A 57,671-nucleotide genomic window follows, 5' to 3' on the forward strand; every position below is an offset into this window, starting at 1 on the left:
GGGCTACACCCGCGGCCTGGTGAGCTACACCAGCGAACATCAACTGCAAGGCGGCAAGACCCACCTGCTCAGGCCACGCCTGATCGGCTACAGTGCGGTGCTGCTGGTGATGATCGCGGCGTTGGTCGTGGCACTGGTGCAGCGGCCGATGGTGTCGCTGGACGTGACCAAGGACCGCGGCATGTTCCGCGAAAACAGCCAGGGCCTGATCGAAAACATCTACAGCCTCAAGGTCATCAACAAGACCCAGCAACCCCAGGACTACCGCCTGGAACTGGTGGATGGCGAAGGCTTCCAGCTGCAAGGCAAGACCCAGATCAGCCTGGCCCCGGGGGAAATCAGCGACGTGCCGGTGTCGGTGGCGTTGCTGGCGGACAAGCCGGCGAGCAGTTCGCAGATCCTGCGCTTCAAGGTCACCAACATCGACGAACCATGGGTCTACAGCGCTGCCGACAGCCGTTTCGTGGCACCGTTGAACCGCTGAGGGTTGGCCTGCATAAGAGATCAAATGTGGCAGCCGCTCAGCCGGCGGCCACATTTCGCCCTGCGTACATCTTGAGAAGATTAATTTGGCTACCATGAAACGCTACGAAAAATTCGCCGACGACATCGCAGAACTGATCCGCTCCGGCGTGCTCGGCCCTGGCCAGCGAGTGCCTTCGGTGCGCTATGCCAGCCAGACCTACGGCGTCAGCCCGTCCACGGTGTTCCAGGCGTACTACCTGCTGGAACGCCGCGGCCTGATCCGGGCACGACCGCGTTCCGGCTACTTCGTCAACACCCATGCGCCCAGCCCGTTCTCCGAACCGGTGGTGAGTGAACACGTGCATGAGTCCACCGAAGTCGATGTGAGCGAATTGGTGTTCTCGGTGCTCGAGTCCATCAAAGACCCGAATACCGTGCCGTTCGGCTCGGCCTTCCCCAGCCCGATGCTGTTCCCGCTGCCCCGCCTGGCCCGCTCCCTGGCCAGCGCCGCCCGTGAGATGGACCCGCGCCTGGTGGTCACCGACATGTCGCCGGGCAACCCGCAACTGCGCCGGCAGATTGCCCTGCGTTATATGGTCGGCGGCCTGATGTTGCCGATGGAAGAGCTGCTGATCACCAACGGCGCCCTCGAAGCCCTGAACCTGTGCCTGCAGGCCGTCACCGAACCGGGCGATCTGGTGGCCATTGAAGCGCCGGCGTTTTATGCCTGCCTGCAAGTGCTCGAACGCCTGAAACTCAAAGCGGTGGAAATCCCCGTGCATCCGCGTGACGGCATCGACCTCAACGCCCTGGCGCAAAGCCTGGAGCGCTACCCGATCAAAGCCTGTTGGACCATGACCAGTTTCCAGAACCCCATGGGCGCCACGCTGCCGGAAGCGAAGAAACAGGAATTGGTGGAGCTGCTGCGCCGCCATCAGGTGCCGTTGATCGAGGACGACGTCTACGCAGAATTGTACTACGGACAACAGGCACCGAAACCCGCCAAGGCCTTCGACACCGAGGGCCTGGTGATGCACTGCGGCTCCTTCGCCAAGAGCCTCGCACCGGGTTATCGCATTGGCTGGGTGGCGGCCGGGCGCTATGCGCAGAAGGTCGAGCGTTTGAAGCTGATGACCTCGTTGTGCCCGTCGATGCCCGCCCAGGCGGCGATTGCCGACTACCTGCAACATGGCGGCTATGACCGGCACTTGCGCAAATTGCGCTACGCCCTGGAAGAACAGCAAAGCGCCATGCTCGCGGCCATTGCCCGGTATTTTCCGGCGCAGACGCGGGTCAGCCAGCCGGCCGGCGGGTATTTCCTCTGGCTGGAATTGCCGGAGCAGACGGATTCATTGAAGTTGTTCCAGATGGCCTTGGCCCAGGGCATCAGCATCGCGCCGGGGCCGATTTTCTCGGCGACCCAGCGTTTCAGGAACTGTATCCGCTTGAACTACGGCAGCCCGTGGTCGGAAGCATCGGAAAAAGCGATGGAGACGTTGGGACGCATTGTGCGCTCGTTTTGACGCGGAACCAGATCGACGCACGTACCACACAGGACACTCACTATTCCTGGTTCGAACCGGAGGTTTCCTATGAGCGTTTCTGTACCCCCAAGGCCTGCACCCCTGCCCATCCCGCCCAACTACATGCGTGCCGTCGAACAAAAGCAGGTTCGCGAGATGTACGCTCCGCTGGACCGACCGGCCGGCGACCTGCGCTCGGCACAGCAGATCATCGACCAGAGCCCGGTCATGACGCACTTCCTGCAAGGCCGCGACAGTTACGCGATCGGCGACGACCTCAAGCAGCAGGTCGGTGACTGGACCCCATCCAACGCAGACCCGGATGCGCGTGCTGACGCGGCTTACAACCTGGAAAAAGTGCTGCAGTTTCTCGACAACCTTGACGACCGCACCTTGAATGGCAGCCATGCCCGCAACGGGCGTATCGATGGGTTCTTCAACGACGGCTACAGCACCCTGGATAACTCCGAAGCCAGCCGGCTCAAGGCGTTTTCCTTTAAAGGCTATGAAGTGCTGCGCCATCTGCCGAGCTGAAGGCCGAGGGCCTCAACGACCGCCGCCCAGGTCGACGAACGTCCCGGTGGCATAGGACGCCTTGTCCGACAACAACCAGACAATCGCCTCCGCCACCTCGTCCGGCCGGCCGCCACGGGCCATGGGAATCCCGGACTCCAGCTTGCTGACCCGGTCCGGATCACCACTCAGGGCATGGAAGTCGGTGTAGATATAGCCGGGGCGCACCGCGTTGACACGAATGCCCTCGCCCGCCACTTCCTTCGACAGCCCGATGGTAAAGCTGTCCAGCGCGCCCTTGGAGGCGGCGTAGTCGACATATTCACCCGGCGAACCGAGGCGCGCCGCCACCGACGACACATTGACGATGCTGCCGCCCTGCCCACCATGCCGGGGTGACATACGCAGCACCGCGTGCTTGGCGCACAGAATCGGGCCGAGCACGTTGGTCTTCATGATCTTCAGGATGCGGAACTCGGACATTTCATCAACACGGGATTTATGCCCCACAGTGCCGGCATTGTTGACCAGTGCCGTCACCCGCCCCAACTCGTTGTCAACACGATGGAACAGCGCGATCACCTCATCCTCGATGCTCACATCGGCGCGCACCGCAATGGCCTGGGCACCCAGCGCACGGACCTGGTCGAGCACGCGATGAGCGGCCTCTTCGTCCGACTGGAAGTTGATGCAAATGCGATAGCCCTGGCGAGCCGCCAGCAATGCCGTCGCGGCGCCAATCCCACGACCGCCCCCGGTGATGATGAGGACTTTGTCCATGCCTACGCTCTCCTGAATCAACCAAATGTTTAGAGTTGGCCCCAAGAATACCCGTCAAGCACGCTGCTTGTCAGGCGCCAGCGCTGCTTGTGCCCGCAGGATGTCGGCCATGAAGCCATCCGCCGGTAACGGATGCCCGAGCAAGTAGCCCTGCAACGCGTTGCACCCCAGGCGTGTGAGGAAGCTCTGCTGGACATCGGTTTCCACCCCTTCGGCGACAATCCGCAGCCCAAGGGCCTGGCCCAGGGCGACGATGGCCGAGACAATGGCGGCGTCGTCGCCGTCGTGTTCCAGGTCTCGCACAAAGCCACGGTCGATCTTCAGTTCGTTGGCCGGCAGGCGCTTGAGGTACATCAGGCTGGAATAGCCGGTGCCGAAGTCGTCAATGGACAGATCGACCCCCATTTCCGACAGCTGCTGCAACACCGTCATGCTCGCATCGGCATCGCTCATGGCGGTGGTTTCGGTAATCTCCAGCGTCAGGCTGTTGGCCGGCAACTGGTGGCGATCCAACGCGGCGGCGACACTCTTGACCAGGCCGGCGTGGCAAAACTGCAACGCCGACAGGTTCACCGCGATTCGCCAGCCTTCATAACCCTGGGCGTACCACACGCGCATCTGACGGCAGGCTTCGTCGAGCACCCACTCGCCAATCGGAATGATCAGCCCGGTTTTTTCCGCCAGCTCGATAAAGGCCGCCGGCAGCAACAAGCCCTCTTGCGGATGCTCCCAGCGCAGCAAGGCTTCGGCGCCTATCGGGGCACCGCTGACAGCGTCGAACTTGGGCTGGTAGTACAAGCGGAACTGCTGCTGCTCGACTGCGTTGCGCAAGTCCTGCAACAACTGCAGTTGCTTGCGCGCGTTAGAGTTCATCGACACATCGAAGAAGCTGTAGCCATTCTTGCCCATGCCCTTGGCGTGGTACATCGCGGCGTCGGCGTTCATCAGCAGTTCCTGGGGCGTACTGCCGTTGCCCGGGAACATCGCGATACCGACGCTGGCTGAAATTTTCAGCACGTGTTCGGCCACCTGGAACGCGCGATTGATCAGCACCACCTGGCGTTCGGCAAGGCCCAGGGCATCATTGGGCTGCGTCAGTTGCACCAGCAGCACAAACTCATCACCGCCGATGCGCGCCAGGGTGTCCTGGCTGCGCAGATCTTCACGCAGGCGCTGGCTGACTTCGCGCAACAACTGGTCGCCCATGTGATGGCCGAAGGCATCGTTGACCGGCTTGAAGCCGTCCAGATCGATAAACATCAGGGCCAGGCAACCGCCCTGCTCTTTCACCGCCTGCATGGCTTGCTGAATCCGGTCGGCGAGCAGGGTGCGATTGGGCAGGCCGGTCAGGGTGTCGTGCAGGGCCAGGTGGGTCAGTTCCTGATTGGCCAACGTCAGCGAGTCGGCCAGCACCGCGGTACGCGCCTCCAGGCGCGCGTCGAGCAACGACGTGAGCAGCGCGATAACCAGCACGGCCAGGCTGGTGACCAACACCAGGTTATCCAGGCCCTTGCCGCTCAAGCCGGTCAGCGCGGCGCCGCAGAAACTGTCGTCGGCAAAACGCGCCGCCGCCATGCCGGTGTAGTGCATGCCGACGATGGCCACGCCCATCACCACGGCGGCGCCACCGCGCGCCAGACGCACATAAGGCGTGTTGCGCCGCAGATTGAAGGCGATCCACAGTGCCGCGCCAGACGCCGCCACCGCGATCAGCAACGAGGCGCCAAACAACGCGGGGTCGTAATCGATGCCCGGCAGCATCCGCATCGCGGCCATGCCGGTGTAATGCATGCTGCTGATGCCGGCGCCCATGATCAGCGCGCCAAACCCCAGTTGCCACATAGGCAGGCGCTGCTGGCTGACCAGCCACAAGGCAAAGCCGCAGGACAACACCGCGATCAACAGCGACAACGCGGTAATGTCCAGGTCAAAACCCAGGGCGAACGGCAACCTGAGCGCCAACATGCCGATAAAGTGCATGGACCACACGCCCACGCCCATGGCCAATGCCCCGCCCAGCATCCACAAGTAGATGGCGCGACCCTTGGCCGTGGCGATGCGACCGGAGAGGTCGAGCGCGGTGTAGGAAGCAAGCACCGCGACGAACAGGGAGATCACGACCAGAGAGGGAGAATAACTACCGATGAGCATGGAACTTCTCGAGAGCGACGGGTTGTAAACACCCGCCCCGGGTGGCAAAGCCGCGGATTGTAGCGAGAATAATTATTGAACAGGTGATTAATTATCATAGGGCCAACATCGGCAATTTGACGTCAATCGGCCCATTCAAAAAGGCCCGGACTTCACTCCTTTTCCGCCACTTGAGTCTGCCCATCCCAACCACCGCCCAACGCGGCGATCAGTTGCACGCTGGCCACCAATCGCGTCTGCAGCAAGGTCAGCACGGTGCGTTCGTTACTCAGCGCCGTCGCCTGCACGGTGACCACATCCAGGTAAGCGATCAGCCCCGCTTTGTATTGGTTCTGGGTCAAGCGCAGCGATTCGCGAGCGGCCTCCAGGGCTTCGTTGCTGACCACGGCTTCGTCTTCCAGCACCTTGAGCTGGACCATGTAGTTTTCCACTTCGCGAAAACCATCCAGCACGGTCTGGCGATACTTGGCCACGGTTTCGTCGTAACTGGCCACGGTGCGGTCGACTTCCGCCGAGCGCTGGCCGCCGTCGAACAGGGTCATCGCCAGTTTCGGCCCGACCGACCAGAAGCGGTTCGGCAGGCTGATCCAGTCTGAATAGGTGCTGCTGGAATAACCGCCAGCCAGGCTCAGGCTCAGGTCCGGGTAATAGGCGGCCTTGGCCACGCCGATATTGGCGTTGGCGGCGATCACCGAGCGTTCGGCCGAGGCAATGTCCGGGCGCCGTTCGAGCAATTGCGACGGCAGGCTCACCGGAATCTGCGGCAAGGCCGGAATGTCCTTGCTCACGGCCAGGTTGAAGTTGGCCGGCGCCTCGCCGATCAACACGGCGATGGCGTTTTCCAGCTGGGCACGCTGCCAGATCAGGTCGATCAGGCTGGCCTGGGTGGACTTGAGCTGGGTTTGCGCCTGGGCCACGGCTTCCTTGCCGGAGACGCCGGCGCGGTATTGGTTTTCGGTCATTTGCAGGGAGCGCTGGTAGGTGTCCAGCGTGGCTTGCAGCAACCGGGTCTGCTCATCCATGACGCGCAGTTGCAGGTAGCTTTGCACCAACTCCGACTGCTGGCTCAAGCGCATCGCGGCCAGGTCCGCCGAGCTGGCTTCGGCGCTGGCCTCTTTGGCTTCCAGGCCCCGGCGCAACTTGCCCCAGACATCGGCTTCCCAGCTCACGCCCAACTGCGCGTTGAGGGTGTCGCGGATGCCGCTGCTGGAACTGCTGAGGCTGGCGTTGCTGCTGCCGGTGCCCTGGCTGGCGCGGGTTTTCCCGACGCTCAGGTCCACCGTCGGGTAAAACGCCCCACGGGAACTGCGCACCAGCGCCTGGGCCTGGCGGAAGCGCGCTTCGGCCTGGGCGACGGTCTGGTTGGCATTGTTCAGCCGGACCACGAGGTCATTGAGCTGACGGTCGCCGTACAGCTCCCACCAGGCGCCACGGGCCAGCGCATCGCTCGGCGTGGCCTGGCGCCAGCCCTGGGCTTGCTTGAACTGCGCCGGCTCGATGACCTCCGGACGCGTGTAGTCGGGGCCGACGGCGCAAGCGCTGAGCAACACCCCGCAGAGCACCAGGCTGGCGACGCGGGAACCACGGGGCATGGCCAATGTGGCGAAAATTGAATCGGTCATAGCGCAGTGTCCAGGGCAGCATCGGTACGCACGCCGCGCCAAGCGTTGAAACGATGGCGCGCGCGGTCGAGATAAAGGTAAACCACCGGGGTGGTGTAAAGGGTCAGGATCTGGCTGAAGACCAGCCCGCCGATAATGGTCAGGCCCAGGGGCTGGCGCATTTCCGCGCCTTCGGCCCTGCCGAGCAACAACGGCAAGGCACCGAGGATCGCCGCCAGCGTGGTCATCAGAATCGGCCGCAGACGCAACAGGCAGGCGCTGCGAATCGAATCCAGCGGGCTCAGGCCATCATTGCGCTCCAGTTGCAGCGCCAGGTCGATCATCAGGATCGCGTTTTTCTTCACCACCCCGATCAACAGGAACAAGCCGAGCAAGGAGATCAGGCTGAACTCGCCGCCCAGCAGGTAGATGGAGAGCAAGGCTCCGACGCCGGCCGACGGCAAGGTCGAGAGGATCGTCAGCGGGTGGATATAACTTTCATACAGAATACCCAACACCAGGTACACCGCCACCAGCGCGCCGAGGATCATGAACGGCTGGCCCTTCTGGGTCGCCGCAAAGGCATCGGCGGTGCCGGCCATCTTGGCGATGACGTCCTCCGGCAAGCCCACCTTGGCAATTGCCCGCTCGATGGCCGCGGTGCCCTGCTCCACCGTCACGCCGGGGGCTATGTCAAAGGCGATGTTTTCCGAGGCGAACTGGCCTTCGTGACTGACCCGGTCGTCCGCCAGGCTGTTCTCATAATGGGCAATGGTCGATAACGGCACCCGCGCGCCTGTGGAGGTGATCACCTGCATCTGGTTCAGGGTGATCGGGTCCTGGGCGTATTTCGGGTTGACCTCCATCACCACCTGATACTGGTTGAGGCTGTCATAGATAGTCGAAATCTGCCGCTGGCTGTAGGCGTTGTTCAGCACCGCAGTGACCATGTTCATATCGATACCCAGGCGCTTGGCCTGGTCGCGGTCGACGACCAGCGTCACCTGGGCCGCGCCCCGGCCTTCGCGGGCGTCGATGGCGGTGAGTTCGGGTAACGCACGCAGTGCGGCCACGACCTTCGGGTACCACAGGCGCAGCGCAGACAGATCACCGCTTTGCAGGATGTAGGAATACTGCGCACTGGTCTGGTCACGCCCGCCACCGAATTGCAGGTCCTGGTCAGCCATCAGGAACAGCCGCCCGCCCGGCACCAAGGGCACGTTCTTGCGCAGACGCTCGATCACCGCCTGGGCGGAGACCTTGCGTTCGCTAATGGGTTTGAGTCGAACCAGCATCACCGCGTTGTTGGTGCCGCTGTTGCCGCCGATGAAACCGGCCACGCTGAGCACCGCCGGGTCTTGCAACACGGCCTTGCGGAAAATCTCCATCTTCGGCTGCATCACGCTGAACGACAGCCCATCGTCACCGCGCACAAAGCCGATCAATTGCCCGGTGTCCTGCTGGGGCATGAAGGTTTTCGGCACCACCACATACAGCGCGATATTCACCCCCACCGTGATCAGCAGGCTGAGCAAGGTCAGGCGCCGATGGCGCAGCACCCAGTCCAGGCTGGTGGCGTAGGCCGAGACCATGCGGTCGTTGACCTTCTGGCTCCAACGCTGCAAACCGGTCAGTTGGCCTTTGATATGAGGCTTGAGCCAACGCGCGCAGAGCATCGGCGTGAGGGTCAGCGAGACCACCAGCGACACGATGATCGCCGCCGACAAGGTGATGGAGAACTCGCGGAACAGGCTGGTGACGATCCCGCCCATGAACAGGATGGACAGGAACACCGCCACAAGCGACACGTTCATCGACAGCAAGGTAAAGCCGACTTCCTTGGCCCCCAGGTACGCCGCCTTCATCGGCGGCACACCTTCGTCGATATGCCGGGAAATGTTCTCCAGCACCACGATGGCATCGTCCACCACCAGGCCGGTGGCGAGGATCAGCGCCATCAGCGAGAAGTTGTTCAGCGAGAAACCGAACAGATACATCACCGCGAAGGTGCCGACCAGCGACACCGGCACCGCCAGGGTTGGAATCAGCGACGCACGGAAGTTACCGAGGAACAGGTAGACCACCAGGATCACCAGCCCTACGGCAATCAGCAAGGTCATCTCGGCCTCGTGCAGGGTGGCGGTGATCACCGGCGAGCGATCCATCGCCAGGCTCAGCTTGACGCTGGACGGCAGCACCGCCTGCAATGCCGGCAACTGCGCCTTGATCTGCCGGACGGTCTCGATGATGTTGGCACCGGACTGGCGGTTGATCACCAGCAGCACCGCCGAATCGTTGTTGAAGAAGCCGCTGTTGTAGCGGTCTTCCACACCGTCGCTGATCTTCGCCACATCGCCCAGGCGCAGGGCCGCGCCGTTCTGGTAGCGGATCAGCAGCGGTTCATAGTCCTTGGCTTTTTCCAGCTGGTCGTTGGCCTGGATCTGCCAGTTGCGCTCGGCGTCTTCCAGGGAACCCTTGGGCCGACGCTGGTTGGCGTTGGCGATGGTGTTGCGCACATCGTCGAGGGCCACGCCGTACTGGTCGAGGGCCTTGGGTTCGAGTTCGATCCGCACCGCCGGCAGGGAACTGCCGCCGATCTGCACTTCACCCACGCCCGGCACCTGGGACAGGCTTTGCGACAGGATGGTCGACGCCAGGTCGTACAGCTGGCCCTTCTGCAATACGTCCGAGGTCAGCGACAGCACCATGATCGGCGCCTGCGACGGGTTGATCTTCTTGTAGGTCGGCATGCTGCGCATGCCGCTGGGCAGCAGGTTGCGCGAAGCATTGATCGCCGCCTGCACTTCGCGCGCCGCGCCGTTAATATCACGGTTGGAATCGAACGCCAGGATCACCCGGGTCGAACCCTGGCTCGACGAACTGCTCATGGTGGTAATACCGGCAATCGCGCCGAACGAGCGCTCCAGCGGCGTGGCCACGGTGGACGCCATCACCTCGGGGCTGGCGCCGGGCAGGCTGGCCGACACCACGATCACCGGGAAGTCGATCTGCGGCAGCGGCGACACCGGCAGCAGATTGAAGCTGACACCGCCCAGCAACATGATCGCCAGGCTCAACAGCATGGTCGCGACCGGGCGGCGAATGAAAGGTCCGGACAGGTTCATGACTCAACCGGCTCCAGGCGTTGCGGCTCTTTGCGCCAGCGCCGCCCCAGGCGATCGAAGTACAGGTAGATCACCGGCGTGGTGAACAGGGTCAATACCTGGCTCACCAGCAAACCGCCGACCATCACCAGGCCCAGGGGTTGACGCAGCTCCGCACCGGAACCGGTGGCCAGCATCAACGGCACCGCGCCGAACAGCGCGGCCAGGGTGGTCATCAGGATCGGCCGGAAGCGCAACAGCGCCGCCTGGTAGATCGCGGTCTGCGGGTCAAGGCCCTGGTTGCGTTCGGCGTCGAGGGCGAAGTCGATCATCATGATCGCGTTCTTCTTGACGATACCGATCAGCAAAATGATGCCGATGATCGCGATCATGCCCAGGTCATTGCCGCTGAGCAGCAACGCCAGCAACGCCCCCACCGCCGCCGAAGGCAGGGTCGAGAGGATGGTGACCGGGTGGATGTAGCTCTCGTAGAGCACGCCGAGCACGATGTACATGGTGACCACCGCCGCCAGGATCAGCAGCAAGGTGCTCGACAGCGAGGCTTCGAACGCCTGGGCCGCGCCCTGGAACTGGGTCTGCACGCCCACCGGCATGCCGATGTCTTTCTGGGTCTGGTTGATCAACTCCACGCCCTTGCCCAGTGCGACGCCAGGGGCCAGGTTGAACGACATCATCACCGCCGGGAACTGACCGATATGGGCAATCGCCAACTGCGCCTGGCGCTGTTCCACATGGGCCAGGCTCGACAGCCGCACCTGGCCGCCGTCGGTGGTCTTGACGTAGATCTGGTTCAGCGCATCCGGCCCCAGGGTCTCGCCCGACTGGGCCTGCAACACCACGCGGTATTGGCTGGCCTGGGTGTAGATGGTGGAAATCTGCCGCTGACCGAAGGCGTCGTACAGCGCATCGGTGATGGTCGACACGTTGACGCCCAGGCGCGAGGCCGCATCGCGGTCGATCACCAGGTACACCTGCAGGCCCTTGTCCTGCAGGTCGCTGGCGACGTCGGTGAGCTGCGGCAACTGGCTCAAGGCATGGACCAGCTTTTCACTCCACAACGCCAGCAGTTCGGCATCGGGTGACGACATGCTGAACTGGTACTGGGTGCGGCTGACGCGGTCTTCGATGGTCAGATCCTGCACCGGCTGCATGTACAGGCGGATGCCCACCAGTTTGTCGATTTGCGGCTGCAGGCGGGTGATCACCTGGGCCGCGCTCAAGTTCCGCTGCCCATGGGCCTTGAGGTTGATCAGCAAGCGACCGCTGTTGAGGGTGGCGTTGTCGCCATCCACACCGATGTAGGACGACAGGCTTTCCACCGCCGGGTCGGCCAGGATGATCTTCGCCAGCTCCTGCTGGCGCTGGCTCATGGCCGCGAAGGAAATCGACTGCGGCGCTTCGGAAATGCCCTGGATCACCCCGGTGTCCTGCACCGGAAAAAAGCCCTTGGGCACCACCAGGTACAGCACCACGGTGAGGCCCAGGGTGGCGATGGCCACCAGCAACGTCAGCGGCTGGTGCTTGAGCACCCACTGCAACTTGCGCCCGTAGGCCGCGATCAACCAATCGATCCAGGCGCCGCTGGCCTTGTAGAAACGGCTCTGTTGTGCTTCCTCGGGCTCACGCTTGAGCAGGCGCGCGCACATCATCGGCGTCAGGGTCAGGGACACCACCAGGGAAATCAGGATCGCCACCGCCAGGGTGATGGCGAACTCGCGGAACAGGCGCCCGACCACATCGCCCATGAACAGCAACGGAATCAATACGGCGATCAGCGACAGGGTCAGGGAAATCAGGGTGAAGCCGATCTGTTTGGCGCCCTTGAGCGCGGCGGCCAGCGGGGTTTCACCTTCCTCGATATAACGCGAGATGTTCTCCAGCATCACGATCGCATCGTCGACCACGAAGCCGGTGGCGATGGTCAGGGCCATCAGCGTCAGGTTGTTGATCGAGAAACCCGCCAGATACATCACGCCAAAGGTGCCCACCAGTGACAGTGGCACGGCGATCGACGGGATGATCGTCGCGCTGACGCGGCGCAGGAACAGGAAGGTCACCATCACCACCAGGGCAATCGCGATCAGCAATTCGTGCTGCACGTCGGTGACCGAGGCGCGGATGGTCTGGGTACGGTCGGTCAGCACCGTCACATCCAGGCCGGCCGGCAGGTTATCGGTGATGCTCGGCAGCAGGGCCTTGATACGGTCGACTACCTCGATCACGTTGGCGCCGGGTTGGCGCTGGATATTCAGCAGCACGGCCTGGTTTTCGTTGGCCCAGGCGGCGAGGCGTTCGTTTTCGGCGCCGTCGACGATCTGCGCGACGTCCTTCAGACGCAGCGGCGCGCCATTTTTGTAGGCCAGGATCAATTCGGCGTATTGCTGCGGCGACACCAGTTGGTCGTTGGCGTCGAGCATCGACACGCGGGTCGGCCCGTCGAAGTTGCCCTTGGGCTGGTTGACGTTGGACGCGGTAATCAGCGTGCGTACATCCGACAGGTTCAAGCCGTTGGCCGCCAGGGCCTCGGGGTTGACCTTGATACGCACGGCCTGGCGCTGGCCACCGGCAATGCTGACCATGCCGACACCGCTGATCTGCGCGATCTTTTGCGCCATGCGTGTGTCGACCAGGTCATTGAGCTTGGGCAGCAGCATGGTCTTGGAGGTAATCGCCAAGGTCAGCACCGGGGTATCCGCCGGGTTGACCTTGTTGTACACCGGCGGTGCCGGCAAGTCCTTGGGCAGCAGGTTGGTCGCGGCGTTGATCGCGGCCTGCACCTGTTGCTCGGCGACATCCATATTGATATCGAGGTTGAAGCGCAGGGTCAGCACCGAGGCCCCGCCGGAGCTGGTGGAGGCCATCTGGGTCAAGCCGGGCATTTGCCCGAACTGGCGCTCCAGGGGCGCGGTGACTGCGCTGGTCATCACATCCGGGCTGGCGCCGGGGTACAGGGTCATCACCCGGATGGTCGGGTAGTCCACCTGGGGCAAGGCCGAGACCGGCAACAAGCGGTACGAGATGATCCCTGCCAGGACAATCGCCAGCATGCTCAGCGTGGTAGCGACCGGGCGAAGGATAAACAGCCGCGACAGGTTCATGAACCGACCTTTTGCGCCTTGCCGGCGTCAGCACCGGTCTCCCCTTTGGCCGCGGGCTTGCCTTGCAGGTGCTCGGTCGGCGTGGTCGGGACTTGGCTGCTGTCGTTGACCACTTCGACTTCACTGCCGTCCTTCAGGCGGTCGGTGCCTTCCAGCACCACGCGATCGCCGGCGACCAGGCCTTGCTTGATCACGGTGTTGTCGCCATCGCTATCGCCGACCACCAGGGGCTGGACCTTGACCTTCTTGTCGCCGTCGAGCTTGTAGACAAAGGTGCCGGCGTTGCCGAACTGGATGGCGGCGGACGGTGCCAGCACGACGTTGTGCAGGGTGTCGGCGAGCAGATGCACGTTGACGAACTGATTGGGGAACAGCGCCTGGTCTTTGTTATCGAAGCGCGCCTTGAACTTCAAGGTGCCGGTGGTGACGTCGATCTGGTTATCCAGGCTCTGCAGCACGCCGGTGGCTTGGCGCTTGGCGTCGCCGCGGTCCCAGGCTTCCACCGGCAGCTTGTTGCCGGCGTGGTAACGGGCGAGCACGGTTTCCAGGCTGTTCTCCGGCAGAGTGAAGGCCACGCTGATCGGCTGGGTCTGAGTGATCACCGCCAGCGCCGTGGTGTCGTTGGCGGCCACCAGGTTACCGACGTCAAGCTGACGCAGGCCGACGCGCCCGGTGATCGGCGCGCGGATCTTGGTGAATTCGAGGTTGAGCTTGGCGTCGTCGACCGCGCCCTGGTTGGTCTTGACCGTGCCTTGGTATTGCAGGACCAGCGCTTCGGCGGTGTCCAGGGTTTGCTTGGCGATACTGTCCTGGGCATACAAGCCGCGATAACGCTCGACATCGACCTGGGCGTTTTTCAACTGGGCCTGGCTCTGCATCAGCGTGCCCTGGGCCTGGAGCAAGGCGTTCTGGTAACTGCGCGGGTCGATTTCCGCCAGCAGGTCGCCGGCCTTGACCATCTGCCCTTCTTCAAAGGCGATCTTCACCAACTCGCCGCCCACCCGGCTGCGTACATTAATAGTGTTGAGCGCGGTGACCGTCCCCAGTGCCTTGTAGTACACCGGGAACTCCCCCAGCACCGCCGGCGCCACGCGCACCGGCACCGGGCCGGTGGAGCCGCCGAAACCAGGGCGCGCCATGCCCGTTTTACCGGTGCGGCCGGCTGGCGCTTCTGGATGGGGCGCGCCGGTGGGCCAGAATTTCCAGCACAGGCCGGCGATAACCAGCAGCACGAGCAGGCCGAACAGCCAGCGACGGGAGTTGCGGGGGGAGGATTGCATGGAGTGATCAACCATTGGGCGCGAGGGCTTCTTCTTTGGGAGGCTGAAAGATAAGCACTGGGGCGCGTTAAGAAAAGCGCCTTTACCGGCTATTTACCTTGGGCTTACAACTTTTAACTTTTGAGCTTAGTCCACCGGCTATTTCGCTAAACATCTGACCAGCAAATAAAAACGGCCTGGACTAGGCCAGGCCGCAATTATGTACCGCGCAGTGTTACTGCATAACGACAGTAATGCGCAGAAACAGTTACTTCAAAACAGCCAGGGCTGCTTCGTAGTTTGGCTCTTGGCCGATTTCAGGGACCAGTTCGCTGTGCAGTACATTGTCGTTTTCATCCAGCACAACGACGGCACGGGCGGTCAGAGCCCGAAGCGGGCCGTCAGCAATCGAAACGCCGTAGTCAACGGCGAAATCAGCGTTGCGGAAGTCCGACAGGCTCTGCACGTTGTCCAGGCCTTCGGTGCCGCAAAAACGCTTCTGGGCAAACGGCAGGTCAGAGGAGATGCACAGCACCACGGTGTTGGCCACTTTGTCGGCCTGGGCGTTGAACGTGCGTACCGACGTGGCACAGGTCGGGGTGTCGACGCTTGGGAAGATGTTCAGCACTTTGCGCTTGCCGGCGAAGGTGGCCAGGGTCACGTCCGACAGATCGCCGGCGGTCAGGGTGAAGTCTGGCGCCTTGGAGCCGGTTTGCGGCAGTTCGCCTTCAACTTGGACGGGGTTACCACGAAGGGTGACTTGAGCCATGAACGGAATCCTTATGCTGGGTTTGGTTAAACGAATTCGAGAGGCGGAAGTTAACCACAAAGTGCCGTGGCGACCTACCGCCAGACACAAATTGTCATGTCTCGCCGGGCACGCGGGCGGTTGTGGTTTAATTGCGCGGTTTTCGTCCCCGCTCAAGGAATCTGTTGTTGATGAATCAGCCCGCCACCAAAGTCCTGGTCATTGGTTATGTCTGGCCGGAACCGCGCTCCTCGGCTGCCGGCGGGCATATGATGCAGATTCTCGAAACTTTTCTTACACAAGGATGGGATATTACCTTCAGCAGCCCGGCGACCATCGGCGAGCACAAAGCCGACCTGCCGGCACTCGGTATCACCGAGTGCGCCATCGAACTCAATAACAGCAGTTTCGACGACTTTATCCGCGAACTGGCCCCGGACATCGTGCTGTTCGACCGCTTCATGATGGAAGAACAGTTCGGCTGGCGCGTCGAGAAGCACTGCCCCGCGGCCTTGCGGGTGCTGGAAACCTCCGACCTGCAAAGCCTGCGCGACGCACGCCAGCAGCGGCTCAAGGACGACCTCAAGGCGCAACCGGGCAACGATGACTTCAGCGCCTTGTTCGCACCGGGCCTGGAAGACGAGTTCCAGCGCATGGCCGACACCGACCTGGCCAAGCGCGAGATCGCGGCCATCTATCGCTGCGACATCAGCCTGATGATCTCCGACGTGGAAATCCGTCTGCTCACCGAGCACTTCAAGGTGCCCGCCGCCCTGCTCCACTGGTGCCCATTGATGCTCGAGCCACCAACCGAAGCATTCGCCCCCTTTGACGAGCGCGCGCACTTCCTCAGCATCGGCAACTTCCGTCACGCGCCGAACTGGGATGCCGTGCTCTGGATGAAAAACAGTGTGTGGCCGTTGATCCGCCAGCAACTGCCAGGCGCCCAACTGCATATCTATGGTGCCTACACCCCGCCCAAGGCGACGGCCCTGCACAACGCGGCCCAGGGGTTTCATGTGATGAACTGGGCCGAGGATGCCCTGCAAGTGATGACAGCGGCGCGCATCTGCCTGGCGCCGTTGCGCTTCGGTGCGGGGATCAAGGGCAAGCTGGCGGATGCCATGCTCTGCGGCACGCCGAATATCACCACACCGGTCGGCGCCGAAGCCATGGGCGACGAGCAGCCGTGGCCGGGGGCAATCGCCCACAGCGCCACGGCGTTGGCCGATGCCGCCGTGAGCCTTTACCAGGACCGCGAACGCTGGACCCAGGCCCAGGAGCACGGGCGCCAACTCCTGGCCCGCCGGTATGACCAAAACATCCACGGCCCCGCGTTGGTGGAATGCCTGGAACAGTGCCGCAACGACCTCGCCGCCCATCGCCGAAATAATTTCACCGGTAGCATGCTGCGCCACCATGCCCACAAAAGTACGCAATACATGTCGCAGTGGATCGAGGCAAAAAACCGTAACCTTTAGCGCATCGGGAAGCGTGAATATCGTAACTTCGACGTGCCGCCGCTGCGCGGCACGTCACTCGGGGCAGCCCTAAACCTTAACGGCCCCAAACATACCTCACCTCATCCAGCGACACGCCACCACGGACCAGCGTGCGACGGCTGCCAGGCTCTTCTCTTCCGCCGAGCCCCTGATAAAAGCGAACAGCTCTTTCGTTTGCCGATAAAACCCATAAGGTAATATTTTTATAACCTTGATCAAACAAACGGTTTAAACCTGACTCCCACAATTTGGCACCGATTCCTTTACCCCAATACTCTGCCAAAATATAGATAGCCATGACCTCTCCCGACTCCGCTGCGGGCTTGTCTTCATCACGGCAACGGCCCACTGAAATCCAACCGACAACGTTTCCATCCACCTCTGAAACTAAAACGTCAGAATCTTTGCTTTCGATTGCCTGAGCCCAATAAGCCTCCCTTTTCGGCAATGTCGCAGTCAGCGAGGCCAAAAAATCAGCCGGCATCAGATTCGCATAAGCGTGTTGCCAGCTACTGACATGAACATCAGCAATGCTCTTCGCGTCCTTGGGCAGTGCATCACGAATCATAACCAACTCCTTGTTCGTGTTCTGTTTCAGATAAAACGCTTCTTTGCTCCTAGCGACCATGCCCTCTCGATTAGCACGACGCCTGCTCGTAAACGCTTTTGTTAATAGCACAGGCCAGTGAAATATATTAAGTAGCCGATAACCCAAAACGGCCTTCAGGGATGCTCCAACCAACTTGCCGCTGGCAGCGACAGCACACAAGGGGGCATTATTGCGAAGCGCAACCACAATAAAGCGACGGCAGCATGACCCGAGCAACGCGAATCACCGACCCTTCCTACGAGCTGATGGACGATCACAACGGTCTGTCCATCATCTATCGCCAGCACGGTTTCCCTTGCCCGTTGGTGCGCTGGCATTTCCATAAGGAATACGAGCTGCACCTGATCGTCGCCAGTTCCGGCAAGGTGTTCATCGGCGACTACATCGGCAACTTCTACCCGGAAAGCCTGTTCCTTACCGGCCCCAACCTGCCTCACAACTGGATCAGCCAGGTCGAGGAAGACGAAGTGGTGCCCAAGCGCGACATGCTGGTGAATTTCACCGATGAGCTGCTTGAGAACGGCAGTCACATTTTTACTGAGCTCAAGACCCTCGCGCCGCTACTGGAGCGGGCGCAGTCCGGCATCGAGTTTCGCTGCAAGAAGACCATCGCCCAGGCCATGACACTCATGCAACGCATCGAGGACGCCCAGGGCATGGCGCGCCTGGGACACTTCTTTATCCTGCTGGACGTGTTGAGCGCGTGTGAGGACTACCAACTGCTGTCCGGCGTGACCACGCCGCAACTGGCCGACGAACACAGCATCGACCGCACCAACCGGGCGGTGGACTACATCTTTGCGCATTACGCACGGGAGTTGTCACTGGAGGAAGTGGCGGATTACCTGGGGATGAAACCGACGTATTTCTCGCGGGTGTTCAAGCAGGCCACCGGGCGCACGTTTATCGAATTCGTCAATCGCCTGCGCATCAGCAAGTCCTGCGAACTGCTGGCCGATGGCGACAAAGCCGTCACCGATGTGTGCTTCGAGTCGGGGTTCAACAACATTTCCAACTTCAATCGCCGCTTCCAGCAACTTAAAGGCATGACCCCTTCCCACTACCGGCGCCTGGCGGTGCAGCGGCTCACCGAACAGAACCTGGCTTAATCGATTCGGCTTTTGGTGAGCGAGTACAAAAAAGTATCAGTCCCAGTGCGCCCAAGGATTTGTCACACCCCCCATTTGAGGGCTGTAATCAACGCACACTCTTCCTGGCTCCGCGTGGGAAGACACAACAACAATAACTGTCCTTCTGCAGCCCCTGGGCGCAGAAAAGGAGTGCGCGATGAAGTTCACAGTAAAAACACTGCTTGCCTGTTCTTGCATGACGGCATGCATGACCCTCAGCGCCGTCAGCCTTGGCGCGCAAACCCTGACCATTGCCACCGTCAACAACAGCGACATGATCCGCATGCAAAAGCTCTCGAAGACCTTCGAGGCCGAGCACCCGGACATCAAGTTGAATTGGGTGGTGCTCGAAGAAAACGTCCTGCGCCAACGCCTGACCACCGACATCGCCACCCAGGGCGGGCAGTTCGACGTGTTGACCATCGGCATGTACGAAGCCGCACTCTGGGGCGCCAAGGGCTGGCTGGAACCGATGAAGGACCTGCCGGCGTCCTACGACCTCGACGATGTGTTCCCTTCCGTGCGTGACGGTTTGTCCGTCAAGGGTTCGCTGTACGCCCTACCGTTCTATGCCGAAAGTTCGATCACCTATTACCGCACCGACCTGTTCAAGGACGCGGGGCTGAGCATGCCCGAGCACCCGACCTGGACGCAGATCGGTGAATACGCGGCAAAGCTCACCGACAGAAACAAAGAACAATACGGCCTGTGCCTACGCGGCAAAGCCGGTTGGGGTGAAAACATGGCGCTGATCACCACCCTGGCCAACGGCTATGGCGCGCGCTGGTTCGACGAAAAATGGCAGCCTGAATTCAATGGCCCCGAATGGAAGGACGCGCTGAACTTCTACGTCGACAACATGAAGAAATCCGGCCCGCCGGGCGCTTCGAGCAACGGTTTCAACGAAAACCTCGCCCTGTTCAACAGCGGCAAGTGCGCGATCTGGGTCGACGCCAGCGTGGCCGGCTCGTTCGTCACCGACAAGACCCAAAGCAAGGTGGCGGACCACGTCGGCTTCACCTTCGCCCCCCACGAGAAGACTGACAAAGGCACCTCGTGGCTGTACTCCTGGAGCCTGGCGATCCCGACCAGCTCCAAAGCCAAGGACGCCGCCAAGCTGTTCACCAGTTGGGCGACTTCCAAGGAATACGGCGCTCTGGTTGCCAAGACCGACGGCATCGCCAACGTCCCACCAGGGACGCGCAAGTCGACCTACAGCGACGCGTACATGCAGGCCGCGCCGTTCGCCAAGGTCACCCTGGAATCGCTGAAAGTCGCCGACCCGACCCAACCGACGCTCAAGCCGGTGCCGTATATCGGTATCCAACTGGTGACCATTCCTGAGTTCCAGGCGATCGGCACCCAGGTCGGCAAGTTCTTCTCGGGTGCGCTGACGGGTCAGCAAACCGTGGATCAAGCCTTGAGCGCCGCGCAGACCACCACCGAGCGTGAAATGAAGCGGGCCGGTTATCCCAAGTAACCCCCGATCCTGTAGGAGCGAGCTTGCTCGCGAAGGTATTTCAGGCGCATGTCGGCGTCAGATGTACCTTTTTCGCGAGCAAGCTCGCTCCTACAGGAGTTTTGCGCACCTGCCTCTAATCGGTCTTGATCACCATGAATACAACACGCAAAAGCCGCCTGGCCAACCCCGGCTGGTTTCTCGTCAGCCCCTCGGTAGCCTTGTTGCTACTGTGGATGATCGTGCCGCTGGGCATGACCCTGTACTTTTCGCTGATCCGCTACAACCTGCTCTACCCCGGCGAAAACCAGTTCGTGGGGCTGGAGAACTTCACCTACTTCATCACCGATTCGGGCTTCCTGCCCGGCGCCACCAATACCCTGTTGCTGGTGGGCAGCGTGCTGCTGATCAGCGTGGTGTTCGGCGTATTGATCAGCGCCCTGCTGGAGGCCAGTGAGTTCTTCGGCCGCGGCCTGGTGCGGGTGTTGTTGATCTCGCCGTTCTTCATCATGCCCACCGTCGGTGCGCTGATCTGGAAGAACCTGATTTTCCACCCGGTGTCGGGGATTCTCGCCGCCGTGTGGAAGCTGTTCGGCGCGCAGCCGGTGGATTGGCTGGCGCATTACCCGCTGCTGTCGATCATCATCATCGTCTCGTGGCAATGGCTGCCCTTCGCGATCCTGCTGCTGATGACCGCCATGCAGTCCCTCGACCAGGAACAAAAGGAAGCCGCACGCCTGGACGGCGCCGGCGCCATCGCGATCTTCTGGCACCTGACCCTGCCCCACCTGGCGCGCCCGATTGCCGTGGTGGTGATGATCGAAACGATCTTCCTGCTCTCGGTGTTCGCCGAAATCTTCACCACCACCAACGGCGGCCCCGGCTACGCCTCGACCAACCTCGCCTACCTGATCTACAACCAGGCGCTGGTGCAGTTCGACGTGGGCATGGCCTCGGCCGGCGGCTTGATTGCCGTGGTCATCGCCAACATCGCGGCGATCATCCTGGTGCGGATGATCGGCAAAAACCTGACTGACAAGCCTTGAGGGCCGCGCCATGACGCTTCAACAATCCCGCCGCCTGCAAAGCCTGCTGCTCGGCACCCTGGCCTGGGCCATCGCGATCCTGATCTTCTTCCCGATCTTCTGGATGGTGCTGACCAGCTTCAAGACCGAGATCGACGCGTTCGCCACGCCGCCGCAGTTCATCTTCACGCCGACGCTGGAGAACTACCTGCACATCAACGAACGCAGCAACTACTTCAGCTACGCGTGGAACTCGGTGCTGATTTCGTTCAGCGCCACCGCCTTGTGCCTGCTGATCTCGGTGCCGGCGGCCTACTCCATGGCGTTCTACGAGACCCAACGCACCAAGGGCACCCTGCTGTGGATGCTGTCGACCAAGATGCTGCCACCGGTGGGCGTGCTGATGCCGATCTACCTGCTGGCCAAGAGCTTTGGCCTGCTGGATACGCGTATCGCGCTGATCATCATCTACACCCTGATCAACCTGCCGATCGTGGTGTGGATGGTTTACACCTACTTCAAGGACATCCCCAAAGACATCCTCGAAGCCGCCCGCCTGGACGGCGCCACCCTGTGGCAGGAGATGGTCCGCGTGCTGCTGCCGATCGCCAAGGGCGGGCTGGCGTCCACGGTGCTGCTGTCGCTGATCCTGTGCTGGAACGAGGCGTTCTGGTCGCTGAACCTGACCTCGTCGACTGCCGCGCCGCTGACCGCGCTGATCGCCTCCTACTCCAGTCCCGAAGGCTTGTTCTGGGCCAAATTGTCGGCCGTGTCGACCCTGGCCTGCGCGCCGATCCTGATTTTTGGCTGGATCAGCCAGAAACAGCTGGTGCGCGGGTTGTCCTTCGGCGCCGTGAAATAACGGCTTCTCTCTAACAAAAACGAATTCAGAAGCGGAGGCCCATCCCATGGCCAACCTGAAAATCAAGAATCTGCAAAAAGGCTTCGAAGGCTTTTCCATCATCAAGGGCATCGACCTGGAAGTGAACGACAAGGAGTTCGTGGTCTTCGTCGGCCCGTCGGGTTGCGGTAAATCCACGCTGCTGCGGCTGATCGCCGGCCTGGAAGAAGTCAGCGAAGGCACCATCGAGCTCGATGGCCGCGACATCACCGAAGTCACCCCGGCCAAGCGCGACCTGGCGATGGTGTTCCAGACCTACGCGCTGTACCCGCACATGAGCGTGCGCAAGAACATGTCGTTTGCCCTCGACCTGGCCGGCGTCGACAAAAAGCTGGTGGAGAGCAAAGTCAGCGAAGCGGCGCGCATCCTCGAACTGGGCCCACTGCTGGAGCGCAAGCCCAAGCAGCTGTCCGGCGGCCAACGCCAGCGCGTGGCGATCGGCCGGGCGATTGTGCGCAACCCGAAGATCTTCCTGTTCGACGAACCGCTGTCCAACCTCGACGCCGCGCTGCGCGTGCAGATGCGCCTGGAACTGGCGCGCCTGCACAAAGAGCTGCAAGCAACCATGATCTACGTGACCCACGACCAGGTCGAAGCCATGACCCTGGCCGACAAAGTGGTGGTGCTCAACAGCGGCCGCATCGAGCAGGTCGGTTCGCCACTGGAGCTGTATCACCAGCCGGCCAACCTGTTTGTCGCGGGCTTTCTCGGCACGCCGAAAATGGGCTTCCTCAAGGGCAAGGTCACGCGGGTCGAGGGCCAGGGCTGCGACGTGCAACTGGACGCCGGCAGCCTGATCAGCCTGCCGCTGAGCGGCGCCACCTTGAGCGTGGGCAGCGCGGTGACCCTGGGCATTCGCCCGGAACACCTGGAGATTGCCGCACCGGGCCAGGCCGGCCTGACCGTCACCGCCGACGTCGGCGAGCGCCTGGGCAGCGACACCTTCTGCCACGTCATCACCGCCAACGGCGAGCCGCTGACCATGCGAATTCGCGGCGACATGGCCAGCCAGTATGGCGAGACGCTGCACCTGCACCTGGACCCGGCGCACTGCCACCTGTTCGACACCGACGGCGTGGCCGTCACCCGCCCACTGCGCGCCGCCGCCTGATTTCGCGAGAGTTATGATGAAACTGAATAAACACAACCTCACCCAATTGGCGCCGGAAGTGAAAATCCCGACTTACGCCATTGCCGATACCCGCCAGGGCATCGCCCATATCGGCGTCGGCGGTTTCCACCGCGCGCATCAGGCGTATTACACCGATGCGCTGATGAATACCGGCGAGGGTCTGGACTGGAGCATTTGCGGCATCGGCCTGCGCAGCGAGGACCGCAAGGCCCGCGACGACCTGGCCGGCCAGGACTACCTGTTCACCCTGTATGAACTGGGCGACAGCGACGACACCGAAGTGCGCGTGATCGGCTCGATCAGCGACATGCTGCTGGCCGAGGACGGCGCCCAGGGGCTGATCGACAAACTGGCCAGCCCGCACATCCGCATCGTCTCGCTGACCATCACCGAAGGCGGCTACTGCATCGACGACAGCAATGGCGAGTTCATGGCCCACCTGCCGCAGATCCAGCACGACCTGGCACACCCGCAGGCGCCGAAAACCGTGTTCGGCTTTATCTGCGCCGCGCTGACCCAACGTCGCGCCGCCGGCACCCCGGCGTTTACCGTGATGTCCTGCGATAACCTGCCGCACAACGGCGCCGTCACGCGCAAGGCCCTGCTGGCCTTCGCCGCCCTGCACGACGCCGAACTGCACGACTGGATCCAGGCCAACGTGACGTTCCCGAACGCCATGGTCGACCGCATCACGCCGATGACCAGTACCGCGCATCGCCTGCAATTGCACGATGAGCACGGCATCGACGATGCCTGGCCGGTGGTGTGCGAGCCGTTTGTGCAATGGGTGCTGGAAGACCGCTTCGTCAACGGCCGCCCGGCCTGGGAAAAGGTCGGCGTGCAGTTCACCGATGACGTCACGCCCTATGAGGAAATGAAGATCGGCCTGCTCAACGGCAGCCACCTGGCCCTGACTTACCTGGGGTTTCTCAAGGGGTATCGGTTCGTTCACGAGACCATGAATGACCCGTTGTTCGTCGCGTACATGCGCGCCTACATGGACCTGGACGTCACGCCGAACCTGGCGCCGGTGCCGGGCATCGACCTCACGCAGTACAAGCAGACCCTGGTCGACCGCTTCTCCAACCAGGCGATTGCCGACCAGTTGGAGCGCGTGTGTTCCGATGGCTCGTCGAAGTTTCCCAAGTTCACCGTGCCAACGATCAACCGCCTGATTGCCGATGGGCGCGAGACCGAGCGCGCAGCGTTGGTGGTGGCCGCGTGGGCGTTGTACCTCAAGGGTGTCGACGAGACTGGCGCGGTCTACAAAATTCCCGACCCGCGTGCCGAGTTTTGCCAGGGCCTGGTGAGTGACGATGCGCGAATCAGTCAGCGCCTGCTCGGCGTGGAGGAGATTTTCGGCACGGCTATTCCCAAGTCGGCTGAGTTTGTGGCAGCGTTCGAGCGCTGCTATGCGAGCCTGCGCGACAACGGCGTCACAAAAACACTGCAGCAACTCCTGAAGAAACCGGCTTAAACCTGTGGGAGGGGGCTCGCCCCCGATAGCGGTGGGTCAGTAAAGAACATTTACACTGAAACACCGCCATCAGGGGCAAGCCCCCTCCCACATTTGAAGCGCATTTACAATCCAACAACAATGCTGAGCAAACCCTCATGACCCAGCAAAACCTGTTCCTCGGCATCGACTGCGGCACCCAAGGCACCAAAGCCATCGTCCTCGACGCCTCCAGCGGCAAGGTGCTGGGCCTGGGCGCCGCGGCACACACGCTGATCAGCGGCGCCAACGGCCGGCGCGAGCAGCACACCCAGGAGTGGCTGGACGCCTTTACCGAAGCCACCCACCGCGCCCTGCAACAGGCCGGCGTGGACGGCCAGGATATCCTCGGCATCGGCGTGTCCGGCCAGCAACACGGCCTGGTGTTGCTCAATGACAGCGGCCAGGTGCTGCGCCCGGCCAAGTTGTGGTGCGACACCGAAACCGCCGCCGAAAACGAGCGCCTGTTGCAATACCTGGGGGGCGAAAGCGCTTCGCTGGAGCGTCTCGGCGTCGCGATCGCGCCGGGTTACACCGTGTCCAAACTGCTGTGGACCCGCGAGCAGCACCCCGAGGTGTTCGCGCGCATCGCGCATATCCTGCTGCCCCACGACTACCTCAACTACTGGCTCACCGGCCGCGCCGTCGCGGAATACGGCGATGCCTCGGGCACCGGCTACTTCAACGTGCGCAGCCGTACCTGGGACGTGGCGCTGCTCCAGCACATCGACCCCAGCGGCCGCCTGCAGGCAGCCTTGCCGACGCTGATCGAAGCCGACCAAGCCGTCGGCACGATCCTGCCGGCCATCGCCGAACGCCTGGGCATCAACCCCGACGCCATCGTGTCCAGCGGCGGCGGCGACAACATGATGGGCGCCATCGGCACCGGCAATATCGCCCCCGGCGTGATCACCATGAGCCTGGGTTCATCGGGCACCGTGTATGCCTTCGCCGACCAGCCCAACGTCAGCCCCCAGGCGTCGGTCGCGACCTTCTGTTCCTCCAGCGGCGGCTGGTTGCCGTTGATCTGCACGATGAACCTGACCAACGCTACCGGGGTGATTCGCGAACTGTTCGACCTCGACCTCGACGCCTTCAACGCCCTGGTCGAGCAGGCGCCGATCGGTGCCGACGGCGTGAGCATGCTGCCGTTCCTCAATGGCGAACGCGTGCCCGCCCTGCCCCACGCCACCGGCAGCCTGCATGGCTTGACCATGACCAACCTGACCCGCGCCAACCTGTGTCGCGCGGTCGTCGAGGGCACCACCTTCGGCTTGCGTTACGGCCTTGATCTGTTGCGCCAGACCGGCCTGCACAGCCAGAGCATCCGCCTGATCGGCGGCGGCTCGAAAAGCCCGGTGTGGCGGCAGATGGTTGCCGATATCATGCACACCGAAGTGATCTGCACCGAACAAAGCGAAGCGGCGGCCCTGGGCGCGGCGATCCAGGCGGCGTGGAGCCAGTCCGGCGAGTCCCTGGCCAGCCTGTGCGAAAAATGCGTGAGCGTCGACCCGGCCAGCCGGACCCTGCCGGTGGCCGACAATGTCAGCGCCTATCAACACGCCTACGAGCGCTATCAGCAGCACGTGGCAACCCTTTAAGAGCGAACGACTATGTATCTGGTGTGCGGTGAAGCGCTGTTTGATTTTTTCAGCGAGGACGATCCCAGCGGGCAAGCCTCCAAACTCAATTACAAGGCGATTGCCGGTGGTTCGCCGTTCAACGTCGCCGTCGGTTTACGCCGGCTCGGCATCGAGGCCGCGCTGTTCGGCGGCGTGTCCACCGACTTCCTCGGGCAGCGCTTGTTGCAGGTGCTCAGGGACGAAGGCGTCAACCCGCAGTTCCTGGTGGAATTCGCCGCGCCGACCACCCTGGCGATGGTCGCCGTGGGCGCCGATGGCTCGCCACAATACAGCTTTCGCGGCGAAGGCTGCGCCGACCGCCAATTGACGCGCGCACACCTGCCAACCCTGGGCGATGAGGTTCGCGGGCTGCATGTAGGTTCGTTCTCCCTGGTGGTGCAACCGATTGGCGACACCCTGCTGGCCCTGGTCCAGCGCGAAAGCGGCAAGCGCTTGATCAGCCTCGACCCCAACGTGCGGCTCAACCCGCAACCGGATATCCAACTGTGGCGCGAGCGCGTGGCCGAACTGGTCAAGTACGCCGACCTGATCAAGGTCAGCGATGAAGACCTGCACCTGCTCTACCCCGACCAATCGCCGGAAAGCGTGCTTGAGGGCTGGTTGGAACACCGCTGCCAGTTGGTCTTTCTCACTCGCGGCGGTAACGGCGCCAGCGTGTTCAGCCGCCAGCACGGGCACTGGTCGCAACCGGCGGTGAAGGTGGTGATGGCCGATACCGTGGGTGCCGGGGACACCTTCCAGGCGGCGTTGATTGCCTGGCTGACCGAGCAACAACTGGATTCGGTCGAGGGCCTGCAGCAACTGACCCGCGCCCAGATCGACGCGATGCTCGGCTTTGCGATCCGTGCGGCCGCCATGACCTGCGGCAAAACGGGCCCGGACCTGCCCTATCGGCAACAGTTGGGGTGAACAAACGATCACAGCCTGCGGCGTTCAGCACGGATTGACGGGTAGCAACAGCATCGGGCCTGGTATTTACCAGGCCCGCAGATCGGTGAAAGCAACGCTCGCTATCTAGTAGTGGCCGCGCCCTGCTGCTCTTTGCAGTGCAGGCCCCTGCGATTGCTTGAGGTCTTCGCGCAACCCGGTGATCAGGTTGCAAATGGCTCGACTGCTGTCGAGTTTGTCAGCATTGATGCCTTTGACTTCCAGATCCACCCGGTCACGGTCGCGATCGTCATAGACCTTGATCGTCAACGAGGCATCTTCAGCTTTGGTGCATTCACACCGTTTAGGCAGGAAACTTCCTTCAATGATACTGCGAAGTTCTAATTCCGAAAGCATGGTCAACCTCTCCTTTCTTGAGACGGCCAATCGATTGCTATAAGTCTTGCAGGCACTTACCCGCCACGTCCTGCCAACCCTGGAAGACGTTTACAATCAATAAGCCTACTCGGCAAAATCCGTTCTCGTTGTAACCTTTCCTCATAAGCAGTACCCAGTCTTGTATAACTTTGTTCAACTCAAATTCACTCGACGAACATCATCGCCGAACAGCTTCGATTAAACGTTTAACCCTGGGCTTTGCGTTAACTGGCACTGTGTGCTGCGGCTCTTTCAGCAACATGTCGCAAACTATCAAAGTTGATATTGGCCCCTGAGTTGACCGCCACCAGCGTCTGCCCGCGCACGCGGTGTTGCCCCACATAGCGGCGAATGCCCGCCACGGCCAAGGCGCCGGACGGCTCGACGATGGAACGCGTATCGTCGTAGATCAGCTTGATGGCACTGCACAGTTCATCGTTGCTGACCGTGATGACGTCATCCACCCAATCCCGGCAGATCTCAAAGCCATAGGCGCCGATCTGCGCCACTGCCGTGCCATCGGCAAACCCGTCCACACTGGGCAGCACCACGCGTTCACCGGCGCGCAAGGCTGCCAACAGGCAACTCGAGCCTTCGGCTTCGACGCCGACGATGCGTACCTCGGGCCGCAAGTATTTGACGTAGGCGGCGATCCCGCCGATCAGGCCGCCACCGCCCACCGGCACGAAGATCGCGTCCAGCGCGCCCTGCTGCTGGCGCAGGATTTCCATGCCCACCGTGCCTTGGCCAGCGATCACGTCCGGATCGTCGAACGGCGAGACAAACGTACAACCGCAGGCTTCGGCCAGTTGCAACGCGTGGGCCAGGGCAAACGGAAAGCTCTCACCGTGCAGCACCGCTTGCGCCCCTCGCGAGCGCACACCCAGCACCTTCAACTCCGGCGTGCTGCACGGCATGACGATCGTGGCCTTGATCCCCAATTCCCGCGCCGCCAGCGCTACGCCTTGCGCATGGTTGCCGGCCGATGCGGTGATCACGCCGCAGGCCTTCTGCTCGGCGCTGAGTTGCATCAGCTTGTTGTAGGCGCCACGGATCTTGAAGGAAAAGGTCGGTTGCAGATCTTCGCGCTTGAGCAACACCTGGTTGTCGAGCAACAGCGACAGCGCCGGGGCGACCTGCAAGGGGGTTCGCACGGCCAAATCGTAGACCGGCGCGGCGAGGATCTTTTTGACGTAGTGCTCAAGCAGTCCCGAGACAGCGGTAGATGGGACGGGGCAAGTGCTCATGGGAGTCTCCTGGCTTGGGTAAGGGCACCTGGAGACGGAAAAACAAAACCCGCCTCTAGGGCGGGTTTGGGTGCAGCCGAGCGCTATCCCGCCAAATGAGGAATGGCGGTAATAATAATTGGCTGGCAACGCAGGGTTTGAAATGTCATGTCACGAAATTACCCGGCGGTGGCCGGTCAAGTCAATGGCAAGGGGCCATTTCGTTGACGGGGCTTTACGATGGACATACGAAACGTATACGATCCGTATATTCATCTGACACAGTGAAGCACATGGGCATCGTCAAGATCACCGACCAACTGCACGAACAACTACGCCTGGCCAGTGCGGCCATGGACCGTTCCATCAACGCCCAGGCCGAGTTCTGGATCAAGATCGGCCTGCTCGCCGAACTCAACCCGCATTTGCCCTACAACGAGCTGATCAACAAGCTGTTGCTGGACAAGCCGGACCTGATCCGGGGGCGCAGCTGATGATCAAAACCGCCGCACAACTCGCCGTGATGCGCGAATCCGGGCGCCTGCTGGCCCAGGTGTTCAGCATGCTCGACGGTTTTGTCGCCGCCGGACGCTCCACCCTGGAGCTGGACAGCGCCGTCGAAGCCTTCATCCGCCACGAGCTCAAAGCCCGCCCGGCGAGCCTCGGGCAATACGACTACCCCTTCTCCATCAACACCTCGGTCAACGAAGTGGTGTGCCACGGCATGCCCAGCGCCACGCAAGTCCTCAAGGACGGCGACATCGTCAACATCGACATCACCCTGGAAAAAGGCGGCTTTATCGCCGACTCCAGCAAGATGTACATGATCGGTACCGTCTCGCCGAAGGCACGCCGCCTGGTGGAGATGACCTTCGAGGCGATGTGGGCCGGTATCCGCCAGGTCAAGCCCGGCGCCCGCCTGGGCGACATCGGCCATGCGATCCAGCACCATGCGCAGGCCAATGGTTACAGCGTGGTACGCGAATACTGCGGCCACGGCATCGGCCGGCAGATGCATGAAGACCCCCAGATCCTGCACTTCGGCCGCCCCGGCACCGGGCTGGAGCTGCGCGAAGGCATGGTGTTTACCATCGAGCCAATGCTGAACCAGGGCAGCGCCAAGGTGCGCAGCCTGAAGGACGGCTGGACGGTGGTGACCAAGGACAACAGCCTGTCGGCCCAGTGGGAACACACCGTGGCGGTGACGGCGGACGGGTTCGAGGTGCTGACCCTGCAAGCCACGTCCTGAGCCGCCCCCCCCCAGGGATGGGGGGTCACCTCCCATTCGCGCCGCCTGCCATCCGCTTGAGCCCCAGCACCATCAACCCCGCGCCCAAGCCCATCGCCAATAAAAACAGCGGGTACGACACCCACCACGGCGTACCCGCCGTCATCATGCTGAACTCCGACATGCCGCCAATGCTGGCGATCAGGTTGAGCGGCAGAAACACCACATTGATCAACGTCAGCTTGCGCAACAGGTTGTTCATGCTGTTGTTCATCAGGTTGCCGCGCGCGTCGATCAGCCCGGAGAACACGTTGGAATAAATCTCCGCCTGTTTGTAGCACTGGTGATTCTCGATGATCAGGTCGTCGATCAGGCCGAGAATCTCGGCGCTGAAATGCTCCTTCTCGCCGTGGTTGCGCAGCCGCGACAGCACGGCGCCATTGCTGTGCAGCGCGTTGATGTAATAGATCAGGCTTTCGCTGAGGTTGAACATCTGCATCAGATGATGGTTGCTCATGGACGCGTTGAACTGTTGCTGCAACTCCCGCGCGACCAGCTTGATCACCTTGAGGTGGCCGAGGTAGTGGTGGATGTTGTTGAGCAGCAGATCGAGCAGCACATCCAGCGGCGTGTGCAACGGACGGCGGGCGCCGAGCCCGGACAGCGGGGTTTCATCGGTGGCGATCACCAACAGCCGGCCGGGTGAAAACAGCAGGCCGCAGGACGACACCTCAAACACCAGGTTGCCACCGCCGGAGTAGTTCTCCGGGCGCTTCCAGATCAGAAACAGGTTATCTGGGTGAAATTCGATGCGTGAGACTTCATCCGGGTCGAGCGCCGAGGCCAGGGCATGCTCGTCCAGTTTGTGGTGCTCAAGCAGCCAGTTGCGCTCGGCATGGTCAGGGTTGCTGAACAACATGATCGGGGCCTCGTCACTGCCCCCGCTGCGCAACTTTCCATCGATCAATTCAAAGCGCTGGATCATCGCGACTCACCAGACCTGGCCTTGACGCTTCAACTCCAGGCGTCGGACGAATTCCTCCAGCACCAGGCCATACAGGTCGTCCTGCAAGTAAGCATCTTCGATACCGGCATCCAGGTTGGGGTTGTCGTTGACCTCGATCACCACCACCTTGTCCCCCGATTGCTTGAGGTCCACGCCGTAAAGGCCGTCGCCGATCAGATTGGCAGTCTTCACGGCCAACTCCACCACGGCCTTGGGGGCTTCGTGGACCGCCAGGGTGCGGCATTCGCCGTTGATGTCCTGGCCGATGGCCTTGTGGTTGTAGATCTGCCAATGGCCCTTGGACATGAAGTATTGGCAGGCAAAGATCGGTTTGCGGTTGAGTACGCCGATACGCCAGTCGTACTCGGTGTAGAAAAACTCCTGGGCCAGCAGCAACACCGAATGCTCGAACAGTTCGGCGGTGGCCTTGAGCAACGCTTCCTGGCTTTCGACCTTGATCACCCCGCGGGAGAAACAGCCGTCGGGGATTTTCAGCACCAGGGGGAAGCCGAGGCGTTCGCCGACCCGTTCGAAGTCTTCCGGTCGTTCCTTGTAGAGAATCTCGGTGGCCGGCATGCCCAGTTGATGGCTGTTGAGCAGGTCGGTGAGGTAGACCTTGTTGGTACAGCGCAGGATCGACGCGGGGTCGTCCATCACCACCAGGCCTTCGCTTTCGGCTTTCTTGGCGAAACGGTAGGTATGGTTGTCGACGCTGGTGGTCTCGCGGATCAACAAGGCGTCGTATTCGGCCAGGCGCGCGTAGTCCTTGCGCTCGATCAGCTCCACATCGATACCCAAACCCTTGCCGACCCTGATGAAATTTTCCAGGGCCCTGGCGTTGGACGGCGGCAATTGCTCCTGGGGATCATGCAGGATCGCCAGGTCATAGCGGGCCAATCGGCGCGAGCGCGGCTGACGCCAGATCTTGCGGCTGAAGTTGTCGAGGGCGTGGGCGAATTGATCTTCCTGGTCATCACGTAGCTTGTGCAATACGCCGGACTTGACCCCTTCGATATGCCAGCCGTTATTCTTTTTGAATTCAACTAATAAGATCGGACACGGGAACGCTTCAAACAGTTGGCGCGCCAACTCCTGCAACGGCTCTATATTGGTTCGGCCAAAATAAAGTGTCAGCGTAAAGCCTTCGGTATTGCTGTAAAGATGATGACTCAAGGCTTTATCGAGGGTTTTATCCAGGTCGTCCAGGGCCAGCCCGTACAGTGACTTCTTGGTCAGCTCACTGATGGTCCGCACCGATGGAATCACCTTGTGCCCGCGAGCCTCGGCCAACAGTGAGCAGTAGTAACCGTGCCCCAGGTACTTGTAGCCGCGACACAGGTTGATCACCTGCACACGCTTGCCGGTCTCGCTTTCGCGGGTTTGTTCGAGATATTCCTGGGCCGTGACGATGTCTTCGCTGGGGAAGTAGGAGGCCCAGTCTTCCTTGCGTTCGACAATGATCACCACTTGGCTCGTGCCTCTGGGCGGAGCAGAAAAATAACCTTTGGAAGTTATTGTCGCCGCGACTGTTTGCTCGGATACTTCACGCCAATGACTTTGTACCGCCGACATAATATTTGATCCGCTTTAGAGAACTCGACCTTTTCTATTAAGCACGATCTTTTAGAGAAGTCCCGTTTCGTTACGTAACTTTTACGGCGGTCATATGGCTCTTTTCTTTCGCGTTGCAAGCCCCAGCGATGTGCCGACATTGGTGGCACTGGAACAGCACTGTTTCACCACCGATCGACTGTCGCCGCGCAGTTTTCACTGGATGATCAGCCGCGCCCATGGCGAGTTGCTGGTGGCCGAACAGGACGGTCAATTGCTCGGGTATGCGCTGGTGTTGTTCCATCGCGGCACCTCCCTGGCGCGGCTGTACTCGATTGCCATCGCCGAACACGCGCGCGGCCTCGGCCTGGGCAAGCAGTTGCTGAGTCGCATCGAGGCCTGCGCGGTGGAGCATGACTGTGCGTACCTGCGCCTCGAAGTGCGCAGCGACAACCCCGGCGCCCTCGCCCTGTATGAACGCAACGGCTACCGGCGCTTTGCGCTGATCAACGATTACTACGAAGACCACGCCCCGGCCCTGCGCCTGGAGAAACGCATCGTCCAGCACCAGGACGCGCGCGTGGAGCGTGTGCCGTATTACCCGCAAACCACCGACTTCACCTGTGGCGCCGCCTGCCTGCTGATGGCCATGGGCGCGTTGGTGCCGGAGCGCGTCGCCACACGCCGCGAAGAACTGCAAATCTGGCGTGAAGCGACCACCGTGTTCATGACCGCCGGCCATGGCGGTTGCAGCCCTCAAGGCCTGGCGCTGGCCGCCTGGCGTCGGGGCTTTCGTGTGCGGATGCAGGTGAATGTACGCGGGCCGTTGTTTCTCGACGGCGTGCGCGATCAGCATAAAAAGGACGTCATGCGTTTAGTGCATGACGCCTTCGAGGAAGAGTTGGCCGGCAGCACGGTCGAACAGGTACTCGGCGGCGCGCTGGATCTGCCCAAGGTACTGCGCGACGGCGGGCAGCCGTTGGTGCTGATCAGCAGCTATCGGCTGACCCGCTCCAAGTCGCCGCATTGGGTGATGGTCACCGACTGCGACGACGACTTTGTCTACCTGCACGACCCGGATGTGGACCACAGCCAGCACCGCCAGCCCCTGGACTGCCAGCACCTGCCGGTCAGCCACGCGGAGTTCGAGCGCATGTGCCGGTTCGGCAACAACAAACTGCGCGCGGCGGTGGTGCTGTTCAAGCCACCGGCTTGATCGAGGCCTCGGCTTGCAGCTCGCACGCCAGCGGCAATACGCGACCGCGTACCTTAGAAAGCCAGCTTATAACCGATGGTCATCAACATGATCGCCAGGCACGGGCGCAGCACGCCGTCCGGGACTTTACCGGCCATGTGGCTACCGATGTAGATACCCGGCAGCGACCCCATCAGCAAAAAGCCCAGCAGGTGCCAATCCATATTGCCCATGCCGGCGTGGCCCAGGCCCGCTACCAGCGTCAGGGGTACGGCGTGGGCGATCTCGGTGCCGACCAGGCGCCGCGTGGCGAGGAACGGGTAAAGGATAAACAACGCGACGGTGCCGAGGGCTCCGGCGCCGATCGAGGTCAGTGCCACCATGGCGCCGAGGACCGCCCCCGTGACCACCGTCAGCGCGTTCAGGTTGCGCGGGTGCATGTGGTAATCGTCGCCGGCATGGCGCTGGGCGAAGGCCAACAGGCGATGCTTGAACAGAATCGCCAGGGCGGTCAGCAGCAACACCACGCCGAGCGCCTGTTTGATCACGGCGTTCATCGCGCTGGGGTCGGTGTGCAGGCTGGCGAGGAACCACAGGGTCAGCAGCACCGCGGGCACGCTGCCCAAGGTGAGCCAGCCGGTGATGGTCCAGTCGATGTTCTTGTTTTTGCCATGCACCAGCACCCCACCGGACTTGGTGATGGCGGCGTACAACAAGTCGGTGCCCACGGCGGTGGCCGGGTTAATGCCGAACCACAGCAGGATCGGGGTCATCAAGGAGCCCCCGCCGACACCGGTCATGCCGACGATAAAACCAACGATCAGGCCTGCAACTACGAAACCAACGTTACCCACATCCATCACAGCTACCTGCGGCCTTGTAAAATTCTGGCCGCAGGATAGCGATTTTTCTTATAACCACTTATATCAATATGATCTGACTTTATGCCTTTTACGTCAGTCGCTGGCAAACGTAGGCCTGGGTCTGATAGGGAAAGGCCACCGTATCGCGGCCTTTCAACGCCGGGTGAGTGGCGATCAGGTTGCGTAATTGCGCGGTGACCTCGGTTTTTTCAGCGGCGGGCAGTGCCGCGATAAAGCTGACGGAGAGGAAGCGATCCATGATCACTTCCTGCGGACTGCCGACGTGGTTGTAGGGAAAACAGGTCATCTCGGGGGCGGAAAAATACTCGCCGGTGAACGCCTCGCGCCATTTTCCGCTGTGAAAGCGCGGCGTATCGCCCTCGTAAGGCGTGATGATCGCGGTGATCGCTGCCACCCAGTCCACCGATTCATCCCGCACATTCCACACCAGCCCCAGACGCCCGTCGGGCTTGAGCACGCGGTGAATTTCGGCCAACGCGGCCTGGGTGGAGAACCAGTGGAAGGACTGGGCGCAGACCAGCGCATCGGCGCAGGCGGACGCCAGGGGGATGGATTCAGCGGTGCCGTTGACCAAGCGCACATCCGGCAACAACCTGGCCAATTGCGCAGCCATCGCCTGCACGGGTTCGACGGCAATCAGCGTCGGCGCCAGGGCGTTCAGCAGGCGCGTGAACTTGCCGGTGCCGGCGCCCAGGTCGATCACCGTCGACTGCGCGTCGATGCGCAGTACGTCAGCCAGCCAGCCCGTGAGTTGCCGCGGATAGTTCGGTCGGCCCTGGGCGTAAGTGACGGCCTGGGTCGAAAAACCCTGTTGCGCAGACGTGTGAACACCGGTCATTGCCAATCTCTCCTCGGGTAAAGCGGGGACACAGTGTGCGCCTTCCCACCCGGTTTTTCTAATCCGTCACACTCGGCAACCACACACGAAACCGCGCACCGCCGAGCGGTGAAGCCTGCGCGGTCAGGGTGCCGCCCTGGGCTTCGAGGGCGCGCCGACTGATCGCCAGGCCCAGGCCAAACCCGCCGGTGGAGCGGTCGCGGCTGCGGTCTAGGCGATAGAACGGCTCGAAGATGCGTTCGCGCTGGTCCGGCGGAATACCGATGCCATCATCGTCCACGCAGATTTCGCAGCCCGTGGGACATACCTTGACCCCCACCTGGATGCGTTTGTCGCAGTAACGCGTGGCATTGCGCAGCAGGTTTTGCAGGGCGCGGGCGGTCAGGCGCGGGTCGAGGTTGAAGCGCTCGACGCTGCAGTCGAGCACCACGTCGATCACAATCTCAGGGTTCTCCAGTTCGTCGTCGACGCTGCCCAGCACGCTGTCGATAAATTCATCGAGCACCACCTCGACCCGCTCCGGTAACTGCGCAGGGTTTTGCAGGCGGCTGTAGGAAAGCAACTCCAGCACCAGCTCATCCAGCTCACGGATATGCGCCACCAGGCTTTGCAGGCGCTCGCGGCTGGCCTGGGGCAGGTCTTCGGACAACGCCAGGGCCAGGCCGAAATCCAGGCGTGTCAGGGGGGTGCGCAGTTCGTGGGAGACCGCGTTGAGCAAGTCACGCTGCTGGTTCAGCAGGTGTTCGATGTCATCGGCCATGGTGTCGAACACCGTCGCCAGGCTGCCAATATTGGAACTTGGCGGAATGCGCGTGCGTTCGCCAAAATTCCCCTTGCCCAACTGCGTGGCAGTGCTTTTCAGGCGCTCCAGGTCGCGCCAGTGCGGGCGCAGCCATACCAGCAGGCAGGCGAGCAGCGCGGCACCGATCAGTACGTTCATCGACCAGTACAACAGGTTCATGTCCAGCGGGTCCGGCGGGATCGTCAGCTTGACCGCGAACTGCGGGTTGATCGGTGCGCTGACCTCGGCCATCCACCCCCACTCGCCCAGGCGGATCACCGGTTTGCCTTGCGCCAGCAACTGCTCTTCTTCGGGGGTGTAACGGGCGTCCTGGTGCAGCAGCAGTTCGACCTTGAGCGGCGCGAAGTCACGGCCCAGTTGCTCGGTGACCTGGGACCAGTGCTCCACCGGCGCCCGCTGGTATTGCTTGACGATGAGTTTCTGCAGGCCGCGGGACTGTTCGACGTTGTAGTCCACGTAGCGGTGCTCGAACACCTGGATCACCAACTTGGGAATCAGGAAGATCGCCGCGCTGTAGGTGACGATCGTGATCAGATAGAGGCGCAGCAGCACACGGAACATGGCTCAGCATTCCCACTCGGATCGGCTGAACAGATAGCCTTTGCCCCACACCGTCTTGATCTTGCGCGCTTCCCCGGCGTGGTCGTCGAACTTGCGGCGCAGCTTGGAGATGGCCACGTCCACCGAGCGGTCGGTGCCGTTGAACTCGATCCCGCGCAGGCGTTGCAGGATCTGGTCGCGGCTGAGCACTTCACCGGCATGCCGCGCCAGCACCACCAGCAGGTTGTATTCGCCGCTGGACAACTCCACCGCCTGTTCGCGCCAGGTCGCGGTGCGTTCCGACAGGTCGATGCACAGGTTGCCGATGACGATCTGGTCGTTGGCCACCTGCGGTTCGGACAAGCTGCTGCGGCGCAACAGCGTGCGGACCCGGGCCAGCAGCACGCGGGGCTCGCAGGGTTTGGTGACGTAGTCGTCGGCGCCCATTTCCAGGCCCAGCACCTGGTCGTGGCTGTCATCGCGGGCGGTCAGCATCAGGATCGGCAGGCCCGCCGAATCGGCGCGCAGCAAACGGCACACTTGCAGGCCGTCGAGGCCAGGCAGCATCAGGTCTAGGATCACCAGGTCCGGCGGGTTGAGCCGCGCGCGTTCGCGAACATGGTCACCCCGGCTGAGCACGCTGACGTGGTAGCCATTGCGCTCCAGGTAGCTGGCAATCAGTTCGGAGAGCGCGGCGTCGTCTTCGACCAGGAGGATGTTGGGCATGGTGTTTCCAAATAATGCGGTTATGGGTCTTACACAAATCCCACGTGGGAGGGGACTTGCGCCCTGCCACATTTGATCTTCAGTGTTTGCAAGGTTGTGCAAGGATATACGCCCGCAGCCGAACGTGGGCTGCACCTTACATTTCTTCACAGACGACCTACACAGCTTCACAGCACTGCGGCGCGGACGGCATTAGGATGCGCCAGTCAATATTGGGATAAGAGCATGTCGAAGAATCTGTTTGCGCCGTTTTGCTTGCTGGCCCTGACACTCGCCCTGAGTGCGTGTGACAAGTCGTCCGCCGAAGCACCGGCAACGCCCCTGGCCACAGTCCGCATCGAAACCCTCGAGGCCAAACCCCTGTCCATCAGCAGTGAACTGAGCGGGCGCATTGCCGCGCCGCGCATTGCCGAAGTGCGCGCGCGGGTCGCCGGGGTGGTGATGCAGCGGGTGTTCAAGGAAGGCCATGACGTGAAACAGGGCGACGTGCTGTTTCGCATCGACCCAGCCCCGTTCAAGGCCGATCTGGACAGCGCTCAGGCCAACCTGAGCAAGGCCGAGGCCAATGCGTTCCAGGCGCGCCTGCAAGAACAGCGCTACAGCCAGTTGGTCGAAGGCAACGCCATCAGCGGCCAGGACTACGACAACGCCCGCGCCGCCCTGCGCCAGACCAACGCCGAGGTCGCCGCGAACAAGGCCGCCGTCGAACGGGCCAAACTGAACCTGGGCTACGCCACCGTCACCGCGCCGATTTCCGGGCGCATCGGGCGTGCGCTGGTGACCGAAGGCGCGCTGGTCGGCCAGAACGAGGCCACGCCGCTGGCGATCATCCAGCAATTGGACCCGATCCACGCCGACCTGACCCAGTCCACCCGTGAGTTGAACGAGCTGCGCCGCGCCTTCCGCGCCGGCAGCCTGAAACAGGTCGGCCAGGACCAGGCCAAGGCCACGCTGATCCAGGACGACGGCAGCCTGTATCCGCTGCCGGGCAAATTGCTCTTCGCCGAGATCAGCGTCGACCCCGGCACCGGGCAGATCATCGTGCGCAGCGAGTTCCCCAACCCGGACCTCGACCTGCTGCCCGGCAGTTTTGTGCGCGTGCGCCTGGAGCAGGCGGTCGACCGCCAAGGCATCAGCGTGCCGCAACGTGCGATCACCCGTGACAGCGCCGGCATCCCGATGGTGCTGTTGTTGGACGCCGAACAAACCGTGAGCCTGCAACCGGTGGAATTGGGCGCGGTGATCGATGACCGCTGGATCGTCAGCGCCGGCCTCAAGGCCGGTGACCGCATCGTCGTCGAGGGTGTGCAACACGTGCGTCCCGGTGAAAAAGTTCAAGTGGATGACAGCACGCCGCCGCCCGCCCAGGCTTCCGGCCAATAAGGATCTTTGACCATGCCGCAGTTCTTTATTGACCGCCCGATCTTCGCCTGGGTGGTCGCCCTGTTTATCCTACTGGCCGGCGCGCTCGCCATCCCGCAGTTGCCGGTGGCCCAGTACCCCAACGTCGCACCGCCGAAAGTCGAGATCTACGCGGTGTACCCCGGCGCTTCGGCGCAGACCCTGGATGAAAGCGTGGTCAGCCTGATCGAGCAAGAGCTCAATGGCGCCGATCACCTGCTGTATTTCGAATCCCAGAGCAGCCTCGGCTCGGCCACCATCACCGCGACTTTCCAGCCGGGCACCAACCCGGAGATGGCCCAGGTCGATGTGCAGAACCGCCTCAAGGCCGTGGAATCGCGCTTGCCCCAGGCGGTGACCCAGCAGGGTTTGCAGGTGGAGAAAGTCTCCGCCGGCTTCCTGCTGCTGGTGACCCTGACCTCCAGCGACGGCAAGCTCGATGACGTGGCGCTCAGCGACTACCTGGCGCGCAACGTGATGAACGAGCTCAAGCGCCTCGACGGGGTGGGCAAGGCCCAGCTGTATGGCGCCGAGCGGGCCATGCGGGTGTGGATCGACCCGCAGAAGCTGATCGCTTTCAACCTGACCCCGGCCGACGTGAATGCCGCGATCAGCGCGCAGAACGCCCAGGTTTCCGCCGGCAGCATCGGCGACTTGCCGGGCACCAAGACCCAGGAAATCACCGCGGCAATCCTGGTCAAGGGCCAGTTGTCCACGCCGGCCGAGTTCGCCGACATCGTGCTCAAGGCCAACCCTGACGGTTCCACCGTGCGTATCGGCGATGTGGCGCGAGTGGAAGTCGGCAGCCAGGAATACCAGTTCTCCACACGCCTGAACGGCAAGCCGTCCACCGCCGTCAGTGTGCAACTGTCGCCGGGCGCCAATGCGCTGAGCACCGCGAACATGGTGCGGGCGAAGATGGATGAGCTGTCGCGCTACTTCCCGGCCAATGTCGAATACAAGATCCCGTATGACACCTCGCCGTTCGTCAAAGTCTCGATCACCAAGGTGGTCTACACCCTGCTCGAAGCGATGGCGCTGGTGTTCGCGGTGATGTTCCTGTTCCTGCAGAACGTGCGCTACACGCTGATCCCGACCCTGGTGGTGCCGATTGCGTTGATGGGCACCTTCGCCACCATGCTGTTGCTCGGGTTCTCGATCAACGTGCTGACCATGTTCGGCATGGTGCTGGCCATCGGTATCCTGGTGGACGATGCGATCGTGGTGGTGGAGAACGTCGAGCGGATCATGGTCAGCGAGGGCCTGTCGCCCAAAGAGGCCACGCGCAAGGCCATGGGCCAGATCACCGGGGCCATCATCGGCATTACGTTGGTGCTGGTGGCGGTGTTTCTGCCGATGGCATTCATGCCAGGCTCGGTGGGGGTGATCTACCAGCAGTTTTCGCTGTCGATGGCCACCTCGATCCTGTTCTCGGCGTTCCTCGCCCTGACCTTGACCCCGGCACTTTGCGCGACCCTGCTCAAGCCGATCGCCAAGGATGAGCACCACACCAAGGGCGGGTTCTTCGGCTGGTTCAACCGGCGTTTCGAACGGCTCACCGACCGCTACGAAGGCTGGGTGGCGTATGCCCTCAAGCGCAGCGGCCGTTACCTGCTGATCTACCTGGTGCTGCTGGTGGGCCTGGGGCTGATGTTCAGTCGCCTGCCCTCCTCGTTCCTGCCGGTGGAGGACCAGGGTTACACCATCACCGATATCCAGTTGCCGCCGGGCGCGAGCAAGAACCGCACGGTGCAGGTGGCCGAACAGATCGAAGCGCACAACGCCAAAGAGCCCGGGGTTGGTGACACCACCATGATCATGGGCTTCAGTTTCTCCGGCTCCGGGCAGAACGCGGCGCTGGCGTTCACCACGCTCAAGGATTGGTCGCAACGCAGCAGCGACGACTCGGCCGCCGCGATTGCCGACCGCGCCAACATGGCGTTCACCGAACTGAAGGACGCGATTGCCTATGCGATCCTGCCTCCACCGGTGGACGGCCTCGGCACCAGCAGCGGTTTCGAGTTCCGCCTGCAGGACCGTGGCGGCGTCGGCCACGCGGCGTTGATGGCGGCGCGTACCGAACTGCTGGACGCTGCGGGAAAAAGCCCGATCCTGGCCAACGTGCGTGAAAGCGCCCTGGCCGAAGCGCCGCAAGTGCAGCTGCAGGTCGACCGCAAGCAGGCCAACGCGCTGGGCGTGTCCTTCGCCGATGTGGGCAATGTACTGTCGTCGGCCATCGGTTCGACCTACGTCAATGACTTCCCCAACCAGGGGCGCATGCAGCGCGTGGTGGTGCAGGCCGAAGGCGACCAACGCAGCCAGGTCGCGGATCTGTTGAAGATCAACGTGCGCAACAAGGCCGGCGAGATGGTGCCGCTGTCGGCGTTCGTCGTAGCCAAGTGGACCCAGGGGCCGACGCAGTTGACCCGTTACAACGGCTACCCGGCCATCGCCATTTCCGGTGAAGCGGCACCGGGGCACAGCACGGGCGAGGCGATGGAAGAAATCCAGCGCCTGGTCAACCAACTGCCGGCGGGCCTGGGCCAGGAATGGACCGGCCTGTCGTTGCAGGAACGCCTGTCCGGCTCCCAGGCGCCGCTGTTGCTGGGCCTGTCGCTGCTGATCGTGTTCCTGTGCCTGGCCGCCCTGTATGAAAGCTGGTCGATCCCGACGTCGGTGCTGCTGGTGGTGCCGCTGGGCGTGCTCGGCGCGGTGTTGGCCGTGACCTTGCGCGGCATGCCCAACGATGTGTTCTTCAAGGTCGGGCTGATCACCATCATCGGCCTGTCGGCGAAGAACGCGATCCTGATCATCGAGTTCGCCAAGGACCTGTACGAGCAGGGCGAAGACTTGCTCGACGCAACCTTGAAGGCCGCGCGGCTGCGCTTGCGGCCGATCATCATGACCTCGCTGGCGTTCATCCTCGGCGTGGTGCCCCTGGCGATTGCCACCGGCGCCAGTTCGGCGAGCCAGCAAGCGATCGGTACGGGGGTGATCGGCGGGATGATCACCGCGACGCTGGCGGTGGTGTTTGTGCCGGTGTTCTTTGTGGTCGTCATGAAGCTGGTGCGCAAGCGTCCATAACCCGCGAAAAAATGCGCTATGGTGCTCACAACCGTCCTTGTTGTGAGCACCCATGCCCTTCCTCGCCCGCACCCACCCTCGCCTCTCTTGCGCCGCCGTCCTGGGCCTTGCCGTTGGCATCCTGGTACCCGCCGATACACTCGTGAGCAAAATCCTGATCGGCTGGAATGCCGGCGTCTGGATCTACCTGGTGCTGATGCTGTGGCTGACCATCCGCGCCAAGGCCGAAGACGTCAAACGCATCGCCGAGATCGAGGATGAGAACGCCGGCCTGGTGCTGTTCACGGTGTGCATCGCGGCCATCGCCAGCCTGGCCACCATCACCTTCGAACTGGTCGGCAGCAAGGACCTGAGCACCGCCGAGCGGCTGTTGCACTACGGTTTTACCGGCCTGACGGTCATCGGCTCATGGTTGTTGATCGGGGTGATCTTCAGCGTTCACTACGCCCGGCTCTATTACACCTGGGCCGGCAAAGAGCCGGCGCTGCGCTTTGCCGAGGGGTTGTTGACCCCCAACTATTGGGACTTCCTGTACTTTTCCTTCACCATCGGCGTCGCCGTGCAAACGTCGGACGTGGGCGTTGCCACCCGCAGCATGCGCAAGGTGGTACTGGGACAATCGCTGATCGGGTTTCTGTTCAACACGGCAATCCTCGGCTTTTCGATCAATATTGCCGCGGGACTGTTCAATTGACGCTGCACAAACCTTCTAGACGCCCACGGCTCGATGGGCGCTAGATAACATCGTCTATTCCGCCTCGGTGTTGTGATGGCCGCGCACAATTGGATCGATCTGTCCCAGGACGCCGACACCGGCATCGAGACCCTGCGCGCGCATTTCGAGGGGCACGCCTATGATCCCCATTGGCACGACAGCTACCTGATCGGCGTGACCGAACAAGGCGTGCAGCAATTCAACTGCCGCCGCACGCGCCACAACAGCGTGCCCGGCCAGGTGTTCCTGGTGGAACCCGGCGAGTTGCATGACGGCGATGCGCCCACGGCCGACGGCTTTACCTACCACATGCTCTACCTCGACCCGCAGTGGTTGACGCGGGAAGTGAGCGCGGTCTTCGAAGAGGCTCCCGTCAACAGCCAGCTGAGTTTTGCCGCGACCTTGACCAACGACCCGCGCCTGGCCCTCGCCACAAGCCAAGCCTTTCGCACCCTGCACAGTGGCGAATTGCGCATCGTGCGACAACGGGCCATGGACCAGTTGCTCGAACGCCTCACCGGCCAGCTCCACTGGCGCAGCCGTTACCGTGACGACCCACGCCTGCCGCTGGTCGCCCACAAAGCCCGGGAATACCTGCATGCCCACCTGCATCACGATGTGGGCATGGACGCGCTGGCGCTGGCCTGCGGCGTCGACCGCTTCCGCCTGACCCGTGCGTTCAGGAGCGCGTTTGGCCTGCCGCCCCATGCTTATCTGGTGCAACTGCGCCTGGCCCGCGCGCGGCACTTGCTGGCCAAGGGTGAACAACCGGCCGATGTGGCGATCGCCCTGGGCTTTGCCGACCAGAGCCACCTGGGCCGCTGGTTCGTGCGCGCTTATGGCCTGACGCCGGCGGCCTACCGCAAGCGCTGCTCAAACCTTCCAGACAGGTGATACGCGGGCTTGTGAAGATCGACGCCATCAATGGGTCTATCGGAGTCGTCCACCATGCTGTCCACACTGCTGCCTTTCATGCTGTTTGCCTTCGTCGCCTCAATTACCCCCGGCCCGACCAATATCCTGGTACTGAGCAACAGCGCCCGTTTCGGTTTCAGGGCCACGCTGCCAATCATCCTGGGCGCCTGCGCCGGCGCGGCGCTGCTCGTGCTGGTGGTGGGCTCGGGGTTTGGCCAGTCCTTGGTGCAGCTACCCAAGGTACAAACCGCCATGCAATGGATCGGCATTGCCTGGCTGAATTACCTGGCCTGGCAGATTTTCAGCGCCCCCACCCGGACCATCGAAGCGGATACACGCCAAAAACCCCTGAGCCCGATCGGCGCCGCCAGCCTGCAATTGATCAACCCGAAAAGCTGGATGATGGCACTGGCGGTAGTCAGCGTTTTTACCGGCAATGGTGCGGAGCGCCAAAGCCAGGTGGTGTACCTCTCCCTGGCGTTTTTCCTGATATCGATCCCCTGCCTGGGCACCTGGGCGCTGTTGGGTGCCGGGTCCGCACGGGTGTTGCGTTCGACCAGCGCCATGCAGCGTTTCAACCGCGGTATGGCCGTGCTGCTGTTGGCGGCGGCTTGGTTAAGTGTGCTGGCCTGAACACACCGGCTATCTGGCTTTGTCCTACAACTTCTTGACGGCTTTCGTACTTTAGTGGTTTCCTGAAACCGGTTTCAGTCATTCCAATAAAAATAGAAGGTCGATGACCGTGAACAGTTTCTCTGCCGCCCAGCGCAGCCGCGTGACCATGCTCGACGTCGCCCAGCGCGCCGGCGTGTCCAAAGCCAGCGTGTCGCGTTTCATCGGCGACGACCGCGCCCTGCTCTCCGACGCCATCGCCCTGCGCATCGAGCACGCCATCGCCGAACTCGGCTATCGCCCCAACCAGATGGCCCGTGGCTTGAAACGCGGACGCACGCGCCTGATCGGTATGCTGGTGGCCGATATCCGCAACCCCTATTCCATTGCCGTGATGCACGGTGTTGAAACCGCCTGCCGCCAGCACGGCTACAGCCTGGTGGTGTGCAACACCGACCGCGATGACGATCAGGAACGCCAGCACCTGGCGGCGCTACGCTCGTACAACATCGAAGGGCTGATCGTGAACACCCTCGGCCACCACCTCGAACAACTGCTGGAACTGCAACGGGAAATGCCCCTGGTGCTGGTGGACCGCAAGGTCGCACCGTTGCACAGCGACCTGGTGGGTTTGGATAACCCGGCCGCGGTACGCATGGCGCTGGAACACCTTGAGCAACAGGGCTACCGCGAGATAGTGCTGGTCAGCGAGGCCACCGATGGCACCAGTTCGCGCCTGGAGCGCCTTGACAGTTTCACCGCCGAGATTGCCCGCCGCCCGGCGTTGAGCGGCACGGTGCTGGAACTGGACGGCGCGCTGGAAAAGCGCCTGCGCAGCTTCCTGGCCAAGCCCGGCGCCAAAGCCGTGTTCTGCGCCAACGGCATCGCCGCCCTCGCCTGCACCCGCGCGCTCAAGGCGCTGGAGTGCGACCTGTTCGCGGACGTCGGCCTGATCGCCCTGGATGACCTGGACTGGTACCCGCTGGTGGGCACCGGCATCACCGCCCTCGCCCAACCGACGCAGGCGATTGGCGCGAGTGCCTTCGACTGCCTGCTCAAGCGCCTGCGCGGCGATACGGCGCCGGCCCGCACCCTGGATTTCCTGCCCGAACTGATCGTTCGCGGTTCCACCCAACCCACCTCGTAGCCGCTGTCGAGCCCTCGCGGACGTCAATTCAATAGGTTGCGCATAAAAATGAAACCGGTTTCAGAGGTACACAATCATGCATGAATACCCCGTCTCCATCAGCCTTTCCAGCTACGGCGCCGACCTCGTCCGCCAGCAGGGCCAATTGAGTTTTGTCGCCCTGCTGGCGGCGGCCGGTGCCCGGCGCATCGAGTGGCGCGAAGAGCTGCTGACCATTGAACAACCCGCACAACTGGCACGGGCGGCGGCCGAACAAGGCCTGGAGTGCGTGTTCTCTTCCCCGCTGGAACTGTGGGTCGCCGGCCGCGCCCAGCCGAATGCCGAGCTCGCCGCGACCCTTGATCGCGCCCAGGCCTTTGGTGCGCGCTGGCTGAAAGTCTCCCTCGGCTACTTCACCGACACCAACGACCTGCACAGCCTGCACGCCCTGCTCAACCGCCACCCGGTCAAGTTGCTGGTGGAAAACGACCAGACCCTGCATGGCGGCCGCATCGAACCGCTGCAACGTTTCTTCAGCGAAGTCGAGCGCCTTGGCCTGCCGGTGAAGATGACGTTCGATATCGGTAACTGGCACTGGCAGGACCAGTCCGCGCTCACCGCCGCGCGCCTGCTCGGCCGGCATGTCGACTACCTGCACTGCAAGGCCGTGGCGCGTCGTGCGGACGGCAAGCTGGTGGCGCTGCCGCCCGGCGCCACCGACCTGCATCTGTGGGAACAACTGCTGGGCCACATGACTCAAGGTATTACCCGGGCGGTGGAATTCCCGCTGCAAGGCGATGACCTGGTCGAAGTCACCGCCCGGCAGGTCGCCACCCTCGCCCTGCTTGGCCAACCCCGTGCGGAGTACGCCCATGTCTGAGATCGATATCCTGTCGTTCGGCGAAACCATGGCGATGTTTGTCGCCGAACAGAGCGGCGACCTGGCCCAGGTGGGCCACTTCCACAAACGCATCGCCGGGGCCGACAGCAATGTCGCCATCGGCCTGTCGCGCCTGGGCTTCAACGTCGCCTGGCTGAGCCGGGTGGGCAACGACTCCCTGGGCCGCTTTGTGCTCGACACACTCAAGCAACAAGGCCTGGATTGCCGGCACGTGGCGGTCGACCCGCTGCACCCCACCGGTTTTCAGCTCAAGTCCCGCGAAGAAGCCGGCGATGATCCCCAGGTCGAGTACTTCCGCAAGGGCTCGGCGGCCAGCCACTTATCCATCGCGGCCATCAGCCCGGCGCTGCTGCAGGCGCGCCACCTGCACGCCACCGGCATCCCGCCGGCCTTGTCCGAGGCCACCGGCGAGTTGTCCCGCGAGCTGATGACGCAAATGCGCAAGGCCGGGCGCAGCGTGTCGTTCGACCCGAACCTGCGCCCGGCGCTGTGGCCCAGCCAGCAGCAGATGATCCGCGAGATCAACGCCCTCGCAGGCTTGGCCGATTGGGTCTTGCCGGGGTTGAGCGAAGGTCGCTTGCTTACCGGTTTCGACGACCCGGCGGACATCGCCGCGTTTTACCTGGACCAGGGCGCCGAAGCCGTGGCCATCAAGCTCGGCCCGGACGGCGCGTATTACCGCACCCAACTGGACCAAGGCTTTGTCGCCGCCGTGAGCGTGGACAAAGTGGTCGACACCGTCGGCGCCGGTGATGGCTTTGCCGTCGGCATGATCAGCGCCCTGCTGGAAAACCTCAGCTTCCCCGAGGCGGTACACCGCGGCAACTGGGTCGGCAGCCGTGCCGTGCAGAGCCGCGGCGATATGGAAGGCTTACCCACACGCACGGAGCTGCCGACCCGATCCGTTGCTTGACCCACTCCCTGTTGCCACAACTACAACAAGCTCAGGAGCAACCCCATGGATACCTTGAAACTCGCCACCCGCCGTTGGTGGTACATCATGCCCACCGTCTTTATCACCTACAGCCTGGCGTACCTGGACCGCGCCAACTACGGTTTCGCCGCCGCCAGCGGCATGGCTGAAGACCTGATGATCACGCCGGGCATGTCGTCCCTGCTCGGCGCACTGTTCTTCCTAGGTTACTTTTTCTTCCAGGTGCCGGGCGCGATCTACGCGCAAAAGCGTAGCGTGAAGAAGTTGATTTTCGTCAGCCTGATCCTCTGGGGCGGCCTGGCCACCCTGACCGGCGTGGTGTCCAACGCCTACATGCTGATCGCCATTCGCTTCATGCTCGGCGTGGTCGAAGCGGCGGTGATGCCGGCGATGCTGGTGTACCTGTGCCACTGGTTCACCCGTGCCGAACGCTCGCGGGCCAATACGTTCCTGATCCTCGGCAACCCGGTGACCATGCTGTGGATGTCGGTGGTGTCCGGCTACCTGGTGCAGCATTTCAGCTGGCGTTGGATGTTCATCGTCGAAGGCCTGCCGGCGGTGCTGTGGGCGTTTATCTGGTGGCGCCTGGCCGATGAGCGGCCCAAGGATGCCCGGTGGCTGAGCGACAGCGAAAAGCACCAGTTGGAAACCGCCCTCGCCGCCGAACAGGTGGGGATCAAAGCGGTGAAGAACTACGCCGAAGCGTTTCGCTCGCCCAAGGTGATCATCCTCGCGCTGCAGTTCTTCTGCTGGAGCATCGGCGTGTACGGCTTTGTGCTGTGGCTGCCGTCGATCCTCAAGGCCGGTTTGCAGATGGACATGGTCGAGGCCGGCTGGTTGTCGGCGCTGCCGTACCTCGCGGCGGTGATCGGCATGCTGGTGGTGTCGTGGGGTTCGGACAAGCTGCAAAAACGTAAACGGTTTGTGTGGCCGCCGTTGTTGATCGCCTCTATCGCTTTCTATGCGTCCTACGTGCTCGGCGCCGAACATTTCTGGTGGTCCTACACCCTGCTGGTGATTGCCGGCGCGTGCATGTATGCGCCCTATGGACCGTTTTTCGCGATTGTCCCGGAGATCCTACCGGCCAACGTCGCCGGCGGCGCCATGGCGTTGATCAACAGCATGGGCGCGCTCGGTTCGTTCGGCGGTTCGTACCTGGTGGGTTACCTCAATAGCAGCACCGGTTCCCCCGGCGCCTCTTACCTGCTGATGAGCGGCGCGTTGATGGTCTCGGTGGTGCTGACGATGTTCCTCAAGCCCGGCGCCAGCGACCGCGAGCGCGCGCCGTTGCAGTCCCTCGAATTAAAGGTGAAGACCTGATGAAAAAGTCTGTCGTTCTGTACAAAAAACTCTCCGCGCCGCTGATGGCCCGGCTGCATGAGCACGCCGAGGTCACGCTGATCGACGCGCTCGACCCGCCCGGCCTGGCCAAACTGCGCGACGCCCTCCCCGGCGCCCATGGGTTGCTGGGCGCGAGCCTGCGCCTGGACGCCGCGTTGCTGGACCTGGCACCGCAACTGGAGGCGGTGGCCAGCGTGTCAGTCGGCGTCGACAACTACGACATCGAGTACCTGACCCGGCGCGGCATCCTGCTCAGCAACACGCCCGATGTGCTGACCGAAACCACCGCCGACACCGGCTTCGCGCTGATCCTCGCCACCGCACGCCGGGTGGTCGAACTGGCCGATATGGTGCGTGCCGGCCAGTGGCACAAGAACATCGGCCCGGCGCATTTCGGCAGCGACGTGCATGGCAAGACCCTGGGCATCATCGGCATGGGCCGCATTGGTGAAGCGCTGGCCCAGCGCGGGCATTTCGGCTTCGGTATGCCGGTGCTCTACCACAGTCACTCGCCCAAGCCACAGGTGGAAGAACGGTTCGGCGCGCAGTACCGTCGCCTGAACGACTTGCTGCAACAAGCAGACTTCGTCTGCCTGACACTGCCGCTCACCGCCGAAACCGAGCGGTTGATCGGCGCGCAAGAATTCGCCCTGATGGGCCCGGAGACGATCTTTATCAATATCTCCCGCGGCAAGGTGGTGGATGAAGCCGCGCTGGTCGAGGCCTTGCAGCAGCGCACGATTCGCGCGGCGGGGCTGGATGTGTTCGAGCGCGAGCCGCTGCCCCACGACTCGCCGTTGCTGCGCTTGAACAATGTGGTGGCCACGCCGCATATCGGCTCGGCGACCCATGAGACGCGGGAAGCGATGGCCGAGTGCGCGGTGGATAATCTGCTCGCGGCGCTCGCCGGTCAGAAGCCGAAAAACCTGGTGAATCCAAGCGCCTGGATGCAATAGCTTCTGACACAACATAGAGCAAATGTGGGAGGGAGCTTGCTCCCGATGGCGCTGGATCAGTCAGTAGATGAGTTGACTGACCCATTGCTATCGGGGGCAAGCCCCCTCCCACATTGGGATTGCACTGCAAAGTGGCTCAGATAACGAACCTGGCCACCATCGCATTCAAATCCACCGCCAGGCGCGACAGCTCATGGCTGGCCGCGCTGGTCTGGTTGGCGCCCGCCGCCGACTGGGTCGCCAGGTCGCGGATGTTGACCAGGTTTCGGTCTACTTCACGGGACACCTGGGCCTGTTCTTCCGAGGCGCTGGCGATCACCAGGTTGCGCTCGTTGATCAGGCTGATCGACTGGGTGATCTGCTCCAGTGCCACGCCGGCCGCGCGGGCCATTTCCAGGGTGTTATGGGTGCGCTGGTTGCTCTGTTGCATGGATTGCACGGCTTCACCGGTGCCGTTCTGGATACCGGCGACCATTTTCTCGATTTCCTGGGTCGACTGCGCGGTGCGATGGGCCAGGGCCCGCACCTCGTCGGCCACCACCGCGAAGCCGCGTCCGGCTTCACCGGCGCGGGCGGCTTCGATCGCCGCGTTGAGCGCCAGCAGGTTGGTCTGCTCGGCAATCGCCCGGATCACGTCGAGGACCTTGCCGATGTCGCGCCCCTGAGTGGCCAGACCTTCGATCAGCAGCGAGGTGTTTTGCACATCCTGGGTCATGGTCTGGATCGCGCCGACGGTCTCAACCACCCGGTCGCGGCCTTCCCGTGCCGCCTGGTTGGACTGCGTGGAGGCTTCGGAGGTGGACACGGCGTTCCGCGCCACCTCTTCCACGGCAGCGGTCATCTCATTGACGGCCGTGGCGGCCTGGTCGATTTCGTTGTTTTGTTGCTGCAAGCCTTTGGAGGCTTCTTCGGTGACGGCGCTCAACTCTTCCGCCGCCGAGGCCAATTGCGTGGCCGAACCGGCGATGTGCTGGATGGTCTGGCGCAAGTTGGTTTGCATGGCCGACAACGCACTGATCAAACGCGCCGGTTCATCCTTGCCATCGTCTTCAATGACTTTGCTCAGGTCGCCGCCGGCAATGGTTTGCGCCACTTCCACGGCTTTGCGCAGCGGCGTGACGATGCTGCGGGTCAGCAACCAGGCCAGCAACACCGTGAGCAAGGCGGCGGCCACGGCCACCACGACGATCCCACTGATCGCGCTGTCATAGCTGCGTCCGGCCTGCTCGTTGGCCTGCTTGGCGCCAGCGGAGTTGAGGGCGATCAGCTTGTTCAACTGCTCGCCCATCTGATCGGTGCCGTTCTTGATCCGGGTATTGATCAAGGCGCGCATCTCATCGACCTTGTTTTGCTGGGACAGCGCCAGCATCTCGGCCTGGGCCGTCAGGTAGTTGTCCAAGGTGCCGACAAACGTCTTGTACAGGGCCGCTTCCTCAGGCACGGAAGGTAACGCTGAGTAACCGGCCTGGGCGGCTCTGACCTTGTCGATCAGTACGGCGATGCGCGTTTGCGCCTCTTGCAACGCAGCCGGTTCACGGTTGACCAACACGCGGAACGACAAGATACGCATGCGCAACACGTTTTCCGTGAGGCTGCCCAAGTAGGCCACGCTGGGCAGTTGGTTGCTGCTCATATCCACCGACGCCTGACGGATCAGCGTCATGCGGTTGACTGCAAACACTCCCAATACAACCACCAACAACGCAATGAATGCGAAACCGAGAGACGCTCGAGGGGCAATATTCAGATGACGAAGAGACATAGAGGTATTCTCAAGAAGGAGTGTCTGCGCGCATCCCTGCAGCGGAATGATCAGCTGGCGTCAACACGCTGCTCTGACCTTGGTCACCACTTGTTGTCATTGTTGGGTGGGCCTATGAAAGATATCGGCAGGCCCAGCGGTTTTCGCAGGGCCTCCATAAATATTTTTTACACTTCTGACGATCAGCGGTTTCTGGCATCCTGCGCCTCCATTTTCTGTCCAGAGCCCTCACTTTGTCTGACGCTCAAGCCCCGCGCCCGCGCTATAAATCCGACCTGATCTACGGCCTGGAAGACCGTCCGCACTTCTCTGCCGCAATGTTTGCCGCCTTGCAGCATGTGTTGGCGAGCTTTGTCGGCATCATCACCCCTACGCTGATCGTCGGCGGCGTGCTGGGCCTGGAAAGCGAGGTGCCGTACCTGGTGAGCATGGCCTTGTTCGTGTCGGGGCTCGGCACTTTTGTGCAGGCGCGCACGTTCGGCCCGATCGGTTCGGGGTTGTTGTGCCTGCAGGGCACCAGTTTTTCGTTTATCAGCGTGATTCTCAGTGCCGGGTTCATGGTCAAGGCCCAGGGTGGCGGCACCGATGAGATTCTCTCGACGATCTTCGGCATCTGTTTTTTCGCGGCGTTTATCGAAGTCGTGCTCAGCCAGTTCATCGGCAAGTTGCGCAAGCTGATCACCCCGGTGGTGACCGGCACCATCATCACCCTGATGGGCCTGTCGCTGATCAAGGTGGCGGTCACCGACATGGCCGGTGGCTTCGGCGCCGACAACCTCGGCGCCGCGAGCAATATGGGGCTGGCCGCGCTGGTGCTACTCACCATCGTGGTACTCAACCGCTTCAACAACCCGTTCCTGCGCCTGGGTTCGATCGTGATCGGCCTGACCCTGGGCTTCATCGTGGCCTGGTGGCTGGGCCGTGTGGATATGGCGGCCTTGCCCCAGGTGCCGTTGATCAGCGTGCCGGTGCCGTTCAAGTACGGCTTCTCGTTCGACTGGGTGGCGTTTATCCCGGTGGCGGTGATCTTCCTGATTTCGCCCCTGGAGGCCGCCGGTGATCTGACGGCCAACTCGATGATTTCCCAACAGCCGGTCAAGGGCCCGCTGTACATCAAGCGCATCAAGTCCGGCCTGCTGGCGGACGGCCTCAACTCGGCGATGGCCGCGACCTTCAACAGCCTGCCGATGGTGACGTTCGCCCAGAACAACGGCGTGATCCAACTCACCGGCGTAGCCAGCCGTTATGTGGCGTACTTCATTGCCGGCCTGCTGGTGCTGCTGGGGCTGTTCCCGATGATCGGCGCGGTGCTGCAACTGATGCCCAAGCCGGTATTGGGCGGCGCGACGCTGATCATGTTCGGCACCGTCGCCGTGGCGGGGATCAAGATCCTCGCCGAAGCCGGCCTGCACCGCCGCAATATGCTGATCGTGGCGATCTCCCTGGGCATGGGCCTGGGTGTCGCCGCCGTGCCGGAAGTGTTGCGCGACCTGCCCAAGGCGCTGCACAACATCTTCGAATCGCCGATCACCGTAGGCGCGTTCTGTGCAATCCTGCTGAACATTTTCCTGCCAGAAGAGTTCTTAGAGCTGGAAGAAGATGAATTTGATCCGGAGTCCTCAACCCTCAAAGTGATGCAAGACCCGGACGTCACGCACTAGGAGCACCTTCGTATGCGCAAGCTCATGGTTCTATCGATACTGCTGCTGACCTTGAGCGCTTGCGCCCTGTTCCCCAATCGCGACCCGGTCACTATCAACGTGGTGGGCATCGAGCCGCTGCAAAGCCAGGACCTGGAAGTGCGTTTCGCCGTGAAACTGCGGGTGCAGAACCCCAATGAAACGGCGATCGACTACAACGGCGTGGCCCTGGACCTGGAGGTCAATGGCCGGCCGCTGGCGTCGGGGGTGAGTGATCAGCGCGGAAGCATCCCACGTTTTTCCGAGACGGTTCTGATGGTGCCGGTCAGCGTTTCAGCGTTTTCCGTGTTGCGGCAAACCCTCGGCCTGAGCCAGACCCAGAGTTTGAACAACCTGCCCTACGTATTGCGCGGCAAATTGGCCGGCGGGCTGTTCGGCACCATGCGGTTTGTCGATCGTGGGACACTGGACCTGCCGAATACCGCCACTTGGTAACCCCCCATGCAACCGACCTTGGTCACCCAACGCCTGATTCTGCGCCCGCTGACGCTCGACGATGCCGAGGGCATCCAGCAACAGTTCCCCCATTGGGAAGTGGTGCGTTATCTCAATGCCCTGGTGCCGTGGCCCTACCCGGCTGACGGCGCGCGTCACTACCTGGAACACATCGCGTTGCCCGCCATGGCCCGGGGCGAGGAATGGCATTGGGCGATCCGCCTGAAAAGCGCGCCGGAGCAATTGATCGGCAATATCAGCCTGATGGACGAACCCGATAATAACCGTGGGTTCTGGTTGGGGCCGCGATGGCAGGGCCAGGGGTTGATGTCCGAAGCGAGCGAGGCGGTGACCGCCTATTGGTTCGAGGTGCTTGAGCGGCCCGTGCTGCGCGTGCCGAAAGCTGCGCCCAACCTGAAGTCGCGGCGAATTTCAGAACGCACGGGCATGCGTCTGATCAGGACAGACGAAGGTGAGTTTGTCGAGGGCATTTTTCCACGGGACATCTGGGAAATGACCCGTGAAGAGTGGCTGGATCGCCGCTCTTTCAAGCGATAGACATCAACCGGTGGGAGTGGGCTGACTCCCACCTGTTTTACCGCGCTCAGTCCGTGATGTAGCGCACGCCCGGCTTGGCCCGCTCATCGACCACCAGCTCGAAAACATCCGGCCGGGCGTAATGCCCCACCACGTCATAGTCATACCGTGCGCGCACCAGATCGTCGGTATTGATCTGCGCGCTCAAGAGCCCGGCTTCACCCAGCAGCGGCCCAGCCAGGATGTCGCCCATGGGGCCGACAATCACACTGCCGCCTGCAATCAACGGACGATCTGAAGGCCAGTTGGCCACCTCAACGCCCAGCGCCGCGGGCGATGCCTGCACCTGGCACGCACTGACCACAAAACAGCGGCTCTCGTGGGCAATGTGGCGCATGCTCACCTGCCACATCTCGCGCTCATCCACCGTGGGCGCACACCATACCTGCACACCCTTGGCGTACATCGCCGTTCGCAGCAGGGGCATCATGTTTTCCCAGCACACCGCGCCGCCGATGCGCCCGACCGCCGCGTCGATCACCGGCAGTGTGGAACCATCGCCCTTGCCCCAGATCAGCCGCTCGGTGCCGGTGGGCATCAGCTTGCGGTGCTTGGCCACCAGGCCGTGCGCCGGCTCGAAGTACAGCATGGTGCAATACAAGGTGCTGGCGCTGCGCTCGATCACGCCCAGGACCAGGCTGGCACCGGTTCGCGCCGACAAACCGGCCAACGCTTCGGTTTCGGCGCCGGGCACGTCGATGGCGTTGGCAAAATATCGCGCAAAGGCTTCGCGACCTTCGGGCAGGCGATAACCGAGTTGCGTGCCGAAGCCTTCGCCTTTGGGATAACCGCCCAGCAGCGCCTCGGGCATCACCACCAATTGCGCGCCACTGCGCAGGATCGGCTCTTCATAGGCCAGGATTTGCGCCAGGGTGTCGGCCTTGCCGCCGGGCAAGGAACCGATTTGCAAGGCGGCCACAATAGAAACAGGCATCAGGATCACTCCGAACAATGAGGGGTTGCCCATTCTCCAGCCAGCCCGGATCATGAATAAAGCCCACCTCAGTGCTGAATGATATGAGCCAAATAAATATCACCCAAGTCGACCTCAACCTGCTGAAAACCTTCGAAGCCCTGCACGACGAATCCAGCGCCAGCCGCGCAGCGTTGCGCCTGGGCGTCACCCAATCGGCGATCAGCGCGGGCCTGCGGCGTTTGCGCGAGGTGTATGGCGACCAACTGTTCGTGCGAACCGGCCGTGGCCTGGCGCCGACCTTGCGGGCCAACCAGTTGAAGCCGGTGATCAGTGAGGCGTTGGACCGCTGCCGACAGAGCCTGGCAATGACCCACCCGGACACCCAGCAGTATCAGGGACGCTCCGTGGTGCTGGGTTTATCCGACGACTTCGAGATTGCCTACGGCCGCCGCCTGATGGCGGAAATTGCCCAGCGGTTGCCGAAATTGCGTGTGATTTTCCGTCAGACCCACAGCCAGATCGTCGCCGCCGCCCTGCTCGACCGCAGCCTCGACCTGGCGATTACCGCCGGCGGCTTTGCCGAACGCCGCCTAAGCCGGCAGGTGCTGGGAGAAGGTGATTACCGCTGCCTGGTCGACCCGCACAGCCTGGCGCCAGGCCAGCAATGCATCGACCTGCACGCGTTCGTTAGCCGCGAGCATGTGCTGGTGTCATCCGGCGGGTTTATCGGGATCACCGATGAAGGGCTGGCGGCACAAGGGCTGAGCCGCCAGGTGTGTGCCTCCACCAGCCACTTCGCCGCGTTGCCGTTTCTGCTCAAGGGCTGCCAGGCGGTGGCGACCATTCCCGGGCACGCCGCCGAAGCCATCGCCGGCATGACCGGCTTGCAGGTTCTGCCGTGCCCGCTGGCGCTGCCGCGCTACCCGGTGGAACTGGGCTGGCGCACCCAGGCTCAGCTTGATCCGATGTTGCTGAAAGTGCGCGAGGCGATTGTCGCCAGCTTTACTTCGCCGCCGCCATCAGCTTGTTGACTTCGCTGCGCACCATGTTGGAGAACTCCGGCGGCGACATGCCATCGAGTTCCGCGCGAACCCATTCGGCCCACTTGCCCTTGCGTTTGGCGCGCTCGCCGAACAGGCGCGCGGCTTCGCCCTTGGCCTTGCCCAGGTTGCTTTGCCACAGGTCGTAGAGACGGGACTTTTCATCTTCCAGCTCGGCGCGTTCGGCGAGGGTCTTGTTGGCGAGATTGAAGCTCATGTTGAATTTCCTGCTGCACAAATAGGTGACATCTTACACTGTAGGTCTAAGTTTCCTGATTCGGATTTCGCATACCCACGCCGGCCGGCAAAAAACTGCAACTTTTGCCGCCGCCCGACACTCCATTGTTCACTGTCACATTTACCTGCAAGGAGTCACACAATGGCCCGTAAATCTGCCGCCCAAGTCGTCGAAGATCAAATCAAGGATCAAGCGTTCAGCGAACTGACTGCACTGATCGAAGAGTCGGACAAACTGCTCAAAAACAGTGCTTCCCTGGTCGGCGAAGAAGGTGAAACGTTGCGCGAGCAGGTCGCTATCAAGCTCAAGCAAGCGCTCGATTCGGTGTCCAATGTGCGCGAGCGCAGCAAGCCGGTGGTGGATGCCACCGAAACCTACATCGGCGGTCACCCGTGGCAGACCGTGGCGATCTCGGCAGGCTTTGGCCTGGTGGTCGGCCTGCTGCTCGGTCGTCGCAACTAATACTGTAGGCCTTGCGTAGCCACTGCCGAACCCTGGCGAGGTAAGCGGCTACGCGGGTTTTCAGACGGCCCACTCACGTAGTTGATTCAACGCCTGCGCGTCCACTTCAATGCCTGCCGCCAACGACTTCGCCCGCGTGCGATGACGTCGATCCCCCGGCAACCGCCGCAACCCCACCGCGTGCATCTGCCGCACCAGTTCCTGGCTGCGCTCGGCGAAGTTTTGCCCGGCGGTTTTGCTCGGGTCGATCAGGATCAACAACTGGCCGGTCCACGGGGTGCGGGCGCCAGGGTGATCGGCCCAGTTGAACTCAAACGAGAAGTTGCCGCCGGTCAAGGCCGCGGCCAGTAACTCGACCATCATCGACAACGCCGAGCCCTTGTGCCCGCCGAACGGCAACAACGCACCGCCTTCGAGGATGGCCTTGGGGTCCTGGGTCGGCTGGCCCAGGCTGTCGACGCCCATGCCCGGCGGCAGGCGCTCGCCGTTGCGCGCAGCAATCTGCACGTCACCATGGGCGATGGCGCTGGTGGCCAGGTCGAACACAATCGGCGCGCCGTCCGCCCGTGGCGCGGCAAACGCGATCGGGTTGGTGCCGAACAGCGGGCGATCGGCGCCATGGGGCACCACGCAGGTCATGCTGTTGACCACGCTCAGCGCCACTAGGCCTTGCTCGGCGAAGGGTTCGACATCCGGCCACAGCGCGGCGAAGTGATGGGAATTGTGTGTCGCCAGCAACGCAATACCGGCGCTGCGGGCCTTGTCCACCAGCAACGCACGGGCCGCCGCCAACGCCGGTTGGGCGAAGCCATTCGCGGCGTCGACCCGCACGAAGCCGGAAGCGACATCCGTGACCACCGGCGTGGCCTTGCCATCGACCCAGCCGCTCTCCAGCGTGCTGATGTATCCGGGCATCCGAAAGATGCCATGGCTGTGGGCGCCGTCGCGCTCGGCGCTGGCGCAATTGTGCGCGAGGATCTGCGCCACTTGCGGCGACGTGCCGTGCTTCACAAACACCGCGTGCAGCAACCCCACCAGGTCGTTGAAACCGATGAACGCTGAAGAATTGTCAACT

Annotated in this window: 50 protein-coding genes (2 of these 50 running past the window's edge); 30 read left to right on the top strand and 20 right to left on the bottom strand. The window is 62.4% G+C overall.

What is annotated here, in order from left to right:
• From ccoG to MOQ67_RS17940, 3 genes are all read left to right on the top strand, one after another.
• On the top strand, positions 1–484 hold the 3' portion of the coding sequence (ccoG, locus tag MOQ67_RS17930; RefSeq protein ID WP_198717839.1) for a cytochrome c oxidase accessory protein CcoG. 932 nt of this gene lie to the left of the window's left edge; 484 of the gene's 1,416 nt are visible here — the last part of the coding sequence; its start codon lies off the left edge, out of view; its stop codon occupies positions 482–484.
• A 94-nt stretch (positions 485–578) separates the two neighbouring features.
• Positions 579–1,988 (top strand): GntR family transcriptional regulator MpaR, encoded by a 1,410-nt coding sequence (gene mapR / locus MOQ67_RS17935; protein ID WP_017848443.1) that lies wholly within the window; start codon positions 579–581, stop codon positions 1,986–1,988.
• 69 nt (positions 1,989–2,057) lie between these two features.
• Positions 2,058–2,522: a hypothetical protein gene (locus MOQ67_RS17940; RefSeq protein WP_232925867.1), complete on the top strand. Its 465-nt coding sequence runs from the start codon at positions 2,058–2,060 to the stop codon at positions 2,520–2,522.
• A gap of 12 nt (positions 2,523–2,534) precedes the next feature.
• Here MOQ67_RS17940 and MOQ67_RS17945 read toward each other — a convergent pair whose 3' ends face one another.
• The 7 genes from MOQ67_RS17945 to tpx form a co-directional block, all read right to left on the bottom strand.
• Positions 2,535–3,281, bottom strand: a complete 747-nt coding sequence (locus tag MOQ67_RS17945) for an SDR family oxidoreductase (RefSeq protein WP_046383198.1) — start codon at positions 3,279–3,281, stop codon at positions 2,535–2,537.
• A 54-nt stretch (positions 3,282–3,335) separates the two neighbouring features.
• A complete protein-coding gene (locus tag MOQ67_RS17950; protein ID WP_104903066.1) occupies positions 3,336–5,432 on the bottom strand; it encodes a putative bifunctional diguanylate cyclase/phosphodiesterase in 2,097 nt (698 codons plus the stop codon).
• A 152-nt stretch (positions 5,433–5,584) separates the two neighbouring features.
• Positions 5,585–7,054 carry an efflux transporter outer membrane subunit gene (locus MOQ67_RS17955; protein ID WP_017848439.1) on the bottom strand — a complete coding sequence of 490 codons (1,470 nt, stop codon included), beginning with the start codon at positions 7,052–7,054 and terminating at the stop codon, positions 5,585–5,587.
• Positions 7,051–10,158, bottom strand: coding sequence for an efflux RND transporter permease subunit (locus MOQ67_RS17960; protein ID WP_102618159.1), 3,108 nt, complete (start codon positions 10,156–10,158; stop codon positions 7,051–7,053). The genes MOQ67_RS17955 and MOQ67_RS17960 overlap by 4 nt, the downstream gene beginning before the upstream one ends.
• Positions 10,155–13,256: an MdtB/MuxB family multidrug efflux RND transporter permease subunit gene (locus MOQ67_RS17965; protein ID WP_198717869.1), complete on the bottom strand. Its 3,102-nt coding sequence runs from the start codon at positions 13,254–13,256 to the stop codon at positions 10,155–10,157. Before MOQ67_RS17965 ends, MOQ67_RS17960 begins: the two co-directional genes overlap by 4 nt.
• On the bottom strand, positions 13,253–14,551 hold the full coding sequence (locus tag MOQ67_RS17970; protein WP_026140210.1) for an MdtA/MuxA family multidrug efflux RND transporter periplasmic adaptor subunit: 1,299 nt from the start codon (positions 14,549–14,551) through the stop codon (positions 13,253–13,255). Before MOQ67_RS17970 ends, MOQ67_RS17965 begins: the two co-directional genes overlap by 4 nt.
• Positions 14,552–14,783: 232 nt before the next feature.
• Entirely contained in the window at positions 14,784–15,284 is a 501-nt protein-coding gene (gene tpx / locus MOQ67_RS17975; RefSeq protein WP_017848435.1) for a thiol peroxidase, read from the bottom strand.
• Positions 15,285–15,454: 170 nt separating this feature from the next.
• Here tpx and MOQ67_RS17980 point away from each other — a divergent pair, with 170 nt between their 5' ends.
• Positions 15,455–16,744: a glycosyltransferase gene (locus tag MOQ67_RS17980; protein ID WP_104903065.1), complete on the top strand. Its 1,290-nt coding sequence runs from the start codon at positions 15,455–15,457 to the stop codon at positions 16,742–16,744.
• 76 nt (positions 16,745–16,820) lie between these two features.
• Here the strand turns inward: MOQ67_RS17980 and MOQ67_RS17985 are convergent, their stop codons facing one another.
• On the bottom strand, positions 16,821–17,333 hold the full coding sequence (locus MOQ67_RS17985) for a GNAT family N-acetyltransferase (RefSeq protein WP_046385261.1): 513 nt from the start codon (positions 17,331–17,333) through the stop codon (positions 16,821–16,823).
• 245 nt (positions 17,334–17,578) lie between these two features.
• Here MOQ67_RS17985 and MOQ67_RS17990 point away from each other — a divergent pair, with 245 nt between their 5' ends.
• The 8 genes from MOQ67_RS17990 to MOQ67_RS18025 all read left to right on the top strand — a co-directional run bounded on the left by MOQ67_RS17990 (position 17,579) and on the right by MOQ67_RS18025 (position 27,069).
• Positions 17,579–18,484 carry an AraC family transcriptional regulator gene (locus MOQ67_RS17990; protein ID WP_017848432.1) on the top strand — a complete coding sequence of 302 codons (906 nt, stop codon included), beginning with the start codon at positions 17,579–17,581 and terminating at the stop codon, positions 18,482–18,484.
• 178 nt (positions 18,485–18,662) lie between these two features.
• Positions 18,663–19,985, top strand: coding sequence for an ABC transporter substrate-binding protein (locus MOQ67_RS17995; RefSeq protein WP_026140208.1), 1,323 nt, complete (start codon positions 18,663–18,665; stop codon positions 19,983–19,985).
• 134 nt (positions 19,986–20,119) lie between these two features.
• The gene (locus MOQ67_RS18000; protein ID WP_046385260.1) at positions 20,120–21,010 is read left to right on the top strand and encodes a carbohydrate ABC transporter permease; all 891 of its coding nucleotides are present in this window, start codon (positions 20,120–20,122) and stop codon (positions 21,008–21,010) included.
• A gap of 10 nt (positions 21,011–21,020) precedes the next feature.
• Positions 21,021–21,851: a carbohydrate ABC transporter permease gene (locus tag MOQ67_RS18005; protein ID WP_012723930.1), complete on the top strand. Its 831-nt coding sequence runs from the start codon at positions 21,021–21,023 to the stop codon at positions 21,849–21,851.
• Positions 21,852–21,897: 46 nt separating this feature from the next.
• On the top strand, positions 21,898–23,001 hold the full coding sequence (locus MOQ67_RS18010; RefSeq protein WP_046383191.1) for an ABC transporter ATP-binding protein: 1,104 nt from the start codon (positions 21,898–21,900) through the stop codon (positions 22,999–23,001).
• A gap of 16 nt (positions 23,002–23,017) precedes the next feature.
• Complete coding sequence (locus tag MOQ67_RS18015) at positions 23,018–24,499, top strand: mannitol dehydrogenase family protein (protein WP_104903063.1); 1,482 nt, start codon at positions 23,018–23,020, stop codon at positions 24,497–24,499.
• A gap of 137 nt (positions 24,500–24,636) precedes the next feature.
• Positions 24,637–26,118, top strand: a complete 1,482-nt coding sequence (gene xylB / locus MOQ67_RS18020; protein ID WP_198717868.1) for a xylulokinase — start codon at positions 24,637–24,639, stop codon at positions 26,116–26,118.
• Positions 26,119–26,130: 12 nt separating this feature from the next.
• Positions 26,131–27,069, top strand: a complete 939-nt coding sequence (locus MOQ67_RS18025) for a carbohydrate kinase family protein (protein WP_104903062.1) — start codon at positions 26,131–26,133, stop codon at positions 27,067–27,069.
• A 105-nt stretch (positions 27,070–27,174) separates the two neighbouring features.
• Here the strand turns inward: MOQ67_RS18025 and MOQ67_RS18030 are convergent, their stop codons facing one another.
• Entirely contained in the window at positions 27,175–27,444 is a 270-nt protein-coding gene (locus MOQ67_RS18030; protein WP_017848424.1) for a DUF1652 domain-containing protein, read from the bottom strand.
• Positions 27,445–27,689: 245 nt separating this feature from the next.
• Positions 27,690–28,712, bottom strand: a complete 1,023-nt coding sequence (gene ilvA / locus MOQ67_RS18035; RefSeq protein WP_198717867.1) for a threonine ammonia-lyase, biosynthetic — start codon at positions 28,710–28,712, stop codon at positions 27,690–27,692.
• A 272-nt stretch (positions 28,713–28,984) separates the two neighbouring features.
• Between ilvA and MOQ67_RS18040 the strand changes: the two genes are divergently transcribed.
• Both MOQ67_RS18040 and map read left to right on the top strand, forming a co-directional pair.
• Positions 28,985–29,185 (top strand): ParD-like family protein, encoded by a 201-nt coding sequence (locus tag MOQ67_RS18040; RefSeq protein ID WP_003190946.1) that lies wholly within the window; start codon positions 28,985–28,987, stop codon positions 29,183–29,185.
• Positions 29,185–29,940 (top strand): type I methionyl aminopeptidase, encoded by a 756-nt coding sequence (gene map, locus MOQ67_RS18045; protein ID WP_046383187.1) that lies wholly within the window; start codon positions 29,185–29,187, stop codon positions 29,938–29,940. Before MOQ67_RS18040 ends, map begins: the two co-directional genes overlap by 1 nt.
• A gap of 25 nt (positions 29,941–29,965) precedes the next feature.
• On the opposite strand, the gene MOQ67_RS18050 is transcribed toward map, so the two are convergent.
• Both MOQ67_RS18050 and MOQ67_RS18055 read right to left on the bottom strand, forming a co-directional pair.
• Positions 29,966–30,904 carry a magnesium transporter CorA family protein gene (locus MOQ67_RS18050; RefSeq protein WP_198717866.1) on the bottom strand — a complete coding sequence of 313 codons (939 nt, stop codon included), beginning with the start codon at positions 30,902–30,904 and terminating at the stop codon, positions 29,966–29,968.
• A gap of 6 nt (positions 30,905–30,910) precedes the next feature.
• Positions 30,911–32,497, bottom strand: a complete 1,587-nt coding sequence (locus tag MOQ67_RS18055) for a RimK family protein (protein WP_226926321.1) — start codon at positions 32,495–32,497, stop codon at positions 30,911–30,913.
• A 94-nt stretch (positions 32,498–32,591) separates the two neighbouring features.
• Between MOQ67_RS18055 and MOQ67_RS18060 the strand changes: the two genes are divergently transcribed.
• The gene (locus MOQ67_RS18060; RefSeq protein WP_126586462.1) at positions 32,592–33,692 is read left to right on the top strand and encodes a GNAT family N-acetyltransferase/peptidase C39 family protein; all 1,101 of its coding nucleotides are present in this window, start codon (positions 32,592–32,594) and stop codon (positions 33,690–33,692) included.
• A gap of 53 nt (positions 33,693–33,745) precedes the next feature.
• Here the strand turns inward: MOQ67_RS18060 and MOQ67_RS18065 are convergent, their stop codons facing one another.
• The 4 genes from MOQ67_RS18065 to MOQ67_RS18080 all read right to left on the bottom strand — a co-directional run bounded on the left by MOQ67_RS18065 (position 33,746) and on the right by MOQ67_RS18080 (position 37,461).
• Positions 33,746–34,531 carry a sulfite exporter TauE/SafE family protein gene (locus MOQ67_RS18065; protein WP_017848418.1) on the bottom strand — a complete coding sequence of 262 codons (786 nt, stop codon included), beginning with the start codon at positions 34,529–34,531 and terminating at the stop codon, positions 33,746–33,748.
• Positions 34,532–34,622: 91 nt separating this feature from the next.
• Complete coding sequence (locus tag MOQ67_RS18070) at positions 34,623–35,393, bottom strand: class I SAM-dependent methyltransferase (RefSeq protein WP_102618168.1); 771 nt, start codon at positions 35,391–35,393, stop codon at positions 34,623–34,625.
• Positions 35,394–35,451: 58 nt separating this feature from the next.
• Positions 35,452–36,756, bottom strand: a complete 1,305-nt coding sequence (locus MOQ67_RS18075; RefSeq protein WP_017848416.1) for an ATP-binding protein — start codon at positions 36,754–36,756, stop codon at positions 35,452–35,454.
• 3 nt (positions 36,757–36,759) lie between these two features.
• Positions 36,760–37,461, bottom strand: a complete 702-nt coding sequence (locus tag MOQ67_RS18080; protein WP_017848415.1) for a response regulator transcription factor — start codon at positions 37,459–37,461, stop codon at positions 36,760–36,762.
• Between the two features lie 225 nt (positions 37,462–37,686).
• On the opposite strand from MOQ67_RS18080, the gene MOQ67_RS18085 reads away from it, so the two are divergent.
• The 10 genes from MOQ67_RS18085 to MOQ67_RS18130 all read left to right on the top strand — a co-directional run bounded on the left by MOQ67_RS18085 (position 37,687) and on the right by MOQ67_RS18130 (position 49,446).
• Complete coding sequence (locus tag MOQ67_RS18085; RefSeq protein WP_046483679.1) at positions 37,687–38,844, top strand: efflux RND transporter periplasmic adaptor subunit; 1,158 nt, start codon at positions 37,687–37,689, stop codon at positions 38,842–38,844.
• Between the two features lie 12 nt (positions 38,845–38,856).
• Positions 38,857–41,946, top strand: a complete 3,090-nt coding sequence (locus tag MOQ67_RS18090) for an efflux RND transporter permease subunit (protein ID WP_102618169.1) — start codon at positions 38,857–38,859, stop codon at positions 41,944–41,946.
• Positions 41,947–41,998: 52 nt separating this feature from the next.
• On the top strand, positions 41,999–42,640 hold the full coding sequence (locus tag MOQ67_RS18095) for a DUF1345 domain-containing protein (RefSeq protein WP_017848412.1): 642 nt from the start codon (positions 41,999–42,001) through the stop codon (positions 42,638–42,640).
• Positions 42,641–42,715: 75 nt separating this feature from the next.
• Positions 42,716–43,555, top strand: coding sequence for an AraC family transcriptional regulator (locus MOQ67_RS18100; RefSeq protein ID WP_017848411.1), 840 nt, complete (start codon positions 42,716–42,718; stop codon positions 43,553–43,555).
• A gap of 54 nt (positions 43,556–43,609) precedes the next feature.
• Positions 43,610–44,209, top strand: coding sequence for a LysE family translocator (locus tag MOQ67_RS18105; protein ID WP_104903056.1), 600 nt, complete (start codon positions 43,610–43,612; stop codon positions 44,207–44,209).
• A gap of 109 nt (positions 44,210–44,318) precedes the next feature.
• The gene (locus MOQ67_RS18110) at positions 44,319–45,335 is read left to right on the top strand and encodes a LacI family DNA-binding transcriptional regulator (protein ID WP_307847576.1); all 1,017 of its coding nucleotides are present in this window, start codon (positions 44,319–44,321) and stop codon (positions 45,333–45,335) included.
• 76 nt (positions 45,336–45,411) lie between these two features.
• Positions 45,412–46,194, top strand: coding sequence for a sugar phosphate isomerase/epimerase family protein (locus MOQ67_RS18115; RefSeq protein WP_017848408.1), 783 nt, complete (start codon positions 45,412–45,414; stop codon positions 46,192–46,194).
• Positions 46,187–47,128 (top strand): sugar kinase, encoded by a 942-nt coding sequence (locus MOQ67_RS18120; RefSeq protein ID WP_198717864.1) that lies wholly within the window; start codon positions 46,187–46,189, stop codon positions 47,126–47,128. Before MOQ67_RS18115 ends, MOQ67_RS18120 begins: the two co-directional genes overlap by 8 nt.
• 45 nt (positions 47,129–47,173) lie before the next feature.
• On the top strand, positions 47,174–48,469 hold the full coding sequence (locus tag MOQ67_RS18125; protein ID WP_198717863.1) for an MFS transporter: 1,296 nt from the start codon (positions 47,174–47,176) through the stop codon (positions 48,467–48,469).
• Positions 48,469–49,446: an NAD(P)-dependent oxidoreductase gene (locus tag MOQ67_RS18130; RefSeq protein ID WP_177031482.1), complete on the top strand. Its 978-nt coding sequence runs from the start codon at positions 48,469–48,471 to the stop codon at positions 49,444–49,446. The genes MOQ67_RS18125 and MOQ67_RS18130 overlap by 1 nt, the downstream gene beginning before the upstream one ends.
• A gap of 136 nt (positions 49,447–49,582) precedes the next feature.
• Here the strand turns inward: MOQ67_RS18130 and MOQ67_RS18135 are convergent, their stop codons facing one another.
• Entirely contained in the window at positions 49,583–51,208 is a 1,626-nt protein-coding gene (locus MOQ67_RS18135) for a methyl-accepting chemotaxis protein (RefSeq protein ID WP_026140205.1), read from the bottom strand.
• A 233-nt stretch (positions 51,209–51,441) separates the two neighbouring features.
• On the opposite strand from MOQ67_RS18135, the gene MOQ67_RS18140 reads away from it, so the two are divergent.
• The 3 genes from MOQ67_RS18140 to MOQ67_RS18150 are packed head-to-tail and all read left to right on the top strand — an operon-like array spanning position 51,442 to position 53,901.
• Entirely contained in the window at positions 51,442–52,869 is a 1,428-nt protein-coding gene (locus tag MOQ67_RS18140) for a nucleobase:cation symporter-2 family protein (RefSeq protein ID WP_198717862.1), read from the top strand.
• Positions 52,870–52,881: 12 nt separating this feature from the next.
• Positions 52,882–53,343 carry an LEA type 2 family protein gene (locus MOQ67_RS18145; protein ID WP_017848402.1) on the top strand — a complete coding sequence of 154 codons (462 nt, stop codon included), beginning with the start codon at positions 52,882–52,884 and terminating at the stop codon, positions 53,341–53,343.
• Between the two features lie 6 nt (positions 53,344–53,349).
• Positions 53,350–53,901, top strand: coding sequence for a GNAT family N-acetyltransferase (locus tag MOQ67_RS18150; RefSeq protein ID WP_169884585.1), 552 nt, complete (start codon positions 53,350–53,352; stop codon positions 53,899–53,901).
• Positions 53,902–53,947: 46 nt separating this feature from the next.
• On the opposite strand, the gene MOQ67_RS18155 is transcribed toward MOQ67_RS18150, so the two are convergent.
• Positions 53,948–54,874 (bottom strand): carbon-nitrogen hydrolase family protein, encoded by a 927-nt coding sequence (locus MOQ67_RS18155; RefSeq protein ID WP_026140204.1) that lies wholly within the window; start codon positions 54,872–54,874, stop codon positions 53,948–53,950.
• A gap of 83 nt (positions 54,875–54,957) precedes the next feature.
• On the opposite strand from MOQ67_RS18155, the gene MOQ67_RS18160 reads away from it, so the two are divergent.
• The gene (locus MOQ67_RS18160; RefSeq protein ID WP_198717861.1) at positions 54,958–55,887 is read left to right on the top strand and encodes a LysR family transcriptional regulator; all 930 of its coding nucleotides are present in this window, start codon (positions 54,958–54,960) and stop codon (positions 55,885–55,887) included.
• Here the strand turns inward: MOQ67_RS18160 and MOQ67_RS18165 are convergent.
• Positions 55,859–56,113 (bottom strand): hypothetical protein, encoded by a 255-nt coding sequence (locus tag MOQ67_RS18165; protein ID WP_017848398.1) that lies wholly within the window; start codon positions 56,111–56,113, stop codon positions 55,859–55,861. The genes MOQ67_RS18160 and MOQ67_RS18165 overlap by 29 nt on opposite strands.
• A 162-nt stretch (positions 56,114–56,275) precedes the next feature.
• On the opposite strand from MOQ67_RS18165, the gene MOQ67_RS18170 reads away from it, so the two are divergent.
• Positions 56,276–56,596, top strand: coding sequence for a DUF883 family protein (locus MOQ67_RS18170; RefSeq protein WP_017848397.1), 321 nt, complete (start codon positions 56,276–56,278; stop codon positions 56,594–56,596).
• Positions 56,597–56,656: 60 nt separating this feature from the next.
• Here MOQ67_RS18170 and MOQ67_RS18175 read toward each other — a convergent pair whose 3' ends face one another.
• Positions 56,657–57,671: the 3' portion of an Ldh family oxidoreductase gene (locus MOQ67_RS18175; protein ID WP_198717860.1), read on the bottom strand. The gene runs 20 nt beyond the window's last position; the window shows 1,015 of its 1,035 coding nt (coding positions 21–1,035); its start codon lies beyond the right edge, outside the window — the gene reads right to left on this strand; its stop codon occupies positions 56,657–56,659.

Source organism: Pseudomonas sp. LY-1, from assembly GCF_053502595.1.

Coding starts and splice junctions, on each gene's coding strand:
- mapR (WP_017848443.1), top strand. CDS start 579: ATGAAACGCTACGAAAAATTCGCCGACGACATCGCAGAACTGATCCGC.
- MOQ67_RS17940 (WP_232925867.1), top strand. CDS start 2,058: ATGAGCGTTTCTGTACCCCCAAGGCCTGCACCCCTGCCCATCCCGCCC.
- MOQ67_RS17945 (WP_046383198.1), bottom strand. CDS start 3,281: ATGGACAAAGTCCTCATCATCACCGGGGGCGGTCGTGGGATTGGCGCC.
- MOQ67_RS17950 (WP_104903066.1), bottom strand. CDS start 5,432: ATGCTCATCGGTAGTTATTCTCCCTCTCTGGTCGTGATCTCCCTGTTC.
- MOQ67_RS17955 (WP_017848439.1), bottom strand. CDS start 7,054: ATGACCGATTCAATTTTCGCCACATTGGCCATGCCCCGTGGTTCCCGC.
- MOQ67_RS17960 (WP_102618159.1), bottom strand. CDS start 10,158: ATGAACCTGTCCGGACCTTTCATTCGCCGCCCGGTCGCGACCATGCTG.
- MOQ67_RS17965 (WP_198717869.1), bottom strand. CDS start 13,256: ATGAACCTGTCGCGGCTGTTTATCCTTCGCCCGGTCGCTACCACGCTG.
- MOQ67_RS17970 (WP_026140210.1), bottom strand. CDS start 14,551: ATGGTTGATCACTCCATGCAATCCTCCCCCCGCAACTCCCGTCGCTGG.
- tpx (WP_017848435.1), bottom strand. CDS start 15,284: ATGGCTCAAGTCACCCTTCGTGGTAACCCCGTCCAAGTTGAAGGCGAA.
- MOQ67_RS17980 (WP_104903065.1), top strand. CDS start 15,455: ATGAATCAGCCCGCCACCAAAGTCCTGGTCATTGGTTATGTCTGGCCG.
- MOQ67_RS17985 (WP_046385261.1), bottom strand. CDS start 17,333: ATGATTCGTGATGCACTGCCCAAGGACGCGAAGAGCATTGCTGATGTT.
- MOQ67_RS17990 (WP_017848432.1), top strand. CDS start 17,579: ATGACCCGAGCAACGCGAATCACCGACCCTTCCTACGAGCTGATGGAC.
- MOQ67_RS17995 (WP_026140208.1), top strand. CDS start 18,663: ATGAAGTTCACAGTAAAAACACTGCTTGCCTGTTCTTGCATGACGGCA.
- MOQ67_RS18000 (WP_046385260.1), top strand. CDS start 20,120: ATGAATACAACACGCAAAAGCCGCCTGGCCAACCCCGGCTGGTTTCTC.
- MOQ67_RS18005 (WP_012723930.1), top strand. CDS start 21,021: ATGACGCTTCAACAATCCCGCCGCCTGCAAAGCCTGCTGCTCGGCACC.
- MOQ67_RS18010 (WP_046383191.1), top strand. CDS start 21,898: ATGGCCAACCTGAAAATCAAGAATCTGCAAAAAGGCTTCGAAGGCTTT.
- MOQ67_RS18015 (WP_104903063.1), top strand. CDS start 23,018: ATGAAACTGAATAAACACAACCTCACCCAATTGGCGCCGGAAGTGAAA.
- xylB (WP_198717868.1), top strand. CDS start 24,637: ATGACCCAGCAAAACCTGTTCCTCGGCATCGACTGCGGCACCCAAGGC.
- MOQ67_RS18025 (WP_104903062.1), top strand. CDS start 26,131: ATGTATCTGGTGTGCGGTGAAGCGCTGTTTGATTTTTTCAGCGAGGAC.
- MOQ67_RS18030 (WP_017848424.1), bottom strand. CDS start 27,444: ATGCTTTCGGAATTAGAACTTCGCAGTATCATTGAAGGAAGTTTCCTG.
- ilvA (WP_198717867.1), bottom strand. CDS start 28,712: ATGAGCACTTGCCCCGTCCCATCTACCGCTGTCTCGGGACTGCTTGAG.
- MOQ67_RS18040 (WP_003190946.1), top strand. CDS start 28,985: ATGGGCATCGTCAAGATCACCGACCAACTGCACGAACAACTACGCCTG.
- map (WP_046383187.1), top strand. CDS start 29,185: ATGATCAAAACCGCCGCACAACTCGCCGTGATGCGCGAATCCGGGCGC.
- MOQ67_RS18050 (WP_198717866.1), bottom strand. CDS start 30,904: ATGATCCAGCGCTTTGAATTGATCGATGGAAAGTTGCGCAGCGGGGGC.
- MOQ67_RS18055 (WP_226926321.1), bottom strand. CDS start 32,497: ATGTCGGCGGTACAAAGTCATTGGCGTGAAGTATCCGAGCAAACAGTC.
- MOQ67_RS18060 (WP_126586462.1), top strand. CDS start 32,592: ATGGCTCTTTTCTTTCGCGTTGCAAGCCCCAGCGATGTGCCGACATTG.
- MOQ67_RS18065 (WP_017848418.1), bottom strand. CDS start 34,531: ATGGATGTGGGTAACGTTGGTTTCGTAGTTGCAGGCCTGATCGTTGGT.
- MOQ67_RS18070 (WP_102618168.1), bottom strand. CDS start 35,393: ATGACCGGTGTTCACACGTCTGCGCAACAGGGTTTTTCGACCCAGGCC.
- MOQ67_RS18075 (WP_017848416.1), bottom strand. CDS start 36,756: ATGTTCCGTGTGCTGCTGCGCCTCTATCTGATCACGATCGTCACCTAC.
- MOQ67_RS18080 (WP_017848415.1), bottom strand. CDS start 37,461: ATGCCCAACATCCTCCTGGTCGAAGACGACGCCGCGCTCTCCGAACTG.
- MOQ67_RS18085 (WP_046483679.1), top strand. CDS start 37,687: ATGTCGAAGAATCTGTTTGCGCCGTTTTGCTTGCTGGCCCTGACACTC.
- MOQ67_RS18090 (WP_102618169.1), top strand. CDS start 38,857: ATGCCGCAGTTCTTTATTGACCGCCCGATCTTCGCCTGGGTGGTCGCC.
- MOQ67_RS18095 (WP_017848412.1), top strand. CDS start 41,999: ATGCCCTTCCTCGCCCGCACCCACCCTCGCCTCTCTTGCGCCGCCGTC.
- MOQ67_RS18100 (WP_017848411.1), top strand. CDS start 42,716: ATGGCCGCGCACAATTGGATCGATCTGTCCCAGGACGCCGACACCGGC.
- MOQ67_RS18105 (WP_104903056.1), top strand. CDS start 43,610: ATGCTGTCCACACTGCTGCCTTTCATGCTGTTTGCCTTCGTCGCCTCA.
- MOQ67_RS18115 (WP_017848408.1), top strand. CDS start 45,412: ATGCATGAATACCCCGTCTCCATCAGCCTTTCCAGCTACGGCGCCGAC.
- MOQ67_RS18120 (WP_198717864.1), top strand. CDS start 46,187: ATGTCTGAGATCGATATCCTGTCGTTCGGCGAAACCATGGCGATGTTT.
- MOQ67_RS18125 (WP_198717863.1), top strand. CDS start 47,174: ATGGATACCTTGAAACTCGCCACCCGCCGTTGGTGGTACATCATGCCC.
- MOQ67_RS18130 (WP_177031482.1), top strand. CDS start 48,469: ATGAAAAAGTCTGTCGTTCTGTACAAAAAACTCTCCGCGCCGCTGATG.
- MOQ67_RS18135 (WP_026140205.1), bottom strand. CDS start 51,208: ATGTCTCTTCGTCATCTGAATATTGCCCCTCGAGCGTCTCTCGGTTTC.
- MOQ67_RS18145 (WP_017848402.1), top strand. CDS start 52,882: ATGCGCAAGCTCATGGTTCTATCGATACTGCTGCTGACCTTGAGCGCT.
- MOQ67_RS18150 (WP_169884585.1), top strand. CDS start 53,350: ATGCAACCGACCTTGGTCACCCAACGCCTGATTCTGCGCCCGCTGACG.
- MOQ67_RS18155 (WP_026140204.1), bottom strand. CDS start 54,874: ATGCCTGTTTCTATTGTGGCCGCCTTGCAAATCGGTTCCTTGCCCGGC.
- MOQ67_RS18160 (WP_198717861.1), top strand. CDS start 54,958: ATGAGCCAAATAAATATCACCCAAGTCGACCTCAACCTGCTGAAAACC.
- MOQ67_RS18165 (WP_017848398.1), bottom strand. CDS start 56,113: ATGAGCTTCAATCTCGCCAACAAGACCCTCGCCGAACGCGCCGAGCTG.
- MOQ67_RS18170 (WP_017848397.1), top strand. CDS start 56,276: ATGGCCCGTAAATCTGCCGCCCAAGTCGTCGAAGATCAAATCAAGGAT.